General features: G+C 70.1%; 47 protein-coding genes. 19 read left to right on the top strand and 28 right to left on the bottom strand.

All coding sequences use genetic code 11. The features are described from left to right. Positions 1–42 precede the first annotated feature (42 nt). The 6 genes from AB0M47_RS22895 to AB0M47_RS22870 form a co-directional block, all read right to left on the bottom strand. Positions 43–1,461, bottom strand: coding sequence for a hypothetical protein (locus AB0M47_RS22895; RefSeq protein ID WP_363417137.1), 1,419 nt, complete (start codon positions 1,459–1,461; stop codon positions 43–45). A gap of 1 nt (position 1,462) precedes the next feature. After that, a complete protein-coding gene (locus tag AB0M47_RS22890) occupies positions 1,463–1,966 on the bottom strand; it encodes a DUF3558 family protein (protein ID WP_363417134.1) in 504 nt (167 codons plus the stop codon). After that, entirely contained in the window at positions 1,966–2,460 is a 495-nt protein-coding gene (locus AB0M47_RS22885; RefSeq protein WP_363417131.1) for a hypothetical protein, read from the bottom strand. The genes AB0M47_RS22890 and AB0M47_RS22885 overlap by 1 nt, the downstream gene beginning before the upstream one ends. After that, positions 2,457–2,723 (bottom strand): hypothetical protein, encoded by a 267-nt coding sequence (locus AB0M47_RS22880; protein WP_363417128.1) that lies wholly within the window; start codon positions 2,721–2,723, stop codon positions 2,457–2,459. Before AB0M47_RS22880 ends, AB0M47_RS22885 begins: the two co-directional genes overlap by 4 nt. A gap of 189 nt (positions 2,724–2,912) precedes the next feature. Next, positions 2,913–3,776: an NlpC/P60 family protein gene (locus AB0M47_RS22875; RefSeq protein ID WP_363417125.1), complete on the bottom strand. Its 864-nt coding sequence runs from the start codon at positions 3,774–3,776 to the stop codon at positions 2,913–2,915. Positions 3,777–3,932: 156 nt separating this feature from the next. Continuing rightward, positions 3,933–4,322 (bottom strand): hypothetical protein, encoded by a 390-nt coding sequence (locus tag AB0M47_RS22870; RefSeq protein ID WP_363417122.1) that lies wholly within the window; start codon positions 4,320–4,322, stop codon positions 3,933–3,935. A gap of 134 nt (positions 4,323–4,456) precedes the next feature. Between AB0M47_RS22870 and AB0M47_RS22865 the strand changes: the two genes are divergently transcribed. Then, positions 4,457–4,690, top strand: coding sequence for an SHOCT domain-containing protein (locus AB0M47_RS22865; protein ID WP_363417119.1), 234 nt, complete (start codon positions 4,457–4,459; stop codon positions 4,688–4,690). Here AB0M47_RS22865 and AB0M47_RS22860 read toward each other — a convergent pair whose 3' ends face one another. The 3 genes from AB0M47_RS22860 to AB0M47_RS22850 form a co-directional block, all read right to left on the bottom strand. Further along, complete coding sequence (locus tag AB0M47_RS22860) at positions 4,691–5,362, bottom strand: M23 family metallopeptidase (RefSeq protein WP_363417116.1); 672 nt, start codon at positions 5,360–5,362, stop codon at positions 4,691–4,693. A gap of 84 nt (positions 5,363–5,446) precedes the next feature. Further along, positions 5,447–5,899: a cupredoxin domain-containing protein gene (locus tag AB0M47_RS22855; RefSeq protein WP_363417113.1), complete on the bottom strand. Its 453-nt coding sequence runs from the start codon at positions 5,897–5,899 to the stop codon at positions 5,447–5,449. After that, a complete protein-coding gene (locus AB0M47_RS22850) occupies positions 5,896–8,535 on the bottom strand; it encodes a Dyp-type peroxidase (RefSeq protein WP_363417110.1) in 2,640 nt (879 codons plus the stop codon). The genes AB0M47_RS22855 and AB0M47_RS22850 overlap by 4 nt, the downstream gene beginning before the upstream one ends. Positions 8,536–8,708: 173 nt before the next feature. On the opposite strand from AB0M47_RS22850, the gene AB0M47_RS22845 reads away from it, so the two are divergent. Next, positions 8,709–9,737 (top strand): cation diffusion facilitator family transporter, encoded by a 1,029-nt coding sequence (locus tag AB0M47_RS22845; RefSeq protein ID WP_363417107.1) that lies wholly within the window; start codon positions 8,709–8,711, stop codon positions 9,735–9,737. 140 nt (positions 9,738–9,877) lie between these two features. Here the strand turns inward: AB0M47_RS22845 and AB0M47_RS22840 are convergent, their stop codons facing one another. Continuing rightward, complete coding sequence (locus AB0M47_RS22840) at positions 9,878–10,207, bottom strand: metalloregulator ArsR/SmtB family transcription factor (RefSeq protein ID WP_253763948.1); 330 nt, start codon at positions 10,205–10,207, stop codon at positions 9,878–9,880. Between the two features lie 98 nt (positions 10,208–10,305). Further along, entirely contained in the window at positions 10,306–12,408 is a 2,103-nt protein-coding gene (locus AB0M47_RS22835; RefSeq protein ID WP_363417104.1) for an MMPL family transporter, read from the bottom strand. Positions 12,409–12,517: 109 nt separating this feature from the next. Between AB0M47_RS22835 and AB0M47_RS22830 the strand changes: the two genes are divergently transcribed. Then, positions 12,518–13,006 (top strand): MarR family transcriptional regulator, encoded by a 489-nt coding sequence (locus AB0M47_RS22830; RefSeq protein WP_363417140.1) that lies wholly within the window; start codon positions 12,518–12,520, stop codon positions 13,004–13,006. A gap of 45 nt (positions 13,007–13,051) precedes the next feature. Here the strand turns inward: AB0M47_RS22830 and AB0M47_RS22825 are convergent, their stop codons facing one another. Next, positions 13,052–13,468, bottom strand: a complete 417-nt coding sequence (locus AB0M47_RS22825) for a nuclear transport factor 2 family protein (RefSeq protein WP_363417101.1) — start codon at positions 13,466–13,468, stop codon at positions 13,052–13,054. A gap of 97 nt (positions 13,469–13,565) precedes the next feature. On the opposite strand from AB0M47_RS22825, the gene AB0M47_RS22820 reads away from it, so the two are divergent. Together AB0M47_RS22820 and AB0M47_RS22815 are read left to right on the top strand one after the other, a co-directional pair. After that, positions 13,566–14,738, top strand: a complete 1,173-nt coding sequence (locus tag AB0M47_RS22820) for a hypothetical protein (protein WP_363417098.1) — start codon at positions 13,566–13,568, stop codon at positions 14,736–14,738. A 140-nt stretch (positions 14,739–14,878) separates the two neighbouring features. After that, positions 14,879–15,787 carry a DMT family transporter gene (locus tag AB0M47_RS22815; protein WP_363417095.1) on the top strand — a complete coding sequence of 303 codons (909 nt, stop codon included), beginning with the start codon at positions 14,879–14,881 and terminating at the stop codon, positions 15,785–15,787. Here AB0M47_RS22815 and AB0M47_RS22810 read toward each other — a convergent pair. Continuing rightward, positions 15,784–16,443 carry a helix-turn-helix domain-containing protein gene (locus AB0M47_RS22810; RefSeq protein WP_363417092.1) on the bottom strand — a complete coding sequence of 220 codons (660 nt, stop codon included), beginning with the start codon at positions 16,441–16,443 and terminating at the stop codon, positions 15,784–15,786. The genes AB0M47_RS22815 and AB0M47_RS22810 overlap by 4 nt on opposite strands. A gap of 100 nt (positions 16,444–16,543) precedes the next feature. Here AB0M47_RS22810 and folE point away from each other — a divergent pair, with 100 nt between their 5' ends. The 3 genes from folE to AB0M47_RS22795 are packed head-to-tail and all read left to right on the top strand — an operon-like array spanning position 16,544 to position 19,232. Further along, positions 16,544–17,128 carry a GTP cyclohydrolase I FolE gene (gene folE / locus AB0M47_RS22805; RefSeq protein ID WP_363417089.1) on the top strand — a complete coding sequence of 195 codons (585 nt, stop codon included), beginning with the start codon at positions 16,544–16,546 and terminating at the stop codon, positions 17,126–17,128. Between the two features lie 12 nt (positions 17,129–17,140). Further along, positions 17,141–18,358, top strand: coding sequence for an FAD-dependent oxidoreductase (locus AB0M47_RS22800; protein WP_363417086.1), 1,218 nt, complete (start codon positions 17,141–17,143; stop codon positions 18,356–18,358). A gap of 34 nt (positions 18,359–18,392) precedes the next feature. Further along, the gene (locus AB0M47_RS22795) at positions 18,393–19,232 is read left to right on the top strand and encodes a hypothetical protein (RefSeq protein ID WP_363417083.1); all 840 of its coding nucleotides are present in this window, start codon (positions 18,393–18,395) and stop codon (positions 19,230–19,232) included. 19 nt (positions 19,233–19,251) lie between these two features. On the opposite strand, the gene AB0M47_RS22790 is transcribed toward AB0M47_RS22795, so the two are convergent. Next, a complete protein-coding gene (locus AB0M47_RS22790; RefSeq protein ID WP_363417080.1) occupies positions 19,252–20,142 on the bottom strand; it encodes a polysaccharide deacetylase family protein in 891 nt (296 codons plus the stop codon). Between the two features lie 62 nt (positions 20,143–20,204). On the opposite strand from AB0M47_RS22790, the gene AB0M47_RS22785 reads away from it, so the two are divergent. Next, a complete protein-coding gene (locus AB0M47_RS22785; RefSeq protein WP_363417078.1) occupies positions 20,205–20,564 on the top strand; it encodes a MerR family transcriptional regulator in 360 nt (119 codons plus the stop codon). Here the strand turns inward: AB0M47_RS22785 and AB0M47_RS22780 are convergent. The 3 genes from AB0M47_RS22780 to AB0M47_RS22770 form a co-directional block, all read right to left on the bottom strand. Continuing rightward, positions 20,542–20,868 carry an STAS domain-containing protein gene (locus AB0M47_RS22780; protein WP_363417075.1) on the bottom strand — a complete coding sequence of 109 codons (327 nt, stop codon included), beginning with the start codon at positions 20,866–20,868 and terminating at the stop codon, positions 20,542–20,544. The two genes, AB0M47_RS22785 and AB0M47_RS22780, sit on opposite strands and share 23 nt — an antisense overlap. Before the next feature lie 14 nt (positions 20,869–20,882). Next, positions 20,883–21,305, bottom strand: coding sequence for an ATP-binding protein (locus AB0M47_RS22775; RefSeq protein ID WP_363417072.1), 423 nt, complete (start codon positions 21,303–21,305; stop codon positions 20,883–20,885). Positions 21,306–21,395: 90 nt separating this feature from the next. Beyond that, the gene (locus tag AB0M47_RS22770) at positions 21,396–22,313 is read right to left on the bottom strand and encodes a hypothetical protein (RefSeq protein WP_363417069.1); all 918 of its coding nucleotides are present in this window, start codon (positions 22,311–22,313) and stop codon (positions 21,396–21,398) included. A 108-nt stretch (positions 22,314–22,421) separates the two neighbouring features. Between AB0M47_RS22770 and AB0M47_RS22765 the strand changes: the two genes are divergently transcribed. Next, the gene (locus tag AB0M47_RS22765; RefSeq protein ID WP_363417066.1) at positions 22,422–23,576 is read left to right on the top strand and encodes an FAD-dependent oxidoreductase; all 1,155 of its coding nucleotides are present in this window, start codon (positions 22,422–22,424) and stop codon (positions 23,574–23,576) included. On the opposite strand, the gene AB0M47_RS22760 is transcribed toward AB0M47_RS22765, so the two are convergent. Beyond that, positions 23,570–28,237 (bottom strand): hypothetical protein, encoded by a 4,668-nt coding sequence (locus tag AB0M47_RS22760; RefSeq protein ID WP_363417063.1) that lies wholly within the window; start codon positions 28,235–28,237, stop codon positions 23,570–23,572. The two genes, AB0M47_RS22765 and AB0M47_RS22760, sit on opposite strands and share 7 nt — an antisense overlap. A gap of 205 nt (positions 28,238–28,442) precedes the next feature. Here AB0M47_RS22760 and AB0M47_RS22755 point away from each other — a divergent pair, with 205 nt between their 5' ends. Next, the gene (locus AB0M47_RS22755) at positions 28,443–28,982 is read left to right on the top strand and encodes a hypothetical protein (RefSeq protein WP_363417060.1); all 540 of its coding nucleotides are present in this window, start codon (positions 28,443–28,445) and stop codon (positions 28,980–28,982) included. A 13-nt stretch (positions 28,983–28,995) separates the two neighbouring features. Here AB0M47_RS22755 and AB0M47_RS22750 read toward each other — a convergent pair whose 3' ends face one another. From AB0M47_RS22750 to AB0M47_RS22735, 4 genes are all read right to left on the bottom strand, one after another. Continuing rightward, positions 28,996–29,178 (bottom strand): hypothetical protein, encoded by a 183-nt coding sequence (locus AB0M47_RS22750; protein WP_363417057.1) that lies wholly within the window; start codon positions 29,176–29,178, stop codon positions 28,996–28,998. A 148-nt stretch (positions 29,179–29,326) separates the two neighbouring features. Beyond that, the gene (locus AB0M47_RS22745) at positions 29,327–30,988 is read right to left on the bottom strand and encodes a SulP family inorganic anion transporter (RefSeq protein WP_363417054.1); all 1,662 of its coding nucleotides are present in this window, start codon (positions 30,986–30,988) and stop codon (positions 29,327–29,329) included. Then, entirely contained in the window at positions 30,985–32,832 is a 1,848-nt protein-coding gene (locus tag AB0M47_RS22740) for an alkyl sulfatase dimerization domain-containing protein (RefSeq protein ID WP_363417051.1), read from the bottom strand. Before AB0M47_RS22740 ends, AB0M47_RS22745 begins: the two co-directional genes overlap by 4 nt. 60 nt (positions 32,833–32,892) lie before the next feature. Next, positions 32,893–36,822, bottom strand: coding sequence for a hypothetical protein (locus AB0M47_RS22735; RefSeq protein ID WP_363417048.1), 3,930 nt, complete (start codon positions 36,820–36,822; stop codon positions 32,893–32,895). A 123-nt stretch (positions 36,823–36,945) separates the two neighbouring features. Here AB0M47_RS22735 and AB0M47_RS22730 point away from each other — a divergent pair, with 123 nt between their 5' ends. Together AB0M47_RS22730 and AB0M47_RS22725 are read left to right on the top strand one after the other, a co-directional pair. Beyond that, positions 36,946–37,863: an ADP-ribosylglycohydrolase family protein gene (locus tag AB0M47_RS22730; RefSeq protein WP_363417045.1), complete on the top strand. Its 918-nt coding sequence runs from the start codon at positions 36,946–36,948 to the stop codon at positions 37,861–37,863. 16 nt (positions 37,864–37,879) lie between these two features. Continuing rightward, on the top strand, positions 37,880–38,806 hold the full coding sequence (locus AB0M47_RS22725; RefSeq protein WP_363417042.1) for a DUF4352 domain-containing protein: 927 nt from the start codon (positions 37,880–37,882) through the stop codon (positions 38,804–38,806). 29 nt (positions 38,807–38,835) lie between these two features. Here AB0M47_RS22725 and AB0M47_RS22720 read toward each other — a convergent pair whose 3' ends face one another. Beyond that, positions 38,836–39,894, bottom strand: coding sequence for a winged helix DNA-binding domain-containing protein (locus AB0M47_RS22720; protein ID WP_363417040.1), 1,059 nt, complete (start codon positions 39,892–39,894; stop codon positions 38,836–38,838). After that, positions 39,891–40,880, bottom strand: a complete 990-nt coding sequence (locus tag AB0M47_RS22715; protein ID WP_363417037.1) for an NADP-dependent oxidoreductase — start codon at positions 40,878–40,880, stop codon at positions 39,891–39,893. Before AB0M47_RS22715 ends, AB0M47_RS22720 begins: the two co-directional genes overlap by 4 nt. 62 nt (positions 40,881–40,942) lie before the next feature. On the opposite strand from AB0M47_RS22715, the gene AB0M47_RS22710 reads away from it, so the two are divergent. Continuing rightward, positions 40,943–41,914, top strand: a complete 972-nt coding sequence (locus tag AB0M47_RS22710; protein ID WP_363417034.1) for a YafY family protein — start codon at positions 40,943–40,945, stop codon at positions 41,912–41,914. A 46-nt stretch (positions 41,915–41,960) separates the two neighbouring features. Here the strand turns inward: AB0M47_RS22710 and AB0M47_RS22705 are convergent, their stop codons facing one another. Continuing rightward, on the bottom strand, positions 41,961–42,536 hold the full coding sequence (locus AB0M47_RS22705; protein ID WP_363417031.1) for a 3'-5' exonuclease: 576 nt from the start codon (positions 42,534–42,536) through the stop codon (positions 41,961–41,963). A gap of 44 nt (positions 42,537–42,580) precedes the next feature. Continuing rightward, complete coding sequence (locus AB0M47_RS22700) at positions 42,581–43,399, bottom strand: NAD(P)H-binding protein (protein WP_363417029.1); 819 nt, start codon at positions 43,397–43,399, stop codon at positions 42,581–42,583. Positions 43,400–43,480: 81 nt separating this feature from the next. Between AB0M47_RS22700 and AB0M47_RS22695 the strand changes: the two genes are divergently transcribed. Next, the gene (locus tag AB0M47_RS22695) at positions 43,481–44,068 is read left to right on the top strand and encodes a TetR/AcrR family transcriptional regulator (RefSeq protein ID WP_363417026.1); all 588 of its coding nucleotides are present in this window, start codon (positions 43,481–43,483) and stop codon (positions 44,066–44,068) included. On the opposite strand, the gene AB0M47_RS22690 is transcribed toward AB0M47_RS22695, so the two are convergent. Both AB0M47_RS22690 and AB0M47_RS22685 read right to left on the bottom strand, forming a co-directional pair. Beyond that, a complete protein-coding gene (locus AB0M47_RS22690; RefSeq protein ID WP_363417023.1) occupies positions 44,058–44,438 on the bottom strand; it encodes a DUF2255 family protein in 381 nt (126 codons plus the stop codon). The two genes, AB0M47_RS22695 and AB0M47_RS22690, sit on opposite strands and share 11 nt — an antisense overlap. Positions 44,439–44,525: 87 nt before the next feature. Further along, complete coding sequence (locus AB0M47_RS22685) at positions 44,526–45,527, bottom strand: LacI family DNA-binding transcriptional regulator (RefSeq protein WP_253763046.1); 1,002 nt, start codon at positions 45,525–45,527, stop codon at positions 44,526–44,528. Positions 45,528–45,650: 123 nt separating this feature from the next. On the opposite strand from AB0M47_RS22685, the gene AB0M47_RS22680 reads away from it, so the two are divergent. Genes AB0M47_RS22680 through AB0M47_RS22665 form a run of 4 tightly spaced genes read left to right on the top strand, consistent with a single transcriptional unit; the run spans position 45,651 to position 51,159 of the window. Next, the gene (locus AB0M47_RS22680; RefSeq protein WP_363417019.1) at positions 45,651–46,958 is read left to right on the top strand and encodes an extracellular solute-binding protein; all 1,308 of its coding nucleotides are present in this window, start codon (positions 45,651–45,653) and stop codon (positions 46,956–46,958) included. Further along, positions 46,955–47,953, top strand: coding sequence for a sugar ABC transporter permease (locus tag AB0M47_RS22675; RefSeq protein ID WP_363417016.1), 999 nt, complete (start codon positions 46,955–46,957; stop codon positions 47,951–47,953). The genes AB0M47_RS22680 and AB0M47_RS22675 overlap by 4 nt, the downstream gene beginning before the upstream one ends. 7 nt (positions 47,954–47,960) lie before the next feature. Then, complete coding sequence (locus AB0M47_RS22670) at positions 47,961–48,818, top strand: carbohydrate ABC transporter permease (RefSeq protein WP_363417013.1); 858 nt, start codon at positions 47,961–47,963, stop codon at positions 48,816–48,818. Positions 48,819–48,876: 58 nt separating this feature from the next. Further along, positions 48,877–51,159, top strand: coding sequence for a glycoside hydrolase family 3 N-terminal domain-containing protein (locus AB0M47_RS22665; protein WP_363417010.1), 2,283 nt, complete (start codon positions 48,877–48,879; stop codon positions 51,157–51,159). Positions 51,160–51,220 lie beyond the last annotated feature (61 nt).

Raw genomic sequence — 51,220 nt, 5'->3', positions numbered from 1 at the left:
GACCGGTTCCATGCGCTGGATCATGGCACGACGGCGCCACCGTCACCGGGGCGGGCGGCCGCAGACCTCGGCGTCCGGGATGACCTCCTCGTTCTGGTACACGGTGTGCGGCCAGCGCAATCCACTGCCCGACGGGATCGGCGGTATCGGCTTCCCGGTGATCGGGGTCAGCAGGCTCAGGAACTTGTTGATCACCTTGACGACGGGTTCCAGGATCGAATAGCCGATGCCGAACGCCGCCTGCACGCCGATCGCGACCCCACGGCATTGCGCGTACGCCGCGCCCAGCGCCGATCCCAGCGTGGTGCCGTAGGACGTGGTCAGTTCGGCGTACACGCCGGCTTTGAACACCAGGGCGCTGATGCCGACGGTGAACCGTACGCCGTGCCGGATCACCAGCCCCATGACGCCGACCGGGATGCCGGTGAGCGAGTTGAGCAGGCTGGACTTGCGCTGGAACTGATCGGTGACCCGCGGCCCGAACGAGCCGTCGCGATAGCCGAACCCGATCGAACCGGCGAGGCCGAACTCCCCCGAACCCTTGATCGTGCCCAGTTTCGCGCCGAACGCGGTCTCGACGGTCAGCGTCTGGCTGACCGTGAACGACAGCGGGATGCCGGCGAGCTGCCCGATCGGGAAGGACAGGTCGGCGTCGATCGGGAACTGCTTGCGATGGTTGCGGCCGTCCTGGATGCCGCCCTCGAAGTCCACCTTGATCCCGAAGCCGCCGCTGACCGCGAATTCCGCCCGGGTCACCTTGCCCGCGCCGATGGCCAGATGGAAGCTCGCGTCCGGTTTGCGGAAGGTGAGCGTCACGGTTCCGGCCAGGCGTACGCCGCCGTCGTCGTAGGTGAAATGCGCCCCGACGCCGTCGGTGCAGCAACTGGTGTACACCGTGTACCCGAGTGCCTTCGTCGTCGCCGCGCCACCGCGTACGGGTGCGGGTTGGGCCGGGCGGTCGTCCTGGCGGCGCAGCCGCACACTCTTGCCCGCGCCGCCGGGTGGCGTACCGGTTTGGGCCCACAACGGCTGCCCGGCCAGATAGATCAGCGGATCGCCGAGGGTGATGCCCGCCTTGTCGAACGTGCCGTCCCGGACGACCTCGGTGAGGTCGACGGGGCCGACCGTGACGAGCAGGTCGGACCCCTCCTCGACGAGGTCGAGCACGCGGCCGACGGCCCGGTCGGTGACGAACATGACCTTGCCCGGCGCGAGATCACGCGCATGCCGGGCGCGGGCGTCGATCCGCCAGGTCAGCCCGTCGGCGGTCACCGACCGGATCGCGTCGCCGCCCCCGCCGACCACCACGACGTCCGGCTGCAGGCGCGCCGCCGGCTGCTCGGCGACCGCCTGCCCGAACCGCAGCCGCGCGTCGCCGGGCGCATCTTCGTCCGATGTGGATCCACAGGCGCCGGTCGCGAGCGCGACGACCGCCGTCCACGCGGCCAAGGCCCGGCGCATCTCACAACCGCCCGGCCGCGGCCCGGGCAGCGGTCTCCAGCGGTACGCGATTGGCCGCCGGATCGTTGAGCAGCACCAGCCGGATCGCGACCCAGGTCTCGCCCTTGCGGAAGAACACCGCCCCGTCCTCCAGGAACCCCTCGTCCCCGGCCCCGGTCACCGGGGTGAACGAGTGCTGCAGGTCCCGGTCGATGTCGAGCATCTTCTTGGCCCCGTCGCCGACGTAGACCTCGACCTGGGCGGTGGGACCGGTGACCGGCCCCGTGTACGTGCAGGAACCCTCGCTGGCCACGGGCTCGTCCAACGGCGTACGCGTCAGCTTCTCCGCATCGGACTTCGGCACCAGCTTGCATGGATCGACCGCTGGACCGACCACCGGGCCGGCGGACGGGCTGACCGCGGAGCTGGCCGCCGCCACGCTCGGTCCCGGCTCGGCGGGGTCCTCACCGCCGCATCCGGCGAGCGCCAACCCCAGCAGCAGTGGCACGAACAGCACCCGTCGCATCAGCCGAACACCACGCCGAGCAGCTTGCGCAGCATGCTGTCGTACTTCGCCTCGTCGAAGGAGAAACTGCTCATGATGAGCGTGTAGCTGCCCTTCGAGCTGACCACCACCGCCTCGGCCTGGATGTCCTTGACCGCCAGATACCCGCGGTCGCCCTGGTCGAGGTCGACGACCTTGGCGTAGGTCTTGCCCGCCTGCTCCTTCTGGTAGTCGAACGTCGCGCCGCCCGCCAACTCGGAAGCGGTGGTGACGGTCAGGCTGGCGACGCCTTTGCCGTCGCCGAACAGGCAACTGCCCTCGTCCGTCATCGGCTGACCGATGATGTCGCTGACCTGCTTGGCGGTGAACGGGCAACTCGGCGTCGTCGTATCGGCCTTGCTCAGGTCACTCAGCTCGGTGCCGCCATCGACGCCGCCGCTCGAACCGCCGCCACAGGCCGACAACGCGAGCAACGCCGCCAGCAGCATGGGTGTCAGGACACGTCCGATCCTCATTGGTCTGAACCTTCCGGGAGCGTCGGGGCCTTGGCCCAGACGGCTGGGCAGAACCGATCCACCCGCCACCCGGCCGCGGCGGCCACCCCGGCGACGGTGTCCGCATCCGGCCCCTCCACCAGGGCGAGCAGCACATCGTCAGCCGGCAGGTGCACCGCCGCGACCAGCCGGACGTCCACGCCGACCGGCAGATCCGTCAGCACCGGCGAAGCCAGGCCGCTGGACGTGTCGTAGCGTTCGAGCGCGAACAGAAGGCGGGTCACGCTTCGACGCTAGGTTTCGGGGCGTTCTAAGGAATCGGGGCTTTCCCTACGCTGTATAGGGAAGACCCTTGACGCGGATCACGTGGGGACTCGGCGGTAGCCCGCGATCGGCAGGTACGCGCTGTCGATCTTGGCCATCCGGACGAAGTCGCCGGTCGTGGGCGCGTGCACCATCCAGCCGCCGCCGACCTAGATGCCCATGTGGTGCAGGTCGGAGAAGAAGAACACCAGATCACCGGGGCGCAGGTCGGCCCGCGAGACGGGCTTGTTGTCCTCCCACTGCCACTTCGTGTAGTGGCGCAGCGTGACACCGGCGGCCTTCCAGGCAGTCAGCGTCAGGCCGGAGCAGTCGTAGCCGCTCGGTCCGGCCGCGCCCCAGATGTAGGGCTTGCCGATGAGGCTGCACGCTTTCTTCGCCGCGGTGCCGCCTGGCCCGCCGAGGTAGTCGACCGGGCACGCCACCGGCTTCAGTTTGCCGCTCGCCCCCGACGATCCGTACGCCTGCTGGCGCAGCCGCTGCAACGCCGTGATCTGCTTCTCGATGGACTTCTTCTGCGCCGACAACGCCGCGTCCTGACTGGCCAGTTCGGTGACGAGCGCGTCCAGCTTCGCCTTGTCGGCGGCGTACTTGTCGCGCAGCACGACCACCCCGGCGATCTGCTCCTGCTCGGTCTTGGCGAGGAACTCCAGCATGGTCATCTTGTCGGCGAAGTCGACGGGCGTCGGCGCCGACAGCAACGCGTTGAGGCGGGACACCTGACCGCCCATGTACATCGCGGCCGCGGCGTCGTTCAGTTGCGCGCTCGAGAGCCGGATCTGCAACTCCAGCGGCCCCAGGCGCTTGTTCAGCGCCGCGACCTTGGTCTTGTTCACGGCCAGCTGGCCGTGAACCATGTTGTACTGCTCGATGATCGGCTCGAGCTTGTTCCAGGCGGCGTCGATCTGCCGTTCCAGCTCCGCGACGCTCGGTGCGGCGACGGCCGTCCCGGACACGCCGACGCTCAGCCCGACGACAGCCGCGAAAGCGGCAAGGGTACGCAGAAAGCGGTGCATTGCGAGGGTGGTCTCCTTACGCGAGGACACTGGGTCCGATCGAGCAGAGGCAAGGTTCGATCGCGAGGAGTCGAGCAGCGGCAGGGGGAAACCCACGAGCGCATCGAGTCCCGTCGGCGGTGGCGGGGACCTCAGCAGGCCACGCCGCGAGTGCCTCTACGTGCGCGAGACGCCCAGCTGGGACAGGACCGGCGGGCGGCCCAACGGCGCGACGGCGGCCGGCAGCATTCGGGGCAGCGACACCCCGGCCCATCGTCGGCCAGGTCCGGTCAGCAGGACCATCGCCACGGCGAGGGCGGCCAGCATCGTGATGCACAGACCGAGCAGCTCACCGGGCGTACCGGGGGTGAGCGGGTCGTCGTGCAGATCCTGCCCGATCGCGGCGGCCAGATGATCGTGCCCGGCCACGGTCGCCGTCGAATCGGCGATGACCCCGTCGTCGGCGCAATGCCGGCCCGTCGCGTACGCGAGCCCGATAAGCAGGAGGATGATCAGCAGCAGCCGCAACGGCAGAGCCGTCCGCGCCTTCTCGATCATCCGGTGCACCGCGACAGGATACGCACACCGCCGAACCGCCGCATCTGGGGCCGACCGGTCCCGTGCGCCGGGCCCTTCGCCCCTGACGCCGGTCGGCGACCCGGCGGACGCTGAAGGTGGAAGTGCAGGCTGGGAGGCCCGTCATGATGTACGGATACGGATTCGGCGGCTGGTGGATGATGCTGATGCCACTGCTGTGGACCGGGTTGATCGCGCTCGCCGTCTGGGCCGTCGTCCGGCTGCTCCCGCAGAGCACGGCCCGCCGCGACACCCCGCTGGAGATCCTCGACCGCCGCTACGCCCACGGTGACATCGACGACGCCGCGTACGCGAATGCTCGGGCCCGGCTGATCGACCACAGCCGTCCGGTCAGCTGATCAGAGGCCCTGGATCTGCAGCTGAAGGTCGACGCCACGATCCTTGAACCAGTTCGGCGCCCCGACGGGGCGGCCGTTCACGTGGACCTCCAGGTGCAGGTGCGGTCCGGCGGAGCGGCCGGTGTTGCCGACCAGCCCGATGGTCTGACCGGCGGCGACCTTGTCGCCCGGCTTGACCAGCAGGTGCGAGGCGTGCCCGTAGAGGATGACGACGCCGTCGCCGTGATCGATCATGATCATGTTTCCGTAGCTGCCACGCCACTCCGCGACCAGCACGGTGCCCGCGTGAACCGCCGCGAACGGGGTCCCCTCGCCGATGACGAGATCTGCGCCATTGCCGGCGGCGGAGCCGAGTTCGTAATCACGCATCGGCAGCACCCACGACGCCGTGTCGGCGACCGTCACCGATCCGCTGGAACGGGTCTGCCGGCTGGTCAGCTCGGCTGCCTGCGTACGCTCATGGTCGGCCTGAGTGGGCCAGGCCGGGCCTTCGGCGCCGAGGTGATCGTCTTTGTTGTCGGGCAACAAGGTCCCGACGGCCGTGGCGGCGATCGCCGCACCGGCGAGAGCGGTGAGCGAGACCGCCACGTAGCGGCGGCGCGGCGGTGCAGGCGCGCGACGGCGGCCACGGTAGGCGTCACGGTCGTCAAGGCGCTGCGGCCGGTACTGCACCCGGTATCCCTCCGATAAGGATGGTTCGACGTGATACGGGCGATCAACCCGAACCGTAGCCACCTTACGGCCCCGGCACAAGGATCAGCTCGGCGTGGCGACTTCCAAGGTGCCTTGCATTCCTGACGTCACATGGTATGCGCAGGGCATCGGATAGGTCCCGGGCTGCGTGACCGTGACCGTGACGGTCTTGGTCTGCCCGCCGTTGACGTTGCCGCCGTCGACCCCGGGAACGGTGTCCACGCTGATGTCGTGCGGGGTGACACCCGTGTTGCGGAAGGTGATCTCGATCGTGCCGGTGGTGGCCCGCACGACATCGGGATGCAGTCGCAGGTCGTCACCGATGGCGACCTCGACGCGCTGTACGCCGTCGGAACCCTTGACCGCGACGGCAGGCGACGGTGCGACCGAGGCGGTGGCGGTCGGCAGTGCCGCACCCGCGCCGCCGGGACCGCCCTCGGTCCCCCACACGGCGCATCCGGCGGCGCTCGCCAGGGCGAGGACGGCGACGAGTACGCCGATCGGCCGCCGGCTCATGACGCGTTCCCGGCGAACAGGTCCTGCCCGACGTATCCGCCGTCCGGTACGCCGCCCGGTATCGCGAACAACGCGCTGGCTTCATGGCGGATGAACTTCGACAGGGCGTCGTTACCGGCCAGCCGCTGCTGGACCGGGATGAAGCCGCGCCGCGGATCAGCCTGGTACGCCAGGAAAAGCAGCCCGGCCTCGTCGCCGTCGGAGTAGGACCAGCCCCGCCGCAGCATCGCCGCCCCGTTGTTGAACGCCGGCGCGGCCAGCCGGATGTGCGCGGTGACCGGGATCGCCGGTGAGCCGTCGGGCTGAGTGGTGCCGTAGTTGGCGGGGGTGGTCTCCTGCCCGCCGGACAAGGGTGCGCCGGTGTCCTTCCGGCGGCCGATGACCTTCTGCTGCGCGTCGAGGGTCAACCCGTCCCAGTCGTCGAGGATCATCCGGATGCGGCGTACCACGAGGTAGGAGCCGTTGCGGAGCCAGGCCGGCTGATCGTCGCCGGAGACGAACACCTTGGTGGCGAAGTCGGGGTCGGCCGGTTTCGGATTGTTCGTGCCGTCGACCTGACCCATCAGGTTGCGGCCGGTGCTGCCCGGAGCGGTCGCGCCCGGAGTCGCCGCGAACCCGGACTGCCCCCAGCGCAGCCGCGCGACGGGGCCGGCGATACGCCGCAGCACCCGAGCCGCGTGGAACACCACGAGCGGGTCGTCGGCGGCGACGATCACGCCGAGATCGCCGTGGCTGGCGGCGGGATCGAGACGATCCCCGGTGAACGCGGGCAGCGGAGTCAGGGCCGCCGGGCGGGCGTCCGCCGGGATGCCGGCCTTGCCGAACAGGCTCGGCCCGAACCCGAACGTGACGGTCAGCGCGCACGGCCCGGATCCGGTCACCACATGGTCGTCGGGCTGGCCGACGCCCTGGCCCTCGGCCATTCGCGCGGCCGCCGCCGACCACTGCCGCAGCAAGCCCTGCAACGCCTTGGCGTCGACACCGTCGAGCAGGTCGAACCCGGCTACCCAGCTGTGCGCCTGAGGCTGGGCCGGGACCGCGATGCCGGCCTGCCGGGAACCGAAGTACGCCACCCGGCCCGCGCCGACGTCGGACAGCGCGGGACCGGCGGCCGAGGCCACCACCGGGGTGTCGGCCGAGCGCAGGCCGATGCCGATCCCCGTGCCGGCGACGACTCCGACCCCACCGACGGCCAGATAGCCCGCGACGCTGCGACGGGGCACCCCGGACGCGCCCACTCCCACGGCGTCCCCGTCAGCACCGCCACCATCAGACGCATCGGCACTACCACCGTCGAGCGGATCGGCGCGGCCCGCCGCATCGGCAGGCTCGCTCACATCAGCGCGGTCGGCAGCAGCGGCGCCGTCGGCGGCGAGGACAGCAGCTGCGCCGGCCCGGGCCGCCGGAAGGGCCGCCGCCGCATTCGCCGAGTCGTCGCCCGAACCATCCACAGTGGCCAGACCGGCCGGCTCCGAGCCCGCAGCCGACCCGTCGCCCGCAGCCGACCCGTCGCCCACCGCCGACGCGTCGCTCGCGGCCGAGCCAGCCCCCGCCGCGGCGTTTGCTGCGGAGGCGTCGATCCGCTGCCGGACCGAGCGCAGGCTCATCAAGGCCACGGCGACGACCAGCCCGGCCGCCGCGCCGATGACCACTGCGACGGTCGCCCGGTCGAGGGTCATGCTCAGGCCGGTCGGCGCGGAGGAGCGCCACCACACCGGGGCGTCGTCGAGGGCCATCGAGAAGCCGAGCAGCGCGCCGACGCAGGCGGCGATCACGGCGGCGAACCGGGAGCGGTACGCCAGCCGCCAAGCGGCCAGGATGCCGAAGGGCCAGACGACGAGCGCGGTGGCGTCCGCGCCGAGCAGGGCGCCGAGGCGCTGGGCGAGGCTGCCCGTCTCGACGGCGGCGACACCGGCCGAGTGCAGCAGGTCGGCGGCCAGCATGAGCCCCGCTCCGGCAGCGAGCAGCCGGAACCCCAGGCGCGGGAAGAGTCCGCCGGCCGCGATCACGACGGCGATCGCGATCGCCAGCAGCAGCCAGGGAGTCGGCGAGGGGCCGGGAATCCAGTCCAGCGCGCCGGTCGCGGTCAGCGTCCGGCCGCCGTGGTCGAGGACGACCTTCCAGTCGCTGACCCGGTGCTCGGCACCCGGATCTGCCGCCACCGGGGCGGGCAGCGTCTTGAGCATCCAGTGGATGCGATGGTCGTGCCACCGGTACACGTGGTCGCCGGAGACCTTGCGCCAGCGGGGTTCGCCCTTGCCGTCCACACCGGCGGGCACCACCGTGGTCGCGTACCGGTCGGTGTTGAGGTAGGTGGCCGGCGAGTTGTCGTTGAGGAACACCCCGCCGGGGCCGATCTTCGCGAAGGGCTCACCGGTGTAGCCCTGGACGATCAGGTCCTGATCGGTGGTGTTGATCGCCTGGAGCCGCGACCCGTTCTCCACGACCGACAGGCTCACGCCCGGGACCGCCGGAGCCAGGGCCGACAGCGTGGTCCGGAAGTTCGTGGCACCCGCCCCGGCCACTTCGTGCGCCTGGGCCGCCGACGCCGGCCACACCAGTCCCGCGGCGGCCACCACCACGAACATCATCCGCAGCAGGGACCGGCCGAACCGGCTGACGAGGCGTTCGCGCATACCCGGCACCTTTCGCAATCGAGATCAGGTCGAGGGCGGAGGCAGCTTACCGGGCGTACCTGGAGCACCGGACGGTTCACCCGGCGCGGCGTGATCCTGGCCAAACAGGGAAGGAAGACGACATTCATGTTCAAGATTGGCTGAATTCACTGTCGCGTGTACCATTCGGCACCGTGTCGACCCCCAAGGATGAGCACGGCCATGGCCAAGGCCGAGGCCATGGTGACCACAGCCACGGCGAGACCGGCCATGGTGACCGCAGCCACGGAGTCTCGGCCGACGCCGACCGCCGCTGGCTGTCCCTAGCCTTGGCGCTGATCGGCGGCTTCATGGCCGTCGAAGTCGTCATCGGCCTGATCGCCCGCTCGCTGGCGTTGATCTCCGACGCCGCGCACATGCTGACCGACGCCGCGTCGATCGTGCTGGCGTTGATCGCGATCCGCCTCGCCGCGCGCCCCGCGCAAGGCCGCTACACCTACGGCCTCAAACGCGCCGAGATCCTGTCCGCACAGGCCAACGGCCTGTCGCTGGTCATCCTCGCGGGGTGGCTCGGCTACGAGTCGGTGCGCCGGCTGATCGACCCGCCCGAGGTCCACGGCTGGCTCGTCGTGGTCACCGCGCTCACCGGCGTCGCGATCAACATCGCGGCCGCCTGGGCGATCAGCAAGGCCAACCGGACCAGCCTCAACGTCGAGGGCGCGTTCCAGCACATCCTCAACGACTTGTACGCCTTCATCGCGACCGCGATCGCCGGCCTGGTCATGGTGCTCACCGGGTTCGACCGCGCCGACGGCATCGCGACGCTCATCGTGGTGGCCCTGATGCTCAAGGCCGGCATCGGCCTGCTGCGCGACTCCGGCCGCGTCCTGCTCGAGGCCGCGCCCGCCGACCTACACCCCGACGCGATCGGCGACCAGCTGGCCGGCGTACCGGGTGTCGTTGAGGTGCACGACCTGCACGTCTGGACCATCACCTCCGGTCAGCCTGCCTTGTCGGCGCACGTCCTGGTCGATCCCGGCCGCGACTGTCACGCCGTACGCGGTCAGCTGGAGACGCTGTTGCGCGGGCACCAGATCAGCCACACCACGTTGCAGGTGGATCACGTCGGCGACGACCTGCTGACCATCGGGCAGCAGGCGACCGCCCCGCACTGCGACGACGCGCACGGACCCGTGCACAGCGCCGAGGATCACGCTCACTGATCGGCCGGACCGCACGGTGTCATCGCGGATCGCAGCAGCCGTCCGCGCAGCGGGTCGCCGACGGCTCCAGCAACGCTCCCGGCGCACCAGCGTCGCGCGCCGCGCGGCCGGACTGGGATCGGCCGCGCGCAGCGACGTCATCAGCAGCAGTCGTCGCGCTCGGCTTGCGGGCAGACGGTCGGGTCGACCGCGAGCACCAGGCCGAGCAGGTCGCCCAGCGCGTGGGCGAGCCGCTGGTCGGACAGCTCGTAGCGCGAGCGGCGGCCCTCGGCGACGGCGACCACGAGGCCGCAGCCGCGCAGGCAGGCGAGATGGTTCGACAGGCTCTGCCGCGACACCCCGAGCTCGTCGGCCAGATCCGACGGGTACGCCGGCCCGTCCCGCAGCGCCAGCAGGAGCCGGGCCCGGGTCGGGTCGGACAGGGCGTGGCCGAAGCGGGCCAGCACCTGTCCTCGGGTGGCCACGGGGATGGCGTCGTCCAGGGTCTTCACACCAGCGATAGTACATAACCTGCTGAATACAAGATAGCGTGAATCCTGTGCTCCCGTGGCCACCGTCGGCGGCCGGGTCAGCGCCGGCTTGACGGTTCCGGCGTGAGTTCGGACCGCTCCCCCGGCTCGACGACGACCGGCGGCGCGCCCCGGTACGGGCGGCCCGGCCACCAGAACCGTTCGCCGAACAGCATCGCGAGCGCCGGGACGAGCAGCGTCCGAACCAGCAGCGTGTCCAGCAGGACGCCGATGCCCACGATGATCCCGAGTTCGGTCAGCGTCACCAGCGGCAGTACGCCGAGCACGGCGAAGACCGCGGCGAGCAGGATGCCCGCGCTGGTGATCACGCCGCCGGTGACGCTCAGCGAGGTGAGCATCCCGGCCCGGGTTCCGTGGCGCACGGCCTCCTCCCGCGCCCGGGTGGCGAGGAAGATGTTGTAGTCCACGCCCAGCGCCACGAGGAACAGGAACGACAGCAGCGGCACCTCGTTGTCCAGCGCGGCGTAGTCGAGCACGTGGACGAACAGCAGATTCGCCGCGCCCAGGGCCGCGAAGTAGGTCGCCACGACGGTCAGCACCAGCACGACCGGCGCGACCAGGGATCGCAGCAACAGCAGGAGGATCACGAAGACGACCGCCAGGACCAGCGGCACCACGCGCTTCAGCGCGGTGAACGACGCCTCTCGTTCGTCCAGGTTGGTCGCCACCGTGCCACCGACCACCGCGTCCGCGTCGGCGACGCCGTGCACCGCCGTACGCAGTGCGCGTACGGTGTCGTAGCTGGCCGTCGAGTCGGGTTCGGCGTCGAGGACGACGTCGAACGCCACCCAGCCGTTCGCCTTCTCCGCCGGGCGTACGCTCGCCACCCCGTCGGTGGCGTCGACGGCGGCCGACACCGCGCCCTGACGGCCCTCCTTGGCCAGCACGATCACCGGATCGGCCGCGCCGGACGGGAAGTGTTTGCCGAGCGTCGTCAGCGCGTCGATCGACTCCGCCTGTACGCGGAACTGCTCGGTCCGGCTCAGGCCGACGCGCAGATCCGACAGCCCGGCCGACAGCAGGGCGAGGAAGACCAGCGACAGCGCGACGATCATCCGGGGACGCCGGGCGACCAGCGCACCCGCGCGCGCCCACAGCCCGCGGCCCGTCGTGTCGTCCGGCTGGTCAGCGCGGGGAACGAAGGGCCAGAACAGGCCGCGGCCGCAGACCACCAGCGCGGCGGGCAGCACCAGCAGACCGAACAGGGCCGCGACGGCGACGCCGATCGCCCCGGCCACCCCCAGCGCCCGGTTGAACGTCAACGGCGCGGCGAGCAGCGTGAGCAGGCCGAGGATCACCGTCACCGCGCTGGCCGCGATCGCCGGGCCCGCCGAGCGTACGCTGCGGCGCATGGCCTCTCGGCGGTCGCCGGTGCGGCGCAGCTCCTCGCGATAACGGGCGATGAGCAACAGGGCGTAGTCGGTGCCCGCGCCGAACACGATGACGTCCACGATGCCGGTCGTCGACGGGTCGAGCAGCAGGCCGGACGTCCGGTTCAGCAACGCCAGCAACGCGTTGGTCACCATGTCGGCCGAGCCGACCACGGCCAGCGGGATCAGCCACAGCCACGGGCTGCGATAGGTGATCAGCAGCAGCACCGCGACCACCACGACGGTCACCAGCAACAGGGTCGTGTTCGCACCGTTGAACGAGGCGGCGATGTCGGCGGTGAATCCCGCCCCACCGGTGACCTGAGCGGTCAACCCGTCCGGGCGTCCGTCGGCCGCGATCGCGCGCAGTTGCCGAATCGTCTCCGACAGGTCCTCGATCTGCTGGTCGGCCGGCAGCGGCACGGCCACCAGGACGGCGCCCTCCTGCTCCGCCGTGACCGGCGGGGCGACCTGTCCCCCGACGGCGAACTTCGCGTACGCCGCGGAGTCGGCCGCGATCTTCTGCTCGTCCGCCTCGGTCAGCGGGCCGCCGTCGCGGGCGTACACGACCAGCGCCGGGTTGACCTGGCCGCTCGGGAACTGCTTCTGCAGCTGCGCCACCCGCACCGACTCGGCCGAATCAGGCAGCCCCGCGGTGGCGTCGTTGGTCGTCGTGGCCTCACCGCCGACACCCATGAGGGCCCCGGCCGCCAGTATCGCCACCGCCAGGACAAGCCAGGCGGTCAACCGCCCGGTCAGCACACGCAGCATCGTTCCACTCCTCAGGGTTTTCTCGTCGCCCGAACATCATCGCAGACGACTATCTCGCCATCAGAGATACCCACCCCGCGAGGTTATAGTGCTTTCCGTGACGGACAGCGTGTTCCAACGCGCCGACGACCCCCGGGCCAGGCTGATCGGCGAGATCATCAGCGATCTCCACCTCTACTCGACGCACTCACAGCACATCGGTGACGCGTTCGCCGCCCACAACCAGCTCGGCCACGCCGACCTGCACGCCCTGCTCCTGATCATGGAGGCGGAGCTGGCCGGCCGGCCGATCACGCCGGGCACGCTCCGCGAGGAACTCAACTTCTCGTCCGGCGCGGTCACCGGGGTCATCGACCGGCTCGAGGCCGCGGGTCACGTCTACCGGGACCGCGACATCGCCGACCGGCGCAAGATCTTCCTGCGGTACGCCGACCACGGCGCGGCCGTCGCGCGCGAGTTCTTCCGCCCGCTCGCCGGGCGTACGCAGAACGTCATGGCGGAGTTCAGCGACGAGGACCTCCAGCGGGTGCACCGGTTCCTGACCGCGATCGTCGGCTCGATGCGCGAACACCGCGACGACCTGCGTACGCGCGGCTGACCAGCACTATCGGGAAACGCCGCCGCTATCGGGGACCGTCACGGCTCAGCGGGGCTCTTCGCCGCGGGCTCGGGCCGACCGGGCGTGGTCGATGTAGTCGCGCGATTCGACGATCAGCCCGTCGCGTACGCGCATGACGAACACGCACGGGACGGCGAACGGCTCGCCGCTGGCGATCGTGACGCCCTGGTACTCGAACTCGGCGACGATGACCTCGGGGTCGGCGGTCTCGTGCACCCGGATGTCGACCGGCTGCCGCCGGATCGGCGACACCCAGCCGGGCGGCGGCGTGAAGTGGTGGCTCAACTGCTCCCGGCTCAGCATCGGCGACTGATCCGCCGCGAATGGATGCGACACGTTCGTGCGGTCGGCGTACAGGTCGATGGCGTCCTGCCAGCGTTCGTCGCACACGGCTTGCACCAGGCGGTGGAAGACCTCCGCCGGCGTCGGGGTTCCCGTCATGGATCAAGTAAACACGGTCGAGTACGGCGAAAGTTTGCCTTGATCTACAACGCTGGATGGATTGACGGCCGTCGTCCACCACGCGATCGTGGCGGCCATGCCTTCTTCCCCTGAGGAATCCCGCACCGCCCGCCGCTCCGCGCTGAAGTTGCTCGGTGTCTCGGCTGCCGGCGCCACCGCTGGTGCGTTCGCCGTCGCCGCTCCGGCCGCGGCCACCACCGCCAACGGGTACGCCGAAGTCGACAGCTTCGCCGGGACGACCGACGACGAGAAGCTCGCCGCCGCGATGGCGTACGCGGCCGCGCAGACGTATGCGCCGACGCTGGTCTTCGGCGCTCGCGCGTACACCTTCGCCGCCGACTACGCCTTCTTCCCGGGCATGCGCTGGTCCGGCCCGCTCGGCGGGAGCGAGACCGAGTTCGGCGAGTCCTGCCTGGTGAAGGTGACCGGGGCGTACCTGCTTCGGGCGACGGCGGTGCGGGACGTCGCGATCCGCGGCATCTGTTTCCAGGGCACCGGCGCCAACGACTTCCAGCAGCAGGTCACCGACTTCGCCGCCGGGCCGCTCACCCAGGACGCCCGGTATCGGGAGATCGGCTTCAAGTCCTTCCGCTCCGTCATGCACGCCCGTCATCTGCGGTGCTCGATCGAGCGCATGTACTGCAACAACGGCACCGGCACGCAGTTCAAGATCGGCGGCTCGGACTCGTACTACTTCCTGGAGGGCAACTCCTACCTCAGCTCCCCCAGCCTGCCCGCGAACGCGTACTACTGGCATTTCACGCACATGAGCGAATCGCGCTTCGGCGAGCTGTACATCACCACCGAGACCGCCACCGGCATGCGCATCGACGGCTCCTACGGCGACCTGCAACTGCTGGGCACCAAGTTCGACTGCACCGGGCGTACGGGGACGGACAACTGCCAGGGCGCGCAGATCATCATCGCGGGCGGGCAGGGCGTCCACCTCGACCGGTGCTGGTTCTACGGCGGGATGACCAACCCGGCCGCCACCGGGCGTACTGGTGTCGACAATGGACTGATCTCGATCACCGGTGGTACCGAACACCTGGTCACCGCGCCCAAGTTCGGCTTCGGCCCGTACGGCGCTCCGGCCGGGACGAAGTTGGTGCACGCCTCGGTGGCGGTGGAGATCGCCCACCCGCAGGCGATCAGCTTCGGCGGCGCGGCGGTCACGAAGGCCGGGGCGTTCCAGGGCGGCTCGGCGCACCTGACCGCAGCTGCACCGGGGTGGACCGTCGTCGCCTGACCGGGGCCGGCCTTCGCCCCGGACTGAGTAGACCGACCGGCGGCGGGCGTCGCAGCGCCCGCCGCCGGTCGATGCGCGAGCGGCCAGTGAGCATGGAAAAGCAGGTGACCACCTGCGGCCGCGGCGTCGATCATGAAACCGTGACAGAAGTGAGCACCGCCCCGACCGAGCACACCCCGTCGCTGAACGCCCGCGTCTTCGGCTCGGTCCCCCCGACGGTGCTGGTCCTGCTCGGCATCGTCAGCGTCCAGCTCGGCTCGGCCGTCGCCAAGCACCTGTTCCCCGTGGTGGGCAGCTTCGGCACGGTCGCGTTACGGCTGTTCTTCGCGGCCGCGGTGTTGCTGCTGGTGTGGCGGCCGTCGGTACGCCTGAGCCGCCGCGCCTGGACGGTCGTGCTCGGCTACGGCGTGGTGCTCGGCCTGATGAACCTCTGCTTCTACCTGGCGCTGGCCCGCATCCCGCTCGGGATCGCGGTGACCGTCGAGTTCCTCGGGCCGCTGGCGGTGGCGCTGGCCGGGTCGAGACGATGGCTGGACGTCGTCTGGGTCGCGCTCGCGGGCAGCGGGGTATTCCTGCTGATGGAGGGCGGCGGCGAGCTCAACCTCGCCGGGCTGCTGTTCGCCGTGGCCGCCGGAGCACTCTGGGGCCTGTACATCCTGGTCGGCGCCGCGCTCGGCCGGCATACGACCGAAGGCAACGGGCTGGCGCTGGGCATGGCGATCGCCGCCTGCATCGCGGTGCCGGTCGGCGTCGCCGACAGCGGGACGGCGCTGCTGCACCCCGGCGTCCTGATCGCCGGACTCGGCGTGGCGCTGCTGTCGTCGGTGGTCCCGTACACGCTGGATCTGGAGGCGCTGCGCCGCATCCCGCCGAACGTCTTCGGCATCCTGATGAGCCTGGAACCCGCGGTGGCGGCCGTGATCGGCCTCGTCGTGCTCCAGGAGGCGCTGCTGGGGACGCAGTGGCTCGCGGTGGTGTGCGTGGTGATCGCGTCGGCCGGCGCCACCCTCGGCGCCCGCCCCAAGAACCAGGCCCAGCCGACGAACTAGCCCTGACGCCGGCAGACCTCGACGCAACACGCGTCGGGCCGGGGCGCCAGCCGCGCGGCGAGCGCCGGATCGCCCGAGAGCACCCCTTCGACGTACGCGTGATTCAGCCCGCAGACGAGCTCGGTCTGCTCGGCGACGAGCGCGTGGAACGGGCAGTTCCGCAAGACGAGCACGTCGGAATCGCCAGGCGAGCCGGGCTCGATCGCCGGTTCGAAGCCGAGCTCGTCCAGCAGGTGTGCCGCCTCCGTCAGTCCGTGCACCGGGGTGCCGTGCGCTCGGCCTCGGGCGTACGCCTCTTCCCGGGCGGCCTCGCCGGCATGGGCAGGTTCCCGGGCGACGGCCGCCGCGAGCACGCTGGCGATCAGTTCATAGCGCCGGGGCGGGATCGCGACTTCGAGGTCGTCGCCGGCCGAGTAGACCTTCGGCGTCCGTCCCCGTCCCCGGGGTCGATCCGCGGGCGCCTCGTACGCCGTCCGCAGCAACCCGGTCTCGGCGAGTTTGTCGAGGTGGAAGGCGGCGAGGTTGCGGGAGACGCCGCAGGCGTCGGCGGCCTCCTCGCGGGTGACCGGGCGGTGCTGGCGGCGTACGTGGTCGAACAGGGCGCGGCGGACCGGATCGGCCAGCACCGACACCGACTGCCACACGTGTTCCGCCACGTCTCGAGAATATCACCAACGTTGGCTATTGAAATAACGCCGCCCCGGATGGAGGATGCGAATAAGACCAACTTCAGTTGGCGAAAACATGGGAGTGATCATGCAGCTGACCGCCGTACGGCCCCGAGTGCCCGAGCGTGACCTGGTCGCCGCCGAGCAGGCCGCCGCCGCCCTGCTGACGGCGCTGGGACTGGACGTCGGCTCGGAGAGCATGCGGGAGACTCCGGCCCGCATGGTCCGCGCCTACGCCGACCTGCTCAGTCCCCGCCCGTTCCGGCCGACCACGTTCCCGAACGACGAGGGCTACGACGAGCTGGTGCTGGCCCGCGACATCCCGATCCGGTCGGTGTGCGAACACCATCTGCTGCCGTTCGTCGGCGTCGCGCACGTCGGCTACCTGCCCGGCGAGCGGATCCTCGGACTGTCCAAACTGGCCCGCGTCGTCGAACTGTTCGCGCACGGCCCGCAGGTGCAGGAGCGGCTGACCAAGCAGATCGCCGATTGGCTGTCGGATCAGTTGTCGCCCAAGGGCGTCGGCGTCGTCATCCAGGCCGAGCACCTGTGCATGACGCTGCGCGGCGTACAGGCCACCGGCGCCAGCACCGTCACCTCCACGCTGCTCGGCACGCTGCGCGAGGACGCCCGCTCGCGCGCCGAGTTCCTCGCCCTCACCCAGCCCCGCTGACCAGGAGTCCACATGCGACACATCATCATCGGCGCCGGGCTCGCGGGCGCCAAGGCCGCGCAGACCCTGCGCGACGAAGGCTTCGACGGCGACATCACGCTGATCGGCACCGAGGCCGAACTGCCCTACGAACGGCCGCCGCTGTCCAAAGGCCTCCTGCTCGGCACGACCCCGCGGGACGACGTCTACGTTCACCAGCCCGACTGGTACGCCGAGAGCAGCGTCGAGATCCGCACGGCGACGACGGTCGTCGACATCGACCGCACCGCGCACCGGATCACGACCGACTCGGGCGACGTGCTCCCCTACGACAAACTGCTGCTGGCGACGGGATCTTCGCCACGGCGGCTGACCGTGCCCGGAGCCGACCTCGACGGCGTGCTCTACCTGCGTACGCTCGCCGACTCCGATCACGTCTCCGGCGCGCTCCGGGACGGCGTACACGTCGTGATCGTGGGAGCGGGCTGGATCGGGCTGGAGATCGCCGCGGCGGCCCGCACGCGCGGAGCCCACGTGACGGTCGTGGAGACCGCGAGCCTGCCGCTGCTCGGCGTGCTGGGGCCGGACCTCGCGCAGGTCTTCGCGGACCTGCATCGCGACCACGGCGTGACGTTCCGGTTCGGCGCGCAGCTCAGCCGGTTCGACGGCGACACCGCGGTACGCGCGGTCAGCCTCGCCGACGGCACCGAACTGCCCGCGGACGTCGTGATCGTCGGGGTGGGCGCGCGGCCGAACGACGACCTCGCGGTCCGGGCCGGGCTCGACGTCGGCAACGGCGTCGTCGTGGACTCCCAGCACCGCACCTCCGACCCGGACATCTTCGCCGCCGGGGACGTCGCGTGCGCCTTCCACCCGACGTTCGGCCGGCACATCCGCACCGAGCATTGGGCCAACGCGCTCGACGGCGGACCCGAGGCCGCCCGCGCGATGCTCGGCCTGCCCGTGCCGCCCGACCGGCTGCCGTTCTTCTTCACCGACCAATACGACCTCGGCGCCGAGTACGCCGGATTCGCCGCGCCCGGCGACGCCGACCGCCTGGTGTTCCGCGGCGACCGGGCCGGCCGCGAGTTCGTCGCGTTCTGGACCCGCGACGGGCGCGTACTGGCCGGGATGAACGTCAACGTGTGGGACGTCAGCGACGACATCCAGCGGCTGATCCGTACGCGCAAACCGGTTGACCTGGGCGTACTCGCCGACACCGAGGTGCCGTTGAGCGAGGTCCGACCCTGAGATCGGTCCACAAACGACCGCGTTATAGTGCGCCGTGGCCGACGACGCACTCACCGAACTCGACGCCCCCGCTGACGAAGCCGGCGACAACAGCGCGATGCGGACCGAGGTCTACCTCGGGCTGTTGTGGCTGGCCATCACGGTCTTCACGGCGTACGCGTCACTGCATGGAGTGCCCGGCGCGCCCGGGCCGATCAGCGCGGCCGTCGACGCGATGCCCGACGTCATCAGCTCCGCCCTCGTCACGGCGGCGACGATCGCGGCCGCCGCCGGGTCCCGTCATACGAGCGCCGTCCGGCGGCTGCTCGTCGGGCTCGCCACCGGGGCCGGTTTCGGTGTCGTGACCGCCTTCGGCGTACGCCTGGCGTATGGCGACAGCACGTCGGTCATGATGCTCAGCGTCACCGTGGCGGCGGCGTGCGTCCTCGGGGGCGCGTTCGCGATGCTGCCCGGCGCGGTGCTCGACGCCAGCCTGTGGGCGATGACCTGGGTGCTGTTCGCCGGCCTGATCCTGTCGGTGCTCAAGCCGACCCTGCTGACGATGCTCGGCGGCGGCGCGACCGGAGAGAGCCGGTTCCTGCTGCTCCAACCGGCGGTCGCCGGCCTGCTCGCCGCGATGCACTCGGTCCGCTGGCTGCGCTCGGAGAACCCGGCGTTGTCGTGGTTCCCGGTGGCGGGCGCGTTGGCAGGCGTCTACCTGCTCGCCACCGAGGGCCTGGGTCACCTGGGCGGCACGGTCCTGTCGGCGACGCGGGACAGCGCTGCGGGTGAGGCGCTGTTCACCGACGCCGCCAAACTCAAGTACGCCGTGATCGTGCTCGCGGTCGGCGGTGTGCTCGCGCTGGTCATCGGAGCCCGGCGACCCCGCACCTGACCGCCGGGATCCGGTGCCGTCAGCCTCGTCCACGCGGCTCGGAACTGACCTCTGTCGAGTGCGTCGTGTAGTGCGTGGCGATCTCGTCACTGGTCGTCAGCCACACGTCGGGCTGGGCCGCCAGGAAGGCCAGCGCCTCGTCGACGTACTTGGCCCGGAACGGCTGCCCGGTCACGAACGGGTGCAGCGCCAGCGCCATCACCCGGCCGCTGTCCTGGGAGTCGGCCAGCAACTGCTCGTACTGGTCCCGCACGATGCGGACGAACTCGGGGCCGCTGGTGCCCTTGCCGAACAGGCCGAGGTCGTTCAGCTCGACCGAGTACGGGACGCTGATCAGACCGGGCACGGTGAGCCGGTACGGCTGGTCGTCGTTGTTCCAGTCCAGGACGTAGTCCAAGCCCAGTTCCGCGAGCAGCCGGGGCGTCTCGAAGGTCTCGGTGAGCCCCGGTCCCATCCATCCCCGCGGCCGACGCCCGGTCGCCGCCTCGATGGTGTCCACCACGTCGGTCAGGAACGCCTTCTCCTCGTCCGGGTCCATCCCCGTGTGCAGAATCGAGTTGGTACGCCCATGGGCGAGCCAGGCCCAGTCGCGCTGCCTGCCGGCCTCGACGATCTGCGGGTAGTGCCGGGCGACGTCGGAGTTGAGCAGCGCACTGGCCTTGATGCCGTGCCGGTCCAGGCTTTCGATCGTGCGCCACACCCCGACGCGTACGCCGTAGTCGCGCCAGCCGTAGTTCAGCGCGTCCGGCACGAGGTCGGCCGTTCCCGGCCAGATGCTGGTCGACGGCCGGTCGATGAGGAAGTGCTCGATGTTGAGCCCGACGTAGAAGGCGACCTTCTTGCCGTCCGGCCACGCGATCGGCGCGCGCTCGGTGATCGGGCTGTAGTCGAAGAGGTTTGTGTTTGCCATGCGATGACGGTAAGACTTGACATCAGTGTCAAGTTCAAGTCTTTTCTCGTGGAGGTTCGGCGATGCGCATCGGTGAGCTGGCGCGGCGTACCGGGGTGAGCGAACGCTCGCTGCGCTACTACGAGCAGCAAGGCCTGCTGGCCGCCGAGCGTACGCCCGGCGGCCAGCGGGACTATCCCGAGCGCGCGGTCGACCGGGTGATCCGTATCCAGGAGTTGTTCGCCGCCGGCCTGCACAGCCAGAAGATCGCCCAGCTCCTGCCGTGTATGCGAGACGCCGACGGCGGGCCGTCCGAGATCGCCGACGCCCAGCTGGTCGGCGACCTGACCGCCGAACGCGACCGGATCGACCGGCTGATCGTGGAGCTGCGCAACTCCCGGGCGGTCCTCGACGACGTGATCAGCGCGGCGGCTGATCGCTGATCGGTCCTCCCCCGGTCAACTCGGTCAGCACGCCGGTGACCAGCAGGACCCGGTGCACCAGACCGGTGACTCCGATCAGCCGCAGGTCGGCGCCCACGGCTCGGGCCGACTCTCGCGCCAGGAGCAGCGTGCCGATCCCGGAGGAATCGCAGAACCGCAACTCGTGGCAGTCCAGAATGATCTCGGTCGCCTCACTGACCTTCTCGGTAGCCGCGAGCAGGTCGACGCCGGTCAGCAGATCGAGTTCGCCCGCCAGCACGAGGTAGGCGACCGGGCCCTCCCATCGATCGGTGATCGTCAGCATCAACGCCCTCGCTCTCAGAACGCCGCGACCGACGGGCAGGGGCGCAGCCGCACCCAGACCCGCTTGCCGCCTTGGAACTCTTCCACGCCCCACCCTTCCGAGATGGCCTCGATGATCTGCAGTCCGAAGCCGCCGTTCTCGCCGGCCGCCCGTCGCCGGGGCACCACGGATGATCCGTCAGCCGCCTTGATCGTGACACCTTGCTCATGCGACTGCACACTCAGCTCGATGCAGCCGCCGCCGTGGCAGACGGCGTTGCTGACGATCTCGCTGACCAGCAGGTCGGCGTCGTCGAGCCAGCCGATGTCCGGAAGGTCCCAGGCCATCAGCATGTCTCGCACCAACGTGCGGGCCGCCGCCGGCGCGCGCAGGCCCAGCGGCAGGTCGAATCTCGCGGTCAATTCACTCAACGCCTTCACCTCCTTTGCGGTCGGCACGTCCGGTCCACAATGCCGGTACCCAGTCGACGGAGTTCTCATGCAAGTCAGGCGACGGTGACGGCGAGCGGGTGGTGATTCGGAGTCCGCTCAGATCCAGCCGCGCTGCTTCGCGCGTACGCCGGCTTGGAAGCGGTTCGCCGCCCCCAGGCGGCCCATGACCGCCGCGACCCGGGCGCGGAAGGTGCGTACCGAGATCCCCAGCGCCCGGGCGGCCGCCTCATCCTTGGCGTACACCGCGAGCTGTTGCAGCACCGCCAGCTCGGATTCGGTCGGGCCGGCCGGTTCGGGTTCCAGCTCGGCGGATCGGCGCCAGGTGTGCTCGAACAGGTCGACGAGGATGGCGACCATGCCCGGCTGACGCACCATCAGCGCACCTGATTCCGCCTCGCCGGGCGTGATCGGCACGAACGCCACCGCCCGGTCGACGACGATCAGCGGGTGCAGTTCGTCGCCGGTGATCCGGTGCCGGTCGCCGGCCCGGTGGATCGTCAGCAGATACTCGGCGATCGCCGGGACGGCCATCATGTCGCGATGGACGATCGTGCGGTACGCGGTCCCGCGTTCGAGCCCGAGCAAGGTGCGTTCGAGGATGCCGGAGGCGAGGTCGGGCCGATCCCGGTGCATGGCGAGGATCTCGTCGGCGTCCTGAGTGGTCTGCCAGATGCGTTGCTGGGCCGCCGGCCGGCCATCGATCCGCTCGATCTGCTCGGCGGTGTCGCTCTCGTCGGCCGTGGGAAGCTCGGCGAGCAGAGACGACACCGACGTCCGCGCGCCGTGGATCTGAGCGATCTCCTCGTCCAGTTCGCCGAGCCGCCGACCGATCAGCCGCTCGATCGCCGTACGCGGATCGGCCGCCGCGGGCATGCCGTCGGCGGTCACGGTGACCAGGCCCAGCACCGTCAGACGGCGTACCGATTCCGGGGGCAGATCGGCGGCCGGATCGCGGAGCAGGGTCCGATAGGCCAGCTCGTCGTCGGCGGCGACGCCCAGTCCGCGCATGCTCACCCGCCAGAATCTACCGCCTGCCGCCTGCAGCAAGTTCCCCGGCCGATGCAGCTTGCTGAAGCGCCGAAGCCTGGCGGCAGAGCCGCTCACGCGGCCAGAGTGACTGCCATGAAGGTGTTGATCTGTGGAGCGGGGATCGCCGGTCTGGCCACGGCGTACTGGTTGCACCGGCACGGGTGGGAGCCGACGGTCGTCGAGCGGGCTCCGGAACTCCGGGACGGCGGCTACAAGGTTGATATCCGCGGGACCGCCGTGGACGTGGTGGAGCGCATGGGACTCCAGGACGCGATCCGCGACCGGGCCACCGCGATGCGAACCGCGACGCAATATGACGAACGTGGCCGCGCCGTAGCGGTGCTCGACGCGGAGCTGTTCGGCGGGCGGCACTCGGGCGACCTGGAGATCATGCGCGGCGACCTGACGCAGCTGCTGTACGAGCAGACCCGGCATCGTCTGGAGCACGTGTTCGGCGCCCACGTCGTGGCCGCCGAACAGGACGACGCCCAGGTTCGCGTCGCCTTCGCGTCCGGCGAGGAGCGCGAGTTCGACTTCGTGATCGGCGCGGACGGCGTGCACTCCAGCACTCGGCGGCTGTGTTTCGGGGACACCGTCCCGCACAGCCTCGGCCATCACATCGCCATCTACACCGTGCCGAATCATCTCGGCCTGGACCGGCAGGAGGCGGTGCACCTGGCCCCCGGCCGCACGGTCAACGTCTACAGCACCGGCGGGCCATCAGCCAAAGCGCTGTTCCTGTTCGCCGGCCCGGAATCGAACGTCGACCCCCGGACGTTTCTCGCCGACTCGGTCGCCGGGATGGGCTGGGAGGTGCCCCGCCTGATCGGGTACGCCGCCGACGCGCCCGACTTCTACCTCGACACCCTCGCGCAGGTCCGGCTGGATTCGTGGTCGAAGGGCCGGATCGCGCTCGTCGGCGACGCGGCCTTCTGCCCGTCGCCCGCCTCCGGCCAGGGCACCAGCCTCGCCCTCGTCGGCGCGTACGCCCTGGCCGGTGAGCTGGCCGCGAATCCGGCCGGCGGGTTCGCGGCCTATGAGGCGCAGCTGCGCGACTTCGTCGCCAAGAATCAGGCACTGGCCGCCGGCAACCTCCGGGGCATGGTCGTGGGATCGGCGTTCGGCGTGTGGGCGCAGACCCGAATGATGAGGCTGCTACCGCACCTGCCCGGCCATCGGGCGATCATCGGCCGGGTCGCCGACACCATCCACGAGGCGGCCACCGCCGTCACGCTCCGAGACTACTGACCGGTGCGCCTCCGGATGGTGGCGCCGATCGTCAGCACGAGTCCGAGCAGGATCGCCGTCAGACCGGTGGCGGCGATCGGCAGCAACGGCGTACCGGTCTGAGCCAGGTCGTCCCCGCCACCGCTGGTGCTGCCGCTCGGGCTGGGCGCCGGCGGCGTGGGCGCGGGGAACGTGTTCGTCACGGTGCCGGTGATCGGCTTCGCGGTGGCGTCCCAGGGCACGACGACGGTGATCGGCTTGTCCTGCCCGTGATCGGAGAGCGCGCCCTTGCTGTCGCTCTCGTAGAGGACGCAGGTGGCGTTCGCGGAGACGTCCTTCAGCTCGAACGGGTCGCCGGTGTCGAACTCCGCCGTCCCCTCCCGGATCACGACCGGGTCACCGGTGTCCGGCGTGACCGTGCAGGTGTAGGTGAGCTGGAACGGGCCAGGTGAACCGGTTGCGCCGGGTTCGACGACGGTCTTCTTCGTGATCTCCACGTTGCCGAAGACCAGGCCGACGCCGACCTTCTGCGGCTCGACCGCGCCGAGCTGTTCGTCGTTGCTGTCCCCTGCTCGCTGCTGCGCCCCGCTCCGAGCGATCTTGTGCTTGCCTGCCTTCTGCTGCTGGACGGTCCGGTGCTTGCCTGCCTTCTGATGCTCGGCGGTCCGGGCGGCCTGCTGCGTCCCGCCCGGAATGTTGATCAGTTCGGTGTGACCGAACGAGTTCCACGCGATCGACGGGCTGACCCGGTCGGCGAGGTCGGGCGGCGAAGTCATCGTCCAGACGACGTCGAACGACTTGCCCGGGGCGAGGCCGGGATCGGCGAATTCGGCGTACATCTGGAAGCCGGTCGCGTCGGCGTCGAAGTCCGGCGTCCAGTCACCGGCGGCGCAGGTGGCCGGCGGGTACAGGTCGTCGGTGCACACCGGGTCGTCCGCGGTGTAGGTCAGGTCGGCGGAGATCGGGTCGGCGTCGCCGACCGGGACGACGCTCGGCGCGGCGACCAGGCGTGGGCGTACGTCCCACATCGTTCCGCGGTCGGCCGGGTCGATGACGCCGGTGTCCCCCGGCTTCGGCAGCACGTCCACCAGGCGGGAGTCCCGCGCCGGATAGGTGCCGTTGTTCGTCAGCCGCGCCAGGTAGGTGTGGTTCTGCCCCGGGTAGGTCAACGCGACGCACGGGTAGTGGGTGAACTGGACGCTCTCCCGGACCAGGTGTGGGCACTGTGGATCGTCGAGGGCGACGTACTCCTTGGTCCGGGTGTCGTACAGCCCGAGGTCGGGGTTGCCCGCGATCCATTTGACGGCGCGGAACGAGGCTCCCGCCGTCGTGGTCAGGTCGGCGCTGGCGGTGCAGTTCAAGCCGGGAAGGAACGGGTCGCCGGTGACCTGCCCGTCGGGCGGGCTGTCGCTGCAGTCGAACTCGTCGGTGCTGGACGAACCGGCCCCCATCGTGTTGGTGATGGACTCACCCGCTGAGGCGCCGGGCGCCATGCGTACGCCGATCCGGATGACCAGGACGCTCGACGGCGCGAACAGGCCGGGGAACTTCCACACCAGACGCGTGACGCGGCCGGTGTCGTCGGTCTCGGCGGTGAACTCCTCCGGCCCGGGCGGCTGGGTGCCGTCGGGGACGTCGAACTGCTGGATGGCGTACGGCTGGCCGTTGACCCCGGCGTCATCGAACTCGAGCCAGGCCGGGATGGGGTCGGAGACTTCGAGGTCGGGCAGCGCGGCGGTGCCGGTGCTCTTGACGGTCAGATCGAGGAATCCGGTCTGGCCGGGGGCCAGGCTCGCCGAGCCGACGACCGCCTTGTCCACGTCGATCGCCGGGCGGCCCTCCGTCACGGTCAGGTCGGCCGTCACCGGCGGGATGTCGAACTGGCCGCCGAGGCTGGTCAGCGCCTCACCGCTGCCGTCGGCGGTGTCCACGTAGGTGCCGAGCACCGGATCGCCGGTCTCCCGATCGGTCGCCCGGGGCGTGACCGTGAAGCACACCGACGCCTGTACGCACGGCCCGCTCGTCGGGAAGTTCTCACCGGGCAGCAGGTTGAAGCCGTCGTGCGCCGGATCCGAGGAGGTGAACGTGACTCGGATGCCCTGTACGTCGCCGGCTGCCACACCGCCCGGCAACGGGGGCGGGTTCGTCGCGGTGGGCGTACCGGTGATCCAGGTTCCGGCGGCGCACCCGGTCGTGCAGACGTCGAATTGGACCCGGTCCGCCCCAGGCGGGAACGACACGCCCTGCAAGGCGACGAAGTCGAACGACCGGAAGAAGTCCGAGCCCGCCCCGTCGTCGTCGAAGTCGGTGATGGTCAACGACTTCAGGTGGGTGTTGCCGGTGTTGGCGATCCGTAGCTTGACCGTGGCCAGCTGCGGATCAAGGCCGGGCGTGGGCCGGGGCACGTCGCCGGGCTCGATGAACTTCTGCAGGCTGGCCGCGCTGCGGGGCGGACTGGTCACCACGTTGGGCGCGCACGAGGTCGAGTCCTCGACGCTCCCATTGATCGCCGGGCCGCCCCCGGCCAGGATCAGGTAGCACTGCTTGATCGTGACGCTGTCGGTGACGCCTTCCCGCCGTTCGACCTCGATGGTCAGGTTGCAGTCGGCTCCGGCGGGCAGCGTGTCGGCTCGGACGAAGAAGCCGCGGGCGGCGTCGAGCTGCTCCGGGGTGGCCGTGGCGTACGGGACCTGCTGCGGCGCTCCGGGCGGGTTCGGGATCAGCAGCACGATGTCGGCCGGATTGTCCGGGCAGGATCCGGTGATCGAATTGATCTTCGCTACGGAGAACGGCTGGGTGTCGTCCGTGAGGTCCTCGACGTTCGGCGGGTCGACCAGGACGAAGTCGTTGAGGGCGTTGCCGTCGTTGTGGAAGCTGATCGTGTAGTCGATCGGGGTGTCTTCGGGCAGTTCCTGCTGGCTCACCGACTTGGTGCCCGGCCCGGACGGCCGGCCGCCGGTGGTCACGGTCAAGTCGCCGCAGGCGGTCGCGGTCGCCGAGGTCGAGCCGTTGCCGGTGTTGACGGCGTTCGCGTCGGCGCAGTTGGTGAACGGCGAGTCGGCGGGCACGGCGTTGTCGTCGAGCGTGCCGTGGAAGTCCAGCCCCGCGGTCGCGTTCGGATCGATCGCGGCGGTGCCGGGCGGGCTCGCGTACACGGCCTCGATCGAGGTGACCTTCATGCTCGCGTCGTCGGGACCCGCGGCCGGGCAGGTGAAGTCGGCCGGGCGGTTCAGCTCGACCGTCGTGGGCGGGCTGGTCAGGTCCTTGGTCACGGTCGACCCGTCGGCACAGGTGATCGTCACGTGGGCGGTCGCGGCGCCGTCCGGAAACCTCAGCCGGATCTGCGTCAGGTCCGTCACGCTCAGCCCGCTCTGCGGATCGGAGGCGGACGGCTCACGGACGGTCATCGTCTCGACTGGGAACGGCGAGGTGTTCGTCGCCGTGACGTCCGCCGAAACCGGCCAGCGGCGCTGTGCGGGCGCGCTCGGCGGATTGTCGGCCACATAGTCGCCGTCCTGGTCGGCGAACCAACTCTTGGACACGTCCACCTTGGCGATGTTCGGCACGATCTGATACGTGTCGCTGGCCGGGTCGCCCGTGGTCGTCCCGTCGTCGTTGGTGACCGACGGGGTGGCCGAGTCGGTGACCGTCTGCGTCTGGGTCGGCTCGATCGTGCTGCCGTCGACCCGTTCGGTGTCGCGCAGCTTCAGGGTGAACGCGACGCTGCCGGAGGCATCGTTGGGCAGCGGATCACCGGTCGAACTGGAGAACACGAACTGGACTCCGGTCACCGTGGACAGATCGACGCCCGCGTCGGCCTGAATCGGCGAACCTGTCTGCACCGCGCCGTCCGTCCAGGCCCCGCAGGCTTGGGCGTACGGGAGGGTGCAGTAGCGGATCTGGACCTGGTCGGCGCCGTCGGGATAGGTCACCGCGCCGAAGCCGGTCAGGTCGAAGTAGTTCCAGGGGTCGGTGGCCGGGTCCTCGTTCGTCTGGTCGGTCAGCGTCATGCTCGTCACGTCGGCGGCGCCGGTCGAGCTGTTCGTGATGCCGAGGGTGACCGTGCTTTCCTCGCCCGACTGGGCCAGCGCCGATCCGTCCTGCCAGTCCTTGGTCGCCTTCACGTCGACGGTCACCGGCACGTGCACCTTGACGTCGGCGTCGTCGCTGGCGGTCGGGGCGTTGTCGGCGGTGACCGTGGCCGTGTTCGGGACCACCGTCCCGTCCGGGACCTCGGTGTCCGCCGGCAGCGTCATACCGATCTGGACCGAGGACGAGTTGCCCGCCGGGATGGATGGCACCGTGAAGGTCAGTTCCCGGGTCGTCGCGTCGTAGGTGTAGGTGTACTGCGGAACCCCGGGGAACACCGTGCCGCCGGGCGGGTCGGTATCCGGCCCGCCGGACCAGGTGTAGGTGCCGGGCACGACGTTGGCCGTGAACTCCTCCGGCAACGTGTCGGTGACCGTGACGTTCTGGCAGTCCTCCGCGAGCGACGTGCAGTCGACGCGGATGACGTAGGTGAACGTTCCGCCCGGCTCGACGCCGTCCGCCGGCACCCCGGTCGTCGACTTGTCGATCCCGATGACCGCCGCGAAGGCCGGGGCCGCGGGGAGGACGACACCGCCGACCGCCACCGCCATCGCGGCGAACGCCGCCGCCGCTCGACGGAGCCGAGTGGACACTCGTGGCACGGAAACCCCCAGTTACCCCGAATCTACCTAATACACCTTTGAGGATCATTGCCGACATTTCAGCTACTGTCTGTAGCAACACGGATTCGGAGCGCAATTTTTCCGGAATCGGCACACAGCCTGGCACCGTCGTCGCCTTGACTCGCTTACATCGACGGCAATTAGTGTCAGGGAATCGACGAAAGGAACTTCGCTCATGAAGCGCCTATTAGGAACCGCCGTCGCCACGGCGCTCGCCTGCGCCGCATCGATCGTCTTCCTGGCCGCGCCGGCCAGCGCGGGCGTCCTCGACGTCACCTGCACGCCGCCGTCGAGCAACCTCAACCAATACGACCCGCCGCTCACGCTGACCCCACAGAGCGTGACCGTGTCCACCACGGCGCTCTACGGCCCGTGCGTCTCGGCGTCCCATCCGTCGATCACGTCCGGCACGCGTACCGCGTCGGTGACGACCACCAGTAGCTGCGCCGACCTGCTCGGGCCCGGGTCCATCACCTACACGATCACCTGGAACACCGGGCAGACCACGACGATCAGCAGCACCTTCACCCGCGCCGTGGCCGGTGCCGTCTACACGGTCGTGGCCACCGGAGTCGTGACGTCCGGCCTGTTCGCCGGGGACACAGTGGTCACCAACTTCACCGGCCCCGCCACCGACATCACCCTGTGCACCCTCGGCTTGGGCTCGGTGAGTTCGATCAGCACCCTCGGAACGCTGGAGATCACTTCGCTCTAGGACGCGTACGCGGTCAGGTGATGGTCACCGTCAGCGTGCTGGTCTGCTGCGCGACGCTGGAGCCAAGGCAGCTCAGCACGTCCAGATCGGGATAGGCCGCGATCCGCTCCGACAGCGCGCCTTCGGCGTACCCGTCGGTGACGGTGCCGGTCGAGGTGACGATGAGCTGATTGGCGGCGGGCACCACGGTGGTCACCGGATAGGCGATCGTGCTGGTGCCGCCGCCAGCACCAGCGCACTCACTAGCCGGGCGATACGCGCCATCACGGCCGCCTTCCCTCACCGGATCGGTGGGTCGAGCGTAAAACCGCACGGTACGCGCATTTGAATGCCTCTTGCCCGATCTACCCCGATCGGGTGGTGGCCAGCCAACGGGTGCCGGCGTCCACGGCTTCCTCCAGCGCGTGGAAGACGGTGTTGTCGGCGGCGAAGACGCTGTCCGGGCCGAGCGTCGCGGCGAATCGCGTCTCCCGCAGCGTACGCGCCAGGACCGGGTTGACCCCGGCGAGCAGGAGCCGGCCGCCGACTTCGCGCAAGTCCTTGGCGTGCCGTTCGAGCACCGTCATCATCGTGGCCGACGGGATGTCCGCGACCTCCCGCATCGACAGGATGAGCACCGGGGATCGGGCGGTCGTGACGTCCGGCCACTGCTGGTCGATCCGGGGCAGTTCGGCGAAGAGGCTGACGCCGCCGTAGTGGAGCACGGTGACTTCGTGACTGGGCAGCTGTGCGGGCACCGCGGCGGTCTGCCACTTGCCGTCGGGCTGCCGGACGAGGGCGATCAGCCGGGCCTGGCGGGCAGCCTGCACGCAGTACAGGAGCAGGGACAGCACCGCGCCGAGGATGATGGCCTGCTGCAACGGCAGGCCGGTGGTCGCGAGGAAGGTGACGGCCATCGCGGCGGTCGACAGCTTGGACGTACGCCACACCAGCGCCACGTCGCGCCGGCGGCCGTAGATGATCTCCGCGCCGACGACCATGATGAGCCCGCCGATGACGGGCATCGGGATGTGCTCCGCCAAAGGTGCGAAGGCCAGCACGATCAGCGCCAGCCACACCCCGGAGAAGATCCCGGACCAGCGGGTCTGCGCACCGGCCGAGACCGACACCCCGGTCCGCGACAGCGAACCGCCGACCGGCAGCGACTGGAACAGTCCACCCGCGACATTTGCCAGGCCCTGGCTGATGAAGTCGCTGTTGGTGTCGGTACGCGACCGGTCGGGGTTCGGCACGGTCGGGCCGATGCTGGCCGCCTGAGCCAACGCGACCAGGGCGATGGCCACCGATCCCCCGGCCAACGCGGGCATGCTGCCCCAGTCCGGCAGCGTGAGCTTCGGCAACGCGGACGGGATGTCCGCGATGTCGGACACCAGCTCGACATGGGTGCCGAGAATCGCCACCACCGCGCTCACCACCACCATCGCGGCGAGGAGGGCCACAGTCCGCAGACGGCGTACCGCATGAGCCACGGCCCAGACCACGACGGTGCCGGCGCTGACCGCGACGGCCGCGCCCTGCCAGGAACCGATGTGCGCGAGTGAATTCCCCAGCTGGACCAGCTTGTTGCCGCCTTGGGGCTGGTAGCCGGTGGCGTCCTTCAGGACGCCGACGATGATCTGCACCGCGATGCCGATGGAGAAGCCGGTCATCACCGCGTGCGAGACGAAGTTGAGCACCACGCCCAGTCGCAGTACGCCCAGCAGCAGCATCACCACGCCGGTCAGCACGGCCAGCGCGGCGATGTTGCCGGTGGTGAAGTCGAGCTTCGCGTTCGTGAACACGCTGTTGGCGGTCAGCGCGACCGCACTGGTCAGCGTGGTCACCATGAGGACCGTGCGCGCCGTCAGCGAGCCGACGATCGCCGGCACCACTCCGGCGAACAGCCCGGCGATGGGGTTGAAGCCCGCGATGGACGCGTAGGCCATGCCCTCGGGGATGCTGAACAGCCCGGTCACCAGTCCTGCGGCCGCGTCCGCCCAGCGTGGCCGGCCCAGGCGCAGGTTCACGGCTCGATGATGTTGAAGTTCGGATCGCCCGGGTCCAGCACGCCCATCAACTGCTGCAGAACCGCGGTGTCGCCGTCGAGCGCCAGCCCGTTCGCCTTCGCCTTCGCAAGGTCGCCGAGCGCGAGGTACGGCAGCGCGGACCGGGGAACGGTCGCGGTGAGGCCGACGTCGCCCTGACCGTCCTGCACATAGGAGAAGACGCCGTTGCGAAGCGTGGTGCGGAACGACTTGCCGTGGTCGGGGAACCGCCAGCCGACGGCCAGATCGAGATCCCACGCCTTCGGGCCGTCGACCTGTACCGCGAGGGCGTCGAAGAACATCTCCGGCGGCAGTTCGGCCAGCACATCGGGGGCGTTGGTCTCGGTCGGCGTACCGAAGTTGCCCTGCCGCAGCTCGTAAGCGCCGGACAGGTAGACGTTGCGCCAGGTGCCGTTCTCGACGCCGAAGCCGAGCTGCTCCAAGACGTCGGCCAGCAGCGTACGCGCGGGCTTGTGGTCCGGCTCGGCGAACACGACGTGATCGAGCACCTGTGCCGCCCAGCGCAGGTCGCCACTGTCTGCCGAGGCGCGAGCCTTCTCGACGACCACGTCCGCGCCGCCCATGAAGTCGACGTACCGGCTAGCGGCCTCCTGCGGCGGATGCTGCCACAGCCGGGCCGGGTTGCCGTCGTACCAGCCCATGTAGCGCTGGTAGATCGCCTTGACGTTGTGACTGACCGACCCGTAGTAACCGTGGGTGTGCCACGCCTTCTGCAGCTCCGGGGGCATCTGCGCCTGCATCAGCTCGGCGATCTCGATCCCGGTCAACCCCTTGTTGATCATCCGGACGGTCTGGTCGTGCAGGTACGCGTACAGGTCGCGCTGGAGGCTGAGGAACTCCACGACGTTGTCCGCGCCCCAGGTCGGCCAGTGGTGCGAGGCGAACACGACGTCGACCTGCCCGGCGAACAACTCGATCGCCTCGGTCAGGTACCGGGCCCAGGCGTGCGGATCGCGTACCACCGCGCCACGCAAGGTGAGCAGGTTGTGCAGCGTGTGGGTGGCGTTCTCCGCCATGCACAACGCCCGCCGGTCCGGGAACAGGAAGTGCATCTCCGCGGGCGCTTCGGTGCCTGGAGCCAGCTGGAACACGATCCGCACGCCGTCGACGGTCAGCGCCTGGCCGGTCTCGGTGATGTCGACCGTCGGCTTGATCAAGGAGACCAGACCGGTCGAGGTCGTCTGCCCCAGGCCCGCCCCGACCTGACCCTGCGGGCCACGCGGCAGCGCCGCCCCGTACATGTAGCCCGCCCGGCGAGCCATCGCCGTGCCCGCGTACACGTTCTCGGAGATCGCATGTTCGAGGAAGCCCTCCGGCGCGATGATCGGCACCCGCCCGGACGCCACATCCTCCTCGGTCACGACGCCCTTGACCCCGCCGAAGTGGTCGACGTGACTGTGCGTGTAGATGACTCCGGTGACCGGCCGCTCGCCCCGGTTGGCGCGGTACAACGCCAGCGCCGCTGCGGCCGTCTCCACGGAGATCAGCGGGTCGATCACGATGACTCCGGTCTCGCCCTCGACGAACGAGATGTTCGACAGGTCCAGGCCGCGTACCTGGTAGATGCCCTCGGTGACCTCGAACAGGCCCTGTTTGGCCACCAGCGTCGACTGCCGCCACAGGCTCGGATGGACGGTCTCGGCCGCGTCTCCGGTCAGAAACGACGTGTACGCGTCGTTGTCCCACACGACTTCGCCACCGTCGTTCCGCACGATCGCCGGATCCAGGGCGGCGATCAGGCCCCGATCGGCGTCGTCGAAGTCCCGGCGGTCGGCGTACGCGAAGATCATCTCACCTGTCGTCATTGCCCCAGGGTATTGGTCCGTTTTGCCCGGTGTGATGGTATTCGCGAAAAGCCGGGCGTCTCAGTCACTGAGACGTCGGTGGCCGACACGTCGGCGACTGATCAGCGTGAGGAACGCGCCGAAGACGAGAGCAGCCGCGCCGAGTTCCAGGTGGAGGCCGATGGGCGCCCCCGTAACGCTCAGCTGATCGGGGCCACCCGGTCCGGCGGAGACACCGGGCGACGTCGGCAGTGCGGGGATGTCCCAGACGTAGTCCTCGACCTCGCCCGCACCGCCGAATCCGATCGGGCTGATCTCGGCCGCACGCGCCAGCCGTGACGTCAGCATCCTCGCCACGGTTGCGCCGCCGGCCGTGTGCGCAGCCGATGATGTCGCGTCGGCGGCCGTGAGCGGCACCTTGACTGTGCCGGTCGTGACGGTGGCATCCCCGGTCGCAGTGGCGGCATCGCCGGTCGCGGTAACGGCGTCGCCGAAGAGCCGGAGCCGCAGCCGCAGCACTTCGCCGCCGTTGAGGCGTACCGGCCAGCTCAGCGTGTAGATCGCCGGACCTCCGGCCGCCGCGACCGTCACCTGTTGCACTTCTCCGCTGCCGAACGTCGCGTCACCGTCGGAATCCACCCAGCCGGCCAGCACGGCGTCGGACTCCCCAGTGTTGGTCGCCCGCACGTCCACGCTCAGCCGGTCGCTGCCCGCGGTCGCGCCGCGTACGGCGACGATTCCGTCGTCTCGGTCGCCGTCGGCCTGCACTGAGGGCCGGCCGTCGGTGTCGGCGGTGACGGTCTCGCCCAGGCGCAAGGTCGCGGTGATCCGGTGGTACGCACCACCGGCCGCCCGCGTCGTCCGATAGCTGTCGGGCAGATCGCCGAAGTCGAGCCGGGGCGCGTCGACCACGGTCGTGCACTCGTCGCCCGGATCGGCGGGGTCGCACGGCGATCCCGGCGGCCCGGTGACGGCGTTGACGAGCTTGTCGTCGCCGACCGGCCACGGATCGCCGACCGTCACGGAATACGTCAGCGTCACGGTCGCGCCGGCCGGAACGTCACCCGTCCAGGACAACGTCGGCTGCGCGTACGCGACCTCGCCGCTGTCCGCCACGGCGTCCTCGTTGTACGTGGCGTCGTCCAGGACGCCGGACAAGTCGTCGGAGATCGCGTACGCGGGATAAGCGGCCTTCCCCGAGTTGGTGATCGCGACGGTGTAGACGACCTTCTGCCCGGGGCGGGCGGCGGTGGTGTCGACCGTCTTGGTCACCGCGACGTCGGCCCGGGGTACGCGCTCCCGGCAGGCCGGATCGGCCGACCCGGTCGCGCAGTTCGATCCCGGCGGTCCGGTGACCGTGTTGACCAGGACGCGATCCCCGGTGTCGGGATCGTCGACGGTGACCGAGTAGGTGATCGTGACGGTCGCCCCGGCGGCGATGTCACCGGTCCACGTCAGCGTCGGCGCTTCGTAGCCGATCTTCCCGGCGTCGGCCGTCGCGTCCCCGTTGTACGCCGCGTCGTCCAAGACCTGCGACAGATCGTCGCCGACCTCGGCGGCCGGATAGTCGGCGGTGCCGATGTTGGTGACCGTGACGGTGTAGGTGACCGTCGTCCCACCCGGCAGCGGCCCGAGGGCCTGGCCATCGCTGGACTTGGTGATGAGCAGCTGCGCGACAGGCAGATCCGGCGGCCCGCAAAACTGGTCCGGCGGGCAGTTCGACGGGCTCGGGCCGATGACTCCGTTGGCGAGCCGGTGGTCGCCGGAGCCGGTGACCGTCACCGAGTAGGTGATCCGGACGGTCGCGCCGGCGGCCACCTCGCCGGACCAGGTCACCGTCGGCTGCGCGTACGCCGCCTGCCCCCTGTCGGCGGTGACGTCGCCGTTGTAGGTCGCGTCGTCCAGCACGCGGCTGAGATCGTCGGAGATCGTGGCGTCCGGATAAGCGGCGGTGCCCGGGTTGGTGAGCGTGATGGTGTACGCCACCGTCGCGCCGCGCGTCAGCGGGGTGGCCGACGGATCGGCCTTCTTGGCGATCACGAGGTCGGCGATGTTCGCCGTGGTGGAACAGCTCGGGTCGGCCGAACCTGGCGCGCAGTTGGAGCCGGACGGGCCGGTCACCGTGTTCTTCAAGACCCGGTCGCCGCCGGAGTCGTTCACGACGACCGAATAGGTGACGGTGACCGGCGTACCGGGGGTGACGTCGCCGGTCCAGGTCAGCTTGGGGCTCTCGAAGCCGACCGCCCCGGCGTCGGCGGCGCCGTCACCGGCGTACGCCGCGTCGTCGAGGACTCCGGACAGGTCGTCGGTGATCGTCACGTCGTCGGCGGCGCCGATCCCGGAGTTCGTGACGGTCAGTGTGTAGGTCACCCGGTCGCCCGGCTTGACCGGGGTTGCGGCGTCCGAAGTCTTGACGATCTTCAGCTTCGCCGGGCCGACAGTGGTCGTGCAGCCGGGCTCTGTCCCGGTGGGACAGTTGGACTCGTCCGATCCGCTGACCTGATTGGTCAGTACGCCGTCGCCGCTGCCGGGATCGTCCAGCGTGATCGAATAGGTGATCGTGGCCGAACCGCCGACACCGAGCGTCCCCGTCCAGGACAGCTTGGGCTCGGCGTACGCCGATTCGCCGACGTCGGCGACCACGTCGTCGCCGAAGGACGCGTCGTCCAGCACGCCGCTCAGGTCGTCGGTCACGGTGGCGTCGACCGGCACCGGACCGGTGTTGACGACCGTCACGGTGTAGGTGACCTGCTCCCCCGGCTTGACCGCGGTTCCCGACGGCGGCGAGGAGACCTTGCTGATCGTGTAGGAGGGATCGGTGAAGACGACGGTCGCGCAGTCCGGCGGGTTGACGCCGACCAGTACCGAGGTGTTGGCCGCGCAGTTGCGGTAGGACCCCTTCGGCGCGGTGACGGCGACGCTCAGGGTGCACGAAGCCTGCTCGGCTTTCAGATCGCCGGCGAGGCCGACACTGGTTCCTCCGGCCGTCGCCGTGACCGCGCCGCCGGCGCAGGTGGTCGAGGTCGTCACCGGGCCGGCCACGGTCATCCCGCCGGGCAGCGTGTCGGTGAACGACCAGCCCGGCTTGGCCAGCAGATCCGAGGTGTTCGTGATCGTGAAGGTCAACGTGGTGGTACCGCCCGAGGCGACTGCCGCCGGGCTGAACGCCTTGTCGATCTGCGGCGTGACGTCGACCAGCCGGATGTCGTCGAAGGCGGCGTCGTTGCCGGCATTACTGCCGTTTCCGTTGGTCATCCGGATGCCGGCCGCGTCGCCGGTGAACAGGATCGGACTGTCGGCGTAACCGCGTACGGCCTTCGCCGTCCCGCCGCTGTCGGTGGCGTAGCTCTTCGCGTTCGCATCGGTGCACGGGTTGATCGGCTTGGTGGTCAGCGACGTCGCGGCGGAGCCGTTCAGCAGCGCGAAACTCAGCCTCGGGGCGGACACCGAGCAGTTGAACGCGACCGAGTTGACGGAGAACGTCAGGAACCGGTTCGACGCGGTCAGCGGGATGGGTTTCGCCGTCTCGAACTCCACGCTTCCGGCCGCCGGAGCGGTCCAGGTGAAGGCGGCGACGGCGTGGTTTCGAGTCGAGTCCGCTGAACCGTTGAACTTGCCCAGCACGTCGGCGAGATCGCGAGTCTGGTTCCAGAACTTCGTGCTGTCGCCACAGTCGGCGATACCGGGCGCGTACCCGGCCGAGGCCGCGCTGTCGTCGAGCACCCAGCCGTTGCAGCCCTTGAGCCAACCCGCGTGCGCGGTGTAGGTCTGTGCCAGCGGCGCCGCCCCGGTGTATCCGGTGAGGCGGATCGGCGTACCGGCCGGATCGTTCTCGAAGTCCTCCGCGTAGATGACCGCCGGCTCCTGCGGCACGCCCGGCGTACCGGCCGCGCGGGCGATCCGCCCGGAGGAAGCGGCGGCCGCCGCAGTCGGGGTCGGCGTGACCGCCAGCAGCAGGCCGAACGCGAGCGCGACCCGGGACGCCGGACGCAGGAATTGCACAATGGACACGTAGATGATCTACCATGCGCAAATCCGACAAAGCGTGCCGACACGCCCGGGATCGCTACCGCCCGGTCCCCACTGCCCCAGGTCTTGCCGGGCCGCGCTCGCCCGGCCAAGATTGTCGGCAGCATGAGAGTTGTCCTACAGGAGAGCACGCGGCTGGGTTACGCCGCGGACAGTCTGGCCGGCCTGTCGGTCGGCGACGCGCTGGGAGCGCAATACTTCATGGTCGGCCGCCGGGTCGACGATCTACTGAACGGAATCATTCCGCCGCCGGTCTGGGAGTGGACCGACGACACCGAGATGGCCTGCTCGGTCTACTGGCTACTGCTCGAGAAGCGGTCGATCGACCAGGACCTGCTGGCCGAGGTCTTCGCCGAACGCTGCGAACCGAATCGCGGCTACGGCGTCGGCGCCTTCGTGATCCTGCATGGCATCCGGCAGGGCTTACCGTGGCGCGACGCCGCCGCTGCGGCCTTCAACGGCGAAGGCTCGTGCGGTAACGGGGCCGCGATGCGCGTCGCGCCGCTGGGTGCGTACCACGTGGGCGAACCGGAGCGCGCCGCCGCCCAGGCCGCGCTGTCCGCGCAAGTCACCCACGCGCACGCCGAGGGGGTGGCTGGGGCCGTCGCGGTCGCGGTGGCCGCGAGTCTCGCGGCCTCTGGTCGAATCTCAGGGGTACGCCCGAAGCCCGGCCCGTTCCTGGACGCGGTGCTGGCGCGAACCCCGGAAAGCACGGTACGCAAAGGAATCGCGCGAGCAAGGCGCGCCTTGCACCTGCCGCCGGACGAGGTCGCCTACGAGCTAGGCAACGGCAGCCTCGTCACCGCGCAGGACACGGTGCCCTTCACAATGTGGGCGGCGGCCAAGCACCTCGACGACTACCCCGAGGCGATCCGCACCTGCGTACGCGTCGGCGGCGACATCGACACCACAGCCGCGATCGTCGGCGGCGTCGTCGCCTCGTACACCGGCGTGGACGGCATCCCGGCGACCTGGCTGGCGGCGCGGGAGCCACTGCCGACCTGGCTCAACGAAACCCTCTAGGCGTCGCGGCGGCGAGATGGCGCCGAACGCGGCCGGATGCTACCAGGCGTACGCGTCGCGCGGGCTGTCGTGCGGCAGCCCGCGCGACGGCCTCGGGGAAACCCGGAAAGTTGGGCAAGGCCGCCCGTCGTCTGCGCCGCAGCGCGACCATGAGGTCATGGGCTGGAAATTCAATTCGCCACCAGGATGGCCGGAACCGCCGCCCGGATGGACACCGCCCGAGGGTTGGGTTCCCGATCCGTCGTGGCCGCCGATGCCACCAGGATGGCAACTCTGGGTGGAGGAGCCACCGACCGCCGCTCCGGGCACGCCGGTGTCGCCGACAGCGCCCGGCACTCCACCGCAGTACACGGCGCCTGCGCCACCTGCACCGCCTCCACCGGCGAAGAAGCATCGAGGTTGGCTATGGGCCGGGCTCGCCACCGCCGCCGTCGCTGTCGTCGCGTGCTGCGGCATCGCGTTGGTGAGCACCATGTCCGACGACAAGAAGGACGACTCCGGATCCGGGTCGTCAGCGCCCCCGGCGGATGCGAAGCAGGGAACCGCTGGACTCGGCGATCCGGTCCGTGACGGCAAGTTCGAGTTCGTGGTGAACAACGTCGAGTGCGATGTCGCAACGGTCGGCGAAGACCCGGTCAGCAAGACGGCGCAAGGCCAGTTCTGTCTCGTCAACCTGTCGGTGAAGAACATCGGTGACGAGCCGCAGACCATGTCGGACGCGAATCAGTCGGCCGTCGGATCCAACGGGGCCGCGTACAACGCGGACACGGAAGCGGGACTGTTGGCGAACGACACGAATTCCCAAGTCTGGCTCACTGACATCAATCCGGGAAACCAGGTCACCGGGATGCTGGTCTTCGATGTTCCGAAGGACGTCGATCTGACGACCCTGACGCTGCACGACTCGGCATTCTCCGGTGGGGTTGAGGTAAACGTGAAGTAGCACCGACGGCAGTGTGAATGACCCTCTGGTCATCGCGTCCCGACGCCTGCTTGGGTAAGGAAGGTCTGCAGCCGCTCGATCTCGTCGTCGAGGGCGTGCCGTTCGGCGGCGGGGAGCGGACGGAAGAGGTCGAGCCGCACGGCGCCGCCGGTGAGGCTCCACGTTCCGCAGACGAAGCCGTCGACCAGGACGGTCGGGCGTACTCGGGCCTGACCCGGCATGACATGCCGGCGATCGACGTCGCTGATGACTCGGGTCCGGTCGGCATGGCCGAGCAACAGGTTGTCGTACGCGGGTAGGAGGCGTACCGGTGCGGGCGTTTCCGCGTCCGGCAGCTCGCCGTCGGCCAGGTCGAACAGGGTCTGGCCGTCGGGTCCGGTGTGCCGGCGCAGGTCGGCCATCCCCGCGATGACCTCGCCCAGCCGGGTCAGCCCGCTCCAGGCTTGGACGTCGGCGGCGGTCGCCGGGCCGAAGGCGGCCAGGTAACGCCGGATCAGTTCTGGCATCGGCAGGGCGTCGCCGGTCGGGAAGGCCGTCACGGCGATGGAGGTCCGGCTGGCCCAGCTGCCCCAGGCCGCGGTCGCCAGATCGTGGACGAGCGGTACGCGCAGCTCGTATTCGCCGGCCAGGATCCGGCCGTCGCAGCCGGGGTGCCGGGTCGCGAGCTGCCGGGCGAGTTCTCGACGCGCGACGGTCCCGGCGGCTACCAGGGCATGTCCGTCGGTCAGCAGGACCTCGGTGGTCAGGCCGTTCCGATTACGCCGGAAGTAGGCCGAGCCGGCGGTGCGGTCGAGCACCGGTTGCACGAGGGGCCGCAGCCGACGGAAGTCGTCGGCTGCGGCGAGGTGCTGGGTGCTGCGCAACAGGCCCGATCGGACCACCCGCCGGTCGGCCAGCAGCGTGGTCAGATCGGCCGGGACGAACCCGTCGATCCGGCTCCACAGGCCGAGGTAGGGCCAGTTCGATTCCTGGGCCTGGAGCGCAACCAGTCGCCGGATCACCTCGATCGCCGGTTGGCCGGTACGGTCCAGCAAATGCTGACGATGCAGCAACGCCCGATTCAGCGCGCGGTGGGACAGCTGCGTCATGGTAGGCGTACCGAGACGTTGCCGCGGTATTCGCCGCGCAGCAGGGCCAGGAACGCGTCGGGCACTCCGTCGATGTCTGCCTCCACAGTGGTCTGCGGGTAGACGAAGGAGCCCTGGTCGAGCCAGGTGCGGAAGTGGGTGTGCCAGGCCGCGATCTGATCCGGCGTGTGGTAGCAGGAGAAGGGCATCAGCTCGACTTCCTTCGCCAGCGCGGCAGCGCGATCGGGCTCCGGAAAACGCTCAGCCGCATCGCCCAGCTGCGTGGACAACGAGCCGCACAACGCGAACCGCGCACCGGGACGGGCGACCTCCAACGCCGCGTCGTAGAGCGCGCCGCCGACGGTGTCGAAGAAGACCGTGATGCCTTCGGGAGCCAGTTCTCGCAGCGCCGCGACCGAGTCCTCGTGGTAGTCGAAGGCGGCGTCGAAGCCCAGCTCGCTCACCAGATAGTCGACCTTGGACCGGCTGCCGGCACTCCCGATCACCGTGGCCGCGCCGAGGTTGCGCGCGATCTGGCCGGCGAGGGAGCCGACCCCGCCGGCGGCGCCGGAGACGAACACGACGTCATCCGGGCCGACCTTGGCCACGTCGGCCATTCCGTAGTACGCCGTCGGGCCCTGGGCGAGGTGGAAACTCGGCTCGGCGTACGCGTCCCGGTCGAGTTTCAGGTAGGACGCGGCCGGGCCGGCCGAGTGCGTACTCCAGCCGCTCATCGACTGGACGAGATCCCCGGGACGCAGCTCCGGGCTGTCCGACCGCAGCACGGTGCCGACGGCGGTCACGCCGATGCGCTGGCCGGGCCGCCAACCCGGGATCGGCAGGTGGCAGTCGGCTCGCATGAGTTCCAGGTAGGTGGCGGCCAGACCCAGGTAGTCGGTACGCACGACGACTTCGGCGTCGCCGAGGTCGGTCTCCACGACCGTGAAGTCCGCACGCTGTGGGTAGCCGGTGATCTGGGCGGTCAGCTGAATCTCACGAGTGATCATGCTACCGAGCCTAAGCGGGCTTCCGGCCAGTTTTTGACCGGAAGTCATGGCAAGATCGCAACATGGCCAACACCAGCTCCCGTACGCTGCGTCTGCTCTCGTTGTTGCAGACTCACCGCCACTGGGCCGGCGTCGAGCTGGCTGATCGCCTCGGGATCTCGGAGCGCACCCTGCGTCGCGACGTCGACCGGCTTCGCGACCTCGGCTACCCGGTGCAGGCGTCGCGTGGCACCGACGGGGGTTACCAGCTCGCGCCCGGGGCCGTCCTGCCGCCGCTGCTGCTCGACGACGAGGAGGCGGTAGCCCTCGCGGTCGGCATGGGCGACGCCGCCCAAAGCGGGATCGCCGGGATCGAGGAGGCGGCCGTGCGTGCGCTGACCAAAGTGGTGCAGGTCCTGCCGCCCCGATTGCGTACGCGGGTGAACGCGCTGCGTGCGATGACGGTCTCCCCCAGCTCGTCCGGACCGGTCGTGCCGGCCGAGGTGCTGACTCTCATCGCCCAGGCGTGCCGGGACGAGGAGCGACTGCGTTTCCGGTACACCGCCCGAGGCGGGCCCGACACCGACCGCGAGGTCGAACCCCATCGCGTCGTCGCCCTGGGCGGCCGCTGGTACCTGGTCGCCTACGACCTGACCCGCCACGACTGGCGCAGCTTCCGCCTCGACCGGCTCGCCGAGCCCCATCGCACCGGCGCCCGATTCCGCCCTCGTCCGCTGCCCGCCGACGACCCAGCCGCCTTCGTCCGCGCAGCCTCCGGCGCGCCGGCCCCGCACACGGTCATCGCCTACGTTCACGCCTCCGCCGACCACGTACGCCGCATCGTCGGCCAGTGGGGCACGATCGAGCCCGTCGACGCCGGGCACTGCCGCCTCACCATGGTCTCCACCAGCCTCGACTGGCCGACCCAGGCGCTGGGCAACGTCGGAGCCGACTTCGACGTCCTCAGTCCGCCGGAGTTCGCCGACCACCTGCGGGACTGGGGTACCCGTTTCCTCCGTGCCGCCCAGCAGAAGGAACCGCGCGGAGACTCGTGATCCGGGTCATTTCCAAGTCGCCATGGCAACGTGGAAATGACCCGGATCAAGGGGATGCGGCGGTGATCGGGTGACCGAGGCGGGCCAATTCCAGCACCAGTGCGCCGATGTTCCAGGCGTCGTCGTCGCCACGGTGATGGCGGCCTTCCAGCGGCAGGCCGGTCTGGGCGAGCGCCTGGCTCATGCCGATCCCGCGTCGCAGCCCGAAGGCGTCGGCGAAGTGTTGCTTGATGTTGATGTGGCGGCTGCCGAACGGGTACGCCGCCCCGCCCGGACCGCATTGGCGCTCGAACTGACGGCGGTCGTACTCGCCCCAGCTGGCCCAGGTGCGGAAGCGGCCACGTAGGTCGCCGGCGAGCTGGGCGCACGCCGCCGAGAAGTCGAGGCCGCCGTCCACCTCGGACTGGGTGAGCCCGGTCAGCTCGGTGCAGAACGGGCTGACCCGGGATCGGCGGGGCCGCACGAGGATGCGAAAGCGCTCCGTACGCCGCCACTCCGCGGTGTCTACGACGCAGACGCCGATCTCGATGATCTCGCTCGACTCCCCGGCCGGCGGCCGGTCGGCCCAGCAGGTCGCCTCGACGTCGACGACGTTGACGAATCTTCCGAAGGCCTCCTCCACAGCAACGGAAGGTAGGCCTTCGGAAGTCCGCCCGGCAAGCGATATCAGCGGAACGCCGGTGCGTTGCGGCGCGCCCATTCGGCGAACGGTGTGCCGGGGCGGCCGAGGATGCGCTCCACGTCGGGGCTGATCTGCTGCTCCTCGGCGGTCGGCGTACCGAGGATGGCGAGCGTGCCCTCGGCCACCGGCGCGGGCATGAACTGCGTCATCTGCGCGTACGCCTCGTCGCGGGTCTGTTGGACGAACCGGATCGGCTCGCCGAGCGCGGCCTCGATGGCAGCGGCCCGCTGGCGGGGCGTGGTGAGCGCCGGTCCGGTCAGCACATAGGCCTGTCCTTTGTGTCCGTCCGAGGTCAGCACGGCCGCAGCGGTCGCGGCGACGTCGTCCGGGTCGATGAAGGGCAGGCCGACGTCGCCGAACGGGGAGGGAGCGACCCGGGCCGTCTTGATGGGCTGCACCCAGGCGTACGCGTTGGACGCGAGCCCGCCCGAACGCAGGACGGTCCAGTCGAGCCCCGATCCGGTCACCGCGTCCTCGAAGCGCGCCGCGTGGGCGTACGCGTCCGGACGGGTGCCCGCGCCCTGCGACGAGAGCAACACGATCCGGCGTACGCCCGCCGCCCGGGCCTCGGCGACGATGCCGTCCGGATCCTCCCCCGCGACCAGGAGGAACAGTGCGTCCGCGCCGTCGAGGGCCGGCCGCAGGCTCGCCGGGTCGGCCAGGTCGGCCGCCACCGCGCGTACGCCTTCGACGGAATCCGGCTGGATGCCGCGCGAGACGGCGGTGACGGCGTGGCCGGACGAGGAGACCAGGCGGACGAGGGTGCGGCCGACGTTGCCCGTGGCTCCGGTGATGACGATCATGGCGTGCTCCTAAGTTAGTTAGCTGACTTACTTGCCGGTGACGCTATCAACGCCGCTGGGCGGCGCGATACGATAAGTGAGATGGCTAACTCAGAACTGCCGCAGGCACGATCGTCTGCTAAACGCCGCCGCTTGTCCGCCGCCGCGGCGCAGGTGCTGCACCAGCGCGGGGTCGAGCGCACCACGATCGCCGACATCGCCCGGGCCGCCGACGTGCCGGTCGGGAACGTCTACTACTACTTCAAGACCAAGGACGACCTGGTCCACGCGGCCCTGGCCGAGCAGGCACAGTCGCTCGCCGAGCTGACCGCCGTCCTGGAGCAGGTCGCCGATCCGATCGACCGCCTCCGCGGGCTGGTCGACGCCTGGGTCGGTCAGCGCGACGTCGCGGCCCGCTACGGCTGCCCGACCGGCTCCCTGGCCACCGATGTCGGCAAGCGCGACGACGGCGACCTCGACGCCGAGGCCGGGCGGGTGATGCGGCTGTTGCTCGATTGGTGCGAGAAGCAGCTCGCCGAGGCGCGCGTGCCCGACGCGGCCGACCACGCGCTCACCCTCGTCTCGGCGTACCAAGGCATGAGCGTGATGGCCAACGCGTTGCGTGACCCGGAGGTCATGACCCGCGAAGGCGCGCGGCTGAACCGCTGGCTGGAGTCGCTCAGGACGTAGGCACCAGGCGGATGGTCGCGGCCCGCGAGTCCGGATTCACCACGCCCCCCACGATGTTCGCGCCATACCGGCCATATTTCGACGTGTACGCCTTGTCGATGCGGTCGTTGAGCGCCTTGCCGTCGTCCACGACGAACGAGACGTCCCGGTCGACGCCGCCGGAGCGGATGTGCCCGGCGTCGCGGACCTGCGTGCCCCGGAACCATTTCCCGGAGCGGCCGTGCATCGAGCGCACGTAGAGATCGTCGCCGTCCCGGACGACCCACATCGTCACCGGGTCTCGCAGCGTTCCGTCCCTCCGCTGGGACGCCAGCTCCAACTCGTCGGTGTGGTCGATCCGGTCCAGCTCTTCGGCCGTCCATCCAGACATCGCATCCTCCTCGTGTACTGAGGTCTGCGTACCACGGGGCGGGCCGCGACGCGCTCGTTCGCCGGAATCTCGTGGCGATCGAGCGCGTCAGACGAGCGGCCGGCAGCTCGCCCGGACCACCAGCTCGGTGGGCAGCCGGACGTGGATGTCGCGCTCGACGCCCGCGATCAGGTCCACGAGCAAGCGCAACGCCTCGGCCCCCATCTGCTGGAGCGGCTGCTTGATCGTGGTCAGCGGCGGTGAGGCCATCGCGGACTCGGGCACGTTGTCGAACCCGATGACCGAGAGGTCGTCCGGGACGGACAGGCCGAGGCTGTTGGCGGCGGTCACCGTCGCGATCGCGGACAGATCGTTCGCGGCGAACACCGCCGTCGGCCGGTTCGCCTGGCTGAGCAGCTCCCGGGCGGGGCCTTCGGCCGTCTCGGTCCGGTAGCCGCCGACGCGGACCAGCGTCTCGTCCACAGTGACCCCGGCGGCCGCCATCGCCTGGCGGAAGCCGACCTCCCGCAGCCGGGCTGATTCGAGATCAGGCCGGCCGCCGATGAAACCGATCCGGCGGTGGCCGAGGTCGAGCAGGTAGTTGGTCGCGAGCTGGGCTCCGGCGAAGTTGTCGGAATCGATCGTCGGCATGCCGGACGGCCCCGTGTGCGGGTCGATGGCCACGACGTGCACGCCCTGCTTGGCTTCCAGGACGGTGGGCGTGACCAGGATGGCGCCGTCGATGAGCGTCCCGGACAGCCGGGCGAGCGATCGCCGTTCCCAGCCGACCTTCGACCCGCGCGTCCCGGCGGCGTACGCCAGCAGCTCGTAGTCGGTCTGGTCGGCGGCGGCCGACGCGCCCTTGAGCAGCTCGGTGGAGAACGGTTCGAACTCCGCCACCAGGATGCCCAGGACGTGGGTGCGATGGCTGCGCAGGCTCTGCGCACCGAGGCTCGCCTCGTAGCCCAGCATCTCGATGACCTGCTGCACCCGGTCGACGGTCGACTGCGAGACGCCCCAGCGTCCGTTGACGACCTTCGAGACGGTTGCCACCGAGACGCCGGCCGTACGGGCGACGTCCGACATCTTCACGCGCTGGCGGATCTCCACGCAAGGGATCATAGTTGGCCGCGCCCGTTGAGAAAACGTTATCGACATCGATTGACAGTCCGTTACGGGACTGTAAAACTCTTGCCCACATGAGCGCCTCAGGACGACCTTTAGGGAGATCCCATGAGAACCAAGCGCCGCTCGGGCGTCATCTTCGCGCTGGTCGCGACGGTGGGCCTGGCTGCCAGCGGGTGTTCCAGCGCCGACGACGAGTCCCCCTCCGGCGGCGGTGAGCTGTACAAGAACCCCGTGGTCCTGAACTGGTGGCACAACGCGAACCAAGCCGGCCCGTTGCAGACGTACTGGCAGAAGGTCGCCGACGATTTCCACAAGCTGCACCCCACCGTGACGATCAAGATCACCCCGATCGAGACCAATGAGCTGCAGCGCAACCGAATCCCCGCCGCGCTGCTCAGCAGCAGCCCGCCCGAGATCTTCGAGGCCTGGGGCGGCGGCGAGATGGTCGAGCAGGTGAAGTCCGACTACCTCAAGGACATCACCGCCGAGACCAAGGCCGAGGTCGGCAGCATCGGCGCGGCCACCAAGATCTGGTCGGTCGACGGCAAGCAGTACGGCCTGCCGTTCTCGTTCGGCATCGAGGGCTTCTGGTACAACAAGGACCTCTTCACCAAGGCCGGCATCTCGGCCCCGCCCACCACGCTGGATGAGCTGAACGCGGCCGTCACCAAGCTCAAGGCCGCCAACATCACCCCGATCGCGGTCGGCGCCGGCGACAAGTGGCCGGCCGCGCACTGGTGGTACAACCTGGCCGTCCGCGAGTGCGCCGCGACCGCGCTGTCGGCCGCGTCCAGCGACGCCAAGTTCGACGACCCGTGCTTCGTCAAGGCCGGCGAGGACCTGAAGACGTTCCTGGCCACCACCCCGTTCCAGAAGGACTTCCTGGCCACCTCGGGTCAGGTCGGCGCGACCAGCTCGGCTGGCCTGCTCGCCAACGGCAAGGCCGCGATGGAGCTGATGGGCCACTGGAACGGCGGCACCATGCAGACCCTCACGCCGGACCAGAAGGAGCCGAAGTTCCTCGGCTGGTTCCCGTTCCCGTCGGTCACCGGCGCGGGCGGCAGCCAGAAGACCATGATGGGCGGCGGCGACGGCTTCTCCTGCTCGAAGAAGGCCCCGGCGGAGTGCGTCGAGTTCCTCAAGTACATCGTGAGCCTCGACGTGCAGAAGGGCTTCGCCGCGACCGGCTCGGGCATCCCGACCGTGAAGGGCGCCGAGAGCGGCCTGGCCGACCCGGTGATGCAGACCATCGCGCAGGCCACCCAGTCGGCCGAGGGCGTACAGCTCTGGCTGGACACGGCGTTCGGCGCCAAGGCCGGCACCGCGATGAACGACGCGATCATCGCGATCTTCGCGGACAAGGGCACGCCCCAGGGTGTCGTCGACGCGTTGAAGAAGGCCACAGCCCGGTGACGACCACCGGATCGCCGGTCCTCGCCGGTCGCGCTGACGCGCGGCCGGCGAGGCCCCGTCCCAGTGGGACCAGCCGCGCTGCCCGGAACCGTCGCAAGTGGTACGAGATCATCGGTCTCACCGGGCCGGCGGTGATCGTCTTCACGGTGTTCGTGCTGGCACCGATGGCGTTCGCCGTCTACTACAGCCTCTACCGATGGAGCGGCTACGGCTGGCCCACCGAGTTCAAGGGGCTCGACAACTACTTCGGCGAGTACGGCGCGTTCAAGGATCCGATCTTCCTCGACGCGTTGCGTAACAACGCCATCATCCTCGTCGGGTCGCTGGTGATCCAGGGGCCGCTGGCGCTGGGCATCGCACTGCTGCTCAACCGGAAATTCCGCGGGCGGTCGGTCTTCCGGCTGCTCGTCTTCGTCCCGTACGTGCTCTCCGAGGTCACCGTCGGCATCATGTGGCAGCTGATCCTGCTGCGCGACGGCACCGCGGACTCCCTCCTGAAGAGCCTCGGCCTCGGCGATCTCGCCGCGGGCTGGCTGGCCGATCCGTCCGTGGTCATCTGGACGATGCTGTTCATCCTGACCTGGAAGTACACCGGATTCGCCCTGATCCTGTTCCTGGCCGGGCTGGCGAACGTCCCGCCGGAGCTGACCGAGGCGGCGGCGATCGACGGCGCGAGCTGGTGGCAGACGCAGCGGCACGTCACCCTGCCGATGCTCGGCTCGACGATCCGCATCTGGATGTTCCTGTCGATCATCGGCTCGCTCCAGGTCTTCGACGTCATCTGGGTCGCGTCGTCACCGGCGGTCCGCTCCCTCGGCGCGTCCAACACCATGGCGACCTACATGGTGGATCACGGCTTCAACCAGCGCGAATGGGGCTACGGCAACGCCGTCGCGGTGATCCTGTTCGTCATCTCGTTCGTCGCCGCCGTGGTGTTCCAGCGATTCGTGCTCCGGCGCGACATCGAGGGCGCCCTGACCACCAGGAAGGGGTGAGGCGCCGATGGTCGCCACCACCCTGCCGCAGCCGCGCCGGCGACGGCCGTTCTCCTGGGGCAATCCGCTCACCTACGTGCTCGCGCTGGCGGTCGCCGCGGTGTCGTTCGCGCCGGTGATCTACGTGATCCTCGGCGGCTTCCGCACCACCGGCCAACTGGCGGCCGACCCGGCCGGGCTGCCGGATCCGTGGGTCTGGCACACCTACGCCAACGTCGTCACCCAGTCGAAGTTCTGGTCGGAACTGTTCAACAGCACCCTCATCGCCGTCGGCACCACCCTCGGGGTGGTGGTGATGGGAGTCTGCGCGGCCTTCGTGCTCTCGCGGTACCAGTTCCGCGGGCGCGAAGCGCTCTACACCTATTTCACCGTCGGGCTACTGTTCCCGGCGGCGGCCGGGATTCTGCCGCTCTACCTGCTGCTGCGCGACCTCGACCTGGCCAACACCTATCTCGGCGTGATCATCCCGCAGGTGGCCTTCCAGCTGCCGATCACCATCGTGATCCTGCGCCCGTTCCTGGCCGCGTTCCCCGCCGAGCTCGAGGACGCCGCCGCGATCGACGGCGCCGACCGGCTCGGCTTCTTCTGGCGGATCCTGTTGCCGCTGTCACGGCCGGCGCTCGTCACGGTCGCCGTCCTCGCGTTCGTGGCCAGCTGGAACTCCTTCCTGCTGCCACTGCTCGTCCTGCAGAACGAAGGGCTGCACACCCTGCCGTTGGGCGTACAGAACTTCTCGGCCGAGCACAGCCAGGACACGGCCGGAATCCTCGCGTTCACGTCGCTGGCGATGATGCCGGCGCTGCTCTTCTTCAGCCTCGCCGAACGGCAGATCGTCGGCGGGCTCCAGGGCGCGGTGAAGGGCTAGTGCCACACCGTTCCCGCACCACCCGGTTCCTGCGCCACAAGGTACGAAGGAGCACATCATGACCGAGGTCCCGGCCTTGGCCGACACCAGCCCGCAACCGCGGCAACGGATCCTCAGCCTCCTCGCCCAGATGACCCTCGAGGAGAAGCTGGCCCAGATCGTCGGCTTCTGGGAGAAGGACGACGGCGACGCGGTCGCGCCGCTGCAAGGCGACTTCGGCGAGCCGCCCACCCTGGCCAACTTCAGCCGGCACGGCCTGGGCCACCTCACCCGGGCGTACGGGACCAAGCCGGTCGACGCCGACGAACGGGCGCGCTGGCTGTGGGAGTTCCAGCGGGGGCTGGTCACCAACACCCGGCTCGGCATCCCGGCGATCGTGCACGAGGAGTGCCTGACCGGGCTGTCGGTGTGGAAGGCGGCCACCTTCCCCACTCCCCTCGCCTGGGGCGCCTCCTTCAATCCCGGCCTCGTCGAGGAGATGGCGGCCGCCATCGGCGAGTCGATGCGGACGCTGGGCGTACACCAAGGGCTGGCGCCGGTGCTCGACGTGATCCGCGATCCCCGGTGGGGACGCGTCGACGAGTGCATCGCCGAGGACCCGTACCTCGTCGGCACCGTCGGCACCTCCTACGTGCAGGGGTTGCAATCGCAGGGTGTGCACGCGACGCTCAAGCACTTCGTCGGCTACTCCAACTCGCGGGCCGGGCGCAACTTCGCCCCCGTCCACGCGGGCCCCCGCGAGGTCGCCGACGTGCTGCTGCTGCCGTTCGAGATGGCCGTGCTCGACGGCAAGGCCCGCTCGATCATGCACTCGTACGCCGAGATCGACGGAGTCCCGGTCGCCGCCGACCCCACCCTGCTCACCGGTACGCTGCGCGAGCAGTGGGGCTTCGACGGAACCCTCGTCTCCGACTACTTCGGCGTGGCGTTCCTGCAGCTGCTGCACCACATCGCGGCCGACCTCGGGGAGGCGGCCGTCCAGGCGTTGACCGCCGGGGTCGACGTCGAGTTGCCCACCGGCGATGCGTACGCCGCACCGCTGGCCGAAGCGGTACGCGCCGGGCGGATCGACGAGGCGTACGTCGACCGGGCGGTGCTGCGCGTTCTGGAGGAGAAGCTGGACCTGGGGCTGCTGGACGCGAAGTTCGAGGAGGAGCCGCCGACCGGTGTGGACCTCGACTCTCCCCGGCATCGCGCGCTGGCCCGCAAGCTCGCCGAGGAATCGGTGGTGCTGCTGCACAACGACGGCACACTGCCGCTGGCGTCCGGTCGCCGGATCGCCGTGCTGGGGCCGAACGCGGATCGGATGGGCGCCCTGTTCGGCTGCTACTCGTTCGTCAACCACGTGCTGCCGCAGCATCCGGCGATCGACCCCGGCATCGACGCCCCGAGCGTGCTCGACGCCCTGCGCGACGAGTTCGGCGCGGTCGCGTACGCCGCCGCCTGTGCGGTCGACGACGACGACCGCTCCGGTTTCGCGGCCGCCGTCGCCGCGGCCACCGATGCGGACGTGGCCGTGCTGGTCATGGGCGACCATGCCGGGCTGTTCGGGCGTGGCACGGTCGGCGAGGGCTGCGACCGCGACGATCTGGAGCTGCCCGGCGTCCAGCGGGAACTCGTCGAGGCGGTGCTCGCCACCGGCACCCCGACGGTCCTGGTGCTGATCACCGGCCGCCCGTACGCCGTGGACTGGGCGATGCAGCGGTGCGCCGCGGTCGTCCAGGCGTTCTTCCCCGGCGAGGAAGGCGCGGGAGCGATCGCGGGCGTCCTGTCCGGACGCGTCAACCCGTCCGGCCGCCTGCCGGTCAGCGTCCCCCGCTCGGCCGGCGCGCAGCCCTACTCGTACCTGCACGTGGCGTTGGGCGAAGGCGACGAGGTCACGAACCTGTCGTCCACCCCGGCCGCGCCGTTCGGGTTCGGGCTGTCGTACACGACATTCGCGTACGACGAGCTGAGCGCGCCCGAGCAGGTGCCCACCGACGGGTACCTGCCGGTCGTCGTCCGGGTCACCAACACCGGGGCGATCGCCGGTGACGACGTGGTGCAGCTGTACGGCCGCGATCTCACCGGCTCGGTCACCCGGCCGGTCGCGCAACTGCTCGGCTATCAGCGCGTACACCTGCGGCCGGGGCAGTCGAAGACGATCCGGTTCGTCGTGCCGACCACCCGGCTGGCCTTCACCGACCGGTCCTACCGGCGCGTCGTCGAACCCGGCGCGGTCGACCTGTGGGTGGGCACCAGCTCCGACCGGCAAACCCAGGTACGCACCGAGCTGGTCGGCCCGGTACATCCGATCGACGCCGAATCCCCCCGCTGGACGCTTACCGAACTGGCGGCCTGAAAGCGGCACTGGATCAGGGTTCCAGGTCGAATCACAGCCCAAGATTCGACCTGGAACCCTG

It is taken from the genome of Hamadaea sp. NPDC051192 (genome assembly GCF_040682475.1).
In the GTDB taxonomy this organism is placed as follows: domain Bacteria; phylum Actinomycetota; class Actinomycetes; order Mycobacteriales; family Micromonosporaceae; genus Hamadaea; species Hamadaea flava.
The sequence above is the reverse complement of the archived record's forward strand: the minus strand, read 5'-3'. Positions and strand labels throughout refer to the sequence as shown.

What these genes read in the sequence shown, in the direction of transcription:
- AB0M47_RS22835 (WP_363417104.1), bottom strand. Translation starts at nt 12,408, where the DNA reads ATGCTGCGTGTGCTGACCGGGCGGTTGACCGCCTGGCTTGTCCTGGCG.
- AB0M47_RS22890 (WP_363417134.1), bottom strand. Translation starts at nt 1,966, where the DNA reads ATGCGACGGGTGCTGTTCGTGCCACTGCTGCTGGGGTTGGCGCTCGCC.
- AB0M47_RS22865 (WP_363417119.1), top strand. Translation starts at nt 4,457, where the DNA reads ATGATGTACGGATACGGATTCGGCGGCTGGTGGATGATGCTGATGCCA.
- AB0M47_RS22825 (WP_363417101.1), bottom strand. Translation starts at nt 13,468, where the DNA reads ATGACGGGAACCCCGACGCCGGCGGAGGTCTTCCACCGCCTGGTGCAA.
- AB0M47_RS22725 (WP_363417042.1), top strand. Translation starts at nt 37,880, where the DNA reads ATGGCGCCGAACGCGGCCGGATGCTACCAGGCGTACGCGTCGCGCGGG.
- AB0M47_RS22855 (WP_363417113.1), bottom strand. Translation starts at nt 5,899, where the DNA reads ATGAGCCGGCGGCCGATCGGCGTACTCGTCGCCGTCCTCGCCCTGGCG.
- AB0M47_RS22695 (WP_363417026.1), top strand. Translation starts at nt 43,481, where the DNA reads ATGGCTAACTCAGAACTGCCGCAGGCACGATCGTCTGCTAAACGCCGC.
- AB0M47_RS22790 (WP_363417080.1), bottom strand. Translation starts at nt 20,142, where the DNA reads ATGGCAAACACAAACCTCTTCGACTACAGCCCGATCACCGAGCGCGCG.
- AB0M47_RS22740 (WP_363417051.1), bottom strand. Translation starts at nt 32,832, where the DNA reads ATGACGACAGGTGAGATGATCTTCGCGTACGCCGACCGCCGGGACTTC.
- AB0M47_RS22710 (WP_363417034.1), top strand. Translation starts at nt 40,943, where the DNA reads ATGGCCAACACCAGCTCCCGTACGCTGCGTCTGCTCTCGTTGTTGCAG.
- AB0M47_RS22665 (WP_363417010.1), top strand. Translation starts at nt 48,877, where the DNA reads ATGACCGAGGTCCCGGCCTTGGCCGACACCAGCCCGCAACCGCGGCAA.
- AB0M47_RS22670 (WP_363417013.1), top strand. Translation starts at nt 47,961, where the DNA reads ATGGTCGCCACCACCCTGCCGCAGCCGCGCCGGCGACGGCCGTTCTCC.
- AB0M47_RS22800 (WP_363417086.1), top strand. Translation starts at nt 17,141, where the DNA reads ATGCGACACATCATCATCGGCGCCGGGCTCGCGGGCGCCAAGGCCGCG.
- AB0M47_RS22895 (WP_363417137.1), bottom strand. Translation starts at nt 1,461, where the DNA reads ATGCGCCGGGCCTTGGCCGCGTGGACGGCGGTCGTCGCGCTCGCGACC.
- AB0M47_RS22885 (WP_363417131.1), bottom strand. Translation starts at nt 2,460, where the DNA reads ATGAGGATCGGACGTGTCCTGACACCCATGCTGCTGGCGGCGTTGCTC.
- AB0M47_RS22720 (WP_363417040.1), bottom strand. Translation starts at nt 39,894, where the DNA reads ATGACGCAGCTGTCCCACCGCGCGCTGAATCGGGCGTTGCTGCATCGT.
- AB0M47_RS22700 (WP_363417029.1), bottom strand. Translation starts at nt 43,399, where the DNA reads ATGATCGTCATCACCGGAGCCACGGGCAACGTCGGCCGCACCCTCGTC.
- AB0M47_RS22875 (WP_363417125.1), bottom strand. Translation starts at nt 3,776, where the DNA reads ATGCACCGCTTTCTGCGTACCCTTGCCGCTTTCGCGGCTGTCGTCGGG.
- AB0M47_RS22730 (WP_363417045.1), top strand. Translation starts at nt 36,946, where the DNA reads ATGAGAGTTGTCCTACAGGAGAGCACGCGGCTGGGTTACGCCGCGGAC.
- AB0M47_RS22680 (WP_363417019.1), top strand. Translation starts at nt 45,651, where the DNA reads ATGAGAACCAAGCGCCGCTCGGGCGTCATCTTCGCGCTGGTCGCGACG.
- AB0M47_RS22780 (WP_363417075.1), bottom strand. Translation starts at nt 20,868, where the DNA reads ATGCTGACGATCACCGATCGATGGGAGGGCCCGGTCGCCTACCTCGTG.
- AB0M47_RS22715 (WP_363417037.1), bottom strand. Translation starts at nt 40,880, where the DNA reads ATGATCACTCGTGAGATTCAGCTGACCGCCCAGATCACCGGCTACCCA.
- folE (WP_363417089.1), top strand. Translation starts at nt 16,544, where the DNA reads ATGCAGCTGACCGCCGTACGGCCCCGAGTGCCCGAGCGTGACCTGGTC.
- AB0M47_RS22820 (WP_363417098.1), top strand. Translation starts at nt 13,566, where the DNA reads ATGCCTTCTTCCCCTGAGGAATCCCGCACCGCCCGCCGCTCCGCGCTG.
- AB0M47_RS22690 (WP_363417023.1), bottom strand. Translation starts at nt 44,438, where the DNA reads ATGTCTGGATGGACGGCCGAAGAGCTGGACCGGATCGACCACACCGAC.
- AB0M47_RS22785 (WP_363417078.1), top strand. Translation starts at nt 20,205, where the DNA reads ATGCGCATCGGTGAGCTGGCGCGGCGTACCGGGGTGAGCGAACGCTCG.
- AB0M47_RS22850 (WP_363417110.1), bottom strand. Translation starts at nt 8,535, where the DNA reads ATGCGCGAACGCCTCGTCAGCCGGTTCGGCCGGTCCCTGCTGCGGATG.
- AB0M47_RS22755 (WP_363417060.1), top strand. Translation starts at nt 28,443, where the DNA reads ATGAAGCGCCTATTAGGAACCGCCGTCGCCACGGCGCTCGCCTGCGCC.
- AB0M47_RS22765 (WP_363417066.1), top strand. Translation starts at nt 22,422, where the DNA reads ATGAAGGTGTTGATCTGTGGAGCGGGGATCGCCGGTCTGGCCACGGCG.